The 57,671-nt window shown below is 57.6% G+C and carries 54 protein-coding genes; 40 read left to right on the forward strand and 14 right to left on the reverse strand.

Annotated features, from left to right (window positions below; genetic code table 11):
• Positions 1-610, forward strand: a 610-nt coding sequence (locus VLX68_15255; GenBank protein HUI93603.1) for a hypothetical protein, incomplete at its 5' end; no start/stop codon positions are given.
• Between the two features lie 262 nt (positions 611-872).
• Positions 873-1,082, forward strand: a complete 210-nt coding sequence (locus VLX68_15260) for a hypothetical protein (GenBank protein ID HUI93604.1) — start codon at positions 873-875, stop codon at positions 1,080-1,082.
• 357 nt (positions 1,083-1,439) lie between these two features.
• Here VLX68_15260 and VLX68_15265 read toward each other — a convergent pair whose 3' ends face one another.
• The 6 genes from VLX68_15265 to VLX68_15290 all read right to left on the reverse strand — a co-directional run bounded on the left by VLX68_15265 (position 1,440) and on the right by VLX68_15290 (position 5,985).
• Positions 1,440-2,798 carry an MFS transporter gene (locus VLX68_15265; GenBank protein ID HUI93605.1) on the reverse strand — a complete coding sequence of 453 codons (1,359 nt, stop codon included), beginning with the start codon at positions 2,796-2,798 and terminating at the stop codon, positions 1,440-1,442.
• A 9-nt stretch (positions 2,799-2,807) separates the two neighbouring features.
• Positions 2,808-3,638, reverse strand: a complete 831-nt coding sequence (locus tag VLX68_15270) for a prepilin peptidase (GenBank protein HUI93606.1) — start codon at positions 3,636-3,638, stop codon at positions 2,808-2,810.
• Positions 3,635-4,282, reverse strand: coding sequence for a CvpA family protein (locus VLX68_15275; GenBank protein HUI93607.1), 648 nt, complete (start codon positions 4,280-4,282; stop codon positions 3,635-3,637). The genes VLX68_15270 and VLX68_15275 overlap by 4 nt, the downstream gene beginning before the upstream one ends.
• A 72-nt stretch (positions 4,283-4,354) precedes the next feature.
• Complete coding sequence (locus VLX68_15280; GenBank protein ID HUI93608.1) at positions 4,355-4,705, reverse strand: hypothetical protein; 351 nt, start codon at positions 4,703-4,705, stop codon at positions 4,355-4,357.
• Complete coding sequence (locus VLX68_15285; GenBank protein ID HUI93609.1) at positions 4,686-5,030, reverse strand: STAS domain-containing protein; 345 nt, start codon at positions 5,028-5,030, stop codon at positions 4,686-4,688. Before VLX68_15285 ends, VLX68_15280 begins: the two co-directional genes overlap by 20 nt.
• 85 nt (positions 5,031-5,115) lie before the next feature.
• Entirely contained in the window at positions 5,116-5,985 is an 870-nt protein-coding gene (locus VLX68_15290) for a GGDEF domain-containing protein (protein HUI93610.1), read from the reverse strand.
• 359 nt (positions 5,986-6,344) lie between these two features.
• Here VLX68_15290 and VLX68_15295 point away from each other — a divergent pair, with 359 nt between their 5' ends.
• The 4 genes from VLX68_15295 to VLX68_15310 all read left to right on the forward strand — a co-directional run bounded on the left by VLX68_15295 (position 6,345) and on the right by VLX68_15310 (position 9,319).
• Entirely contained in the window at positions 6,345-6,629 is a 285-nt protein-coding gene (locus VLX68_15295; GenBank protein ID HUI93611.1) for a hypothetical protein, read from the forward strand.
• A gap of 126 nt (positions 6,630-6,755) precedes the next feature.
• A complete protein-coding gene (locus tag VLX68_15300; protein ID HUI93612.1) occupies positions 6,756-7,388 on the forward strand; it encodes a peptidylprolyl isomerase in 633 nt (210 codons plus the stop codon).
• Positions 7,389-7,414: 26 nt separating this feature from the next.
• On the forward strand, positions 7,415-7,915 hold the full coding sequence (locus VLX68_15305) for an FKBP-type peptidyl-prolyl cis-trans isomerase (protein ID HUI93613.1): 501 nt from the start codon (positions 7,415-7,417) through the stop codon (positions 7,913-7,915).
• 582 nt (positions 7,916-8,497) lie between these two features.
• On the forward strand, positions 8,498-9,319 hold the full coding sequence (locus VLX68_15310; protein HUI93614.1) for a formylglycine-generating enzyme family protein: 822 nt from the start codon (positions 8,498-8,500) through the stop codon (positions 9,317-9,319).
• Between the two features lie 491 nt (positions 9,320-9,810).
• Here VLX68_15310 and pdxA read toward each other — a convergent pair whose 3' ends face one another.
• From pdxA to VLX68_15325, 3 genes are all read right to left on the reverse strand, one after another.
• Positions 9,811-10,818 (reverse strand): 4-hydroxythreonine-4-phosphate dehydrogenase PdxA, encoded by a 1,008-nt coding sequence (pdxA, locus tag VLX68_15315; protein HUI93615.1) that lies wholly within the window; start codon positions 10,816-10,818, stop codon positions 9,811-9,813.
• A 1,263-nt stretch (positions 10,819-12,081) separates the two neighbouring features.
• Positions 12,082-14,343, reverse strand: a complete 2,262-nt coding sequence (locus VLX68_15320) for a carboxypeptidase-like regulatory domain-containing protein (protein ID HUI93616.1) — start codon at positions 14,341-14,343, stop codon at positions 12,082-12,084.
• 478 nt (positions 14,344-14,821) lie between these two features.
• The gene (locus tag VLX68_15325; protein HUI93617.1) at positions 14,822-14,971 is read right to left on the reverse strand and encodes a hypothetical protein; all 150 of its coding nucleotides are present in this window, start codon (positions 14,969-14,971) and stop codon (positions 14,822-14,824) included.
• A gap of 116 nt (positions 14,972-15,087) precedes the next feature.
• On the opposite strand from VLX68_15325, the gene VLX68_15330 reads away from it, so the two are divergent.
• From VLX68_15330 to VLX68_15355, 6 genes are all read left to right on the forward strand, one after another.
• Positions 15,088-15,786, forward strand: a complete 699-nt coding sequence (locus VLX68_15330; protein HUI93618.1) for a leucine-rich repeat domain-containing protein — start codon at positions 15,088-15,090, stop codon at positions 15,784-15,786.
• 382 nt (positions 15,787-16,168) lie between these two features.
• On the forward strand, positions 16,169-17,944 hold the full coding sequence (locus tag VLX68_15335) for a YgiQ family radical SAM protein (protein HUI93619.1): 1,776 nt from the start codon (positions 16,169-16,171) through the stop codon (positions 17,942-17,944).
• Positions 17,941-18,942, forward strand: a complete 1,002-nt coding sequence (locus tag VLX68_15340; protein HUI93620.1) for a hypothetical protein — start codon at positions 17,941-17,943, stop codon at positions 18,940-18,942. Before VLX68_15335 ends, VLX68_15340 begins: the two co-directional genes overlap by 4 nt.
• Before the next feature lie 337 nt (positions 18,943-19,279).
• A complete protein-coding gene (locus VLX68_15345; GenBank protein HUI93621.1) occupies positions 19,280-19,828 on the forward strand; it encodes an HNH endonuclease in 549 nt (182 codons plus the stop codon).
• A gap of 270 nt (positions 19,829-20,098) precedes the next feature.
• Positions 20,099-20,311: a DUF1059 domain-containing protein gene (locus VLX68_15350; GenBank protein ID HUI93622.1), complete on the forward strand. Its 213-nt coding sequence runs from the start codon at positions 20,099-20,101 to the stop codon at positions 20,309-20,311.
• A gap of 63 nt (positions 20,312-20,374) precedes the next feature.
• Entirely contained in the window at positions 20,375-21,205 is an 831-nt protein-coding gene (locus tag VLX68_15355) for a class I SAM-dependent methyltransferase (GenBank protein ID HUI93623.1), read from the forward strand.
• Between the two features lie 618 nt (positions 21,206-21,823).
• Here the strand turns inward: VLX68_15355 and VLX68_15360 are convergent.
• A complete protein-coding gene (locus VLX68_15360) occupies positions 21,824-23,116 on the reverse strand; it encodes a hypothetical protein (GenBank protein HUI93624.1) in 1,293 nt (430 codons plus the stop codon).
• Between the two features lie 277 nt (positions 23,117-23,393).
• Between VLX68_15360 and aroD the strand changes: the two genes are divergently transcribed.
• The 3 genes from aroD (at position 23,394) to VLX68_15375 (ending at position 26,161) form a co-directional block, all read left to right on the forward strand.
• On the forward strand, positions 23,394-24,104 hold the full coding sequence (gene aroD, locus VLX68_15365; protein HUI93625.1) for a type I 3-dehydroquinate dehydratase: 711 nt from the start codon (positions 23,394-23,396) through the stop codon (positions 24,102-24,104).
• Complete coding sequence (locus VLX68_15370) at positions 24,101-25,264, forward strand: ubiquitin-conjugating enzyme E2 (GenBank protein HUI93626.1); 1,164 nt, start codon at positions 24,101-24,103, stop codon at positions 25,262-25,264. Before aroD ends, VLX68_15370 begins: the two co-directional genes overlap by 4 nt.
• 93 nt (positions 25,265-25,357) lie before the next feature.
• Complete coding sequence (locus VLX68_15375; protein HUI93627.1) at positions 25,358-26,161, forward strand: DUF4388 domain-containing protein; 804 nt, start codon at positions 25,358-25,360, stop codon at positions 26,159-26,161.
• Positions 26,162-26,717: 556 nt separating this feature from the next.
• On the opposite strand, the gene VLX68_15380 is transcribed toward VLX68_15375, so the two are convergent.
• The gene (locus tag VLX68_15380) at positions 26,718-27,386 is read right to left on the reverse strand and encodes an MCP four helix bundle domain-containing protein (protein ID HUI93628.1); all 669 of its coding nucleotides are present in this window, start codon (positions 27,384-27,386) and stop codon (positions 26,718-26,720) included.
• Between the two features lie 10 nt (positions 27,387-27,396).
• Entirely contained in the window at positions 27,397-28,416 is a 1,020-nt protein-coding gene (trpD, locus tag VLX68_15385) for an anthranilate phosphoribosyltransferase (protein HUI93629.1), read from the reverse strand.
• A gap of 109 nt (positions 28,417-28,525) precedes the next feature.
• Between trpD and yihA the strand changes: the two genes are divergently transcribed.
• From yihA to VLX68_15415, 6 genes are all read left to right on the forward strand, one after another.
• Complete coding sequence (yihA, locus tag VLX68_15390) at positions 28,526-29,140, forward strand: ribosome biogenesis GTP-binding protein YihA/YsxC (GenBank protein HUI93630.1); 615 nt, start codon at positions 28,526-28,528, stop codon at positions 29,138-29,140.
• Between the two features lie 5 nt (positions 29,141-29,145).
• Positions 29,146-29,949, forward strand: coding sequence for an ABC transporter permease (locus VLX68_15395; GenBank protein ID HUI93631.1), 804 nt, complete (start codon positions 29,146-29,148; stop codon positions 29,947-29,949).
• 68 nt (positions 29,950-30,017) lie between these two features.
• On the forward strand, positions 30,018-30,749 hold the full coding sequence (locus VLX68_15400; protein ID HUI93632.1) for an ATP-binding cassette domain-containing protein: 732 nt from the start codon (positions 30,018-30,020) through the stop codon (positions 30,747-30,749).
• The gene (locus VLX68_15405; GenBank protein ID HUI93633.1) at positions 30,746-31,669 is read left to right on the forward strand and encodes an MlaD family protein; all 924 of its coding nucleotides are present in this window, start codon (positions 30,746-30,748) and stop codon (positions 31,667-31,669) included. Before VLX68_15400 ends, VLX68_15405 begins: the two co-directional genes overlap by 4 nt.
• 13 nt (positions 31,670-31,682) lie before the next feature.
• Complete coding sequence (locus VLX68_15410) at positions 31,683-32,528, forward strand: tetratricopeptide repeat protein (protein ID HUI93634.1); 846 nt, start codon at positions 31,683-31,685, stop codon at positions 32,526-32,528.
• A 215-nt stretch (positions 32,529-32,743) separates the two neighbouring features.
• A complete protein-coding gene (locus VLX68_15415) occupies positions 32,744-34,156 on the forward strand; it encodes a hypothetical protein (protein ID HUI93635.1) in 1,413 nt (470 codons plus the stop codon).
• Positions 34,157-34,250: 94 nt separating this feature from the next.
• Here VLX68_15415 and VLX68_15420 read toward each other — a convergent pair whose 3' ends face one another.
• A complete protein-coding gene (locus tag VLX68_15420) occupies positions 34,251-35,558 on the reverse strand; it encodes a hypothetical protein (protein ID HUI93636.1) in 1,308 nt (435 codons plus the stop codon).
• A gap of 109 nt (positions 35,559-35,667) precedes the next feature.
• Entirely contained in the window at positions 35,668-37,008 is a 1,341-nt protein-coding gene (gene glmM / locus VLX68_15425; GenBank protein ID HUI93637.1) for a phosphoglucosamine mutase, read from the reverse strand.
• Positions 37,009-37,185: 177 nt separating this feature from the next.
• Between glmM and VLX68_15430 the strand changes: the two genes are divergently transcribed.
• The 19 genes from VLX68_15430 to VLX68_15520 all read left to right on the forward strand — a co-directional run bounded on the left by VLX68_15430 (position 37,186) and on the right by VLX68_15520 (position 57,636).
• Entirely contained in the window at positions 37,186-37,755 is a 570-nt protein-coding gene (locus VLX68_15430) for a hypothetical protein (protein ID HUI93638.1), read from the forward strand.
• 268 nt (positions 37,756-38,023) lie between these two features.
• Complete coding sequence (locus tag VLX68_15435) at positions 38,024-38,479, forward strand: hypothetical protein (GenBank protein HUI93639.1); 456 nt, start codon at positions 38,024-38,026, stop codon at positions 38,477-38,479.
• Positions 38,466-39,407, forward strand: coding sequence for a 16S rRNA (cytosine(1402)-N(4))-methyltransferase RsmH (rsmH, locus tag VLX68_15440; protein ID HUI93640.1), 942 nt, complete (start codon positions 38,466-38,468; stop codon positions 39,405-39,407). The genes VLX68_15435 and rsmH overlap by 14 nt, the downstream gene beginning before the upstream one ends.
• A 16-nt stretch (positions 39,408-39,423) precedes the next feature.
• On the forward strand, positions 39,424-39,831 hold the full coding sequence (locus tag VLX68_15445; GenBank protein HUI93641.1) for a hypothetical protein: 408 nt from the start codon (positions 39,424-39,426) through the stop codon (positions 39,829-39,831).
• The gene (locus tag VLX68_15450; GenBank protein HUI93642.1) at positions 39,831-41,819 is read left to right on the forward strand and encodes a penicillin-binding transpeptidase domain-containing protein; all 1,989 of its coding nucleotides are present in this window, start codon (positions 39,831-39,833) and stop codon (positions 41,817-41,819) included. The genes VLX68_15445 and VLX68_15450 overlap by 1 nt, the downstream gene beginning before the upstream one ends.
• Before the next feature lie 24 nt (positions 41,820-41,843).
• On the forward strand, positions 41,844-42,062 hold the full coding sequence (locus tag VLX68_15455; protein HUI93643.1) for a hypothetical protein: 219 nt from the start codon (positions 41,844-41,846) through the stop codon (positions 42,060-42,062).
• Positions 42,049-43,521 (forward strand): UDP-N-acetylmuramoyl-L-alanyl-D-glutamate--2,6-diaminopimelate ligase, encoded by a 1,473-nt coding sequence (locus VLX68_15460; protein HUI93644.1) that lies wholly within the window; start codon positions 42,049-42,051, stop codon positions 43,519-43,521. Before VLX68_15455 ends, VLX68_15460 begins: the two co-directional genes overlap by 14 nt.
• A complete protein-coding gene (gene murD / locus VLX68_15465; protein ID HUI93645.1) occupies positions 43,511-46,309 on the forward strand; it encodes a UDP-N-acetylmuramoyl-L-alanine--D-glutamate ligase in 2,799 nt (932 codons plus the stop codon). The genes VLX68_15460 and murD overlap by 11 nt, the downstream gene beginning before the upstream one ends.
• Positions 46,306-47,454 carry a putative peptidoglycan glycosyltransferase FtsW gene (locus tag VLX68_15470; protein ID HUI93646.1) on the forward strand — a complete coding sequence of 383 codons (1,149 nt, stop codon included), beginning with the start codon at positions 46,306-46,308 and terminating at the stop codon, positions 47,452-47,454. Before murD ends, VLX68_15470 begins: the two co-directional genes overlap by 4 nt.
• 1 nt (position 47,455) lies before the next feature.
• Positions 47,456-48,553 carry an undecaprenyldiphospho-muramoylpentapeptide beta-N-acetylglucosaminyltransferase gene (murG, locus tag VLX68_15475; GenBank protein ID HUI93647.1) on the forward strand — a complete coding sequence of 366 codons (1,098 nt, stop codon included), beginning with the start codon at positions 47,456-47,458 and terminating at the stop codon, positions 48,551-48,553.
• A complete protein-coding gene (murC, locus tag VLX68_15480) occupies positions 48,550-49,929 on the forward strand; it encodes a UDP-N-acetylmuramate--L-alanine ligase (protein HUI93648.1) in 1,380 nt (459 codons plus the stop codon). The genes murG and murC overlap by 4 nt, the downstream gene beginning before the upstream one ends.
• On the forward strand, positions 49,922-50,734 hold the full coding sequence (locus VLX68_15485) for an FtsQ-type POTRA domain-containing protein (protein HUI93649.1): 813 nt from the start codon (positions 49,922-49,924) through the stop codon (positions 50,732-50,734). The genes murC and VLX68_15485 overlap by 8 nt, the downstream gene beginning before the upstream one ends.
• 68 nt (positions 50,735-50,802) lie before the next feature.
• The gene (gene ftsA / locus VLX68_15490) at positions 50,803-52,038 is read left to right on the forward strand and encodes a cell division protein FtsA (GenBank protein HUI93650.1); all 1,236 of its coding nucleotides are present in this window, start codon (positions 50,803-50,805) and stop codon (positions 52,036-52,038) included.
• Positions 52,039-52,143: 105 nt separating this feature from the next.
• The gene (ftsZ, locus tag VLX68_15495) at positions 52,144-53,529 is read left to right on the forward strand and encodes a cell division protein FtsZ (GenBank protein HUI93651.1); all 1,386 of its coding nucleotides are present in this window, start codon (positions 52,144-52,146) and stop codon (positions 53,527-53,529) included.
• An 89-nt stretch (positions 53,530-53,618) separates the two neighbouring features.
• Positions 53,619-53,819 (forward strand): hypothetical protein, encoded by a 201-nt coding sequence (locus tag VLX68_15500; protein ID HUI93652.1) that lies wholly within the window; start codon positions 53,619-53,621, stop codon positions 53,817-53,819.
• Positions 53,820-54,013: 194 nt separating this feature from the next.
• Positions 54,014-54,997, forward strand: coding sequence for a hypothetical protein (locus tag VLX68_15505; GenBank protein ID HUI93653.1), 984 nt, complete (start codon positions 54,014-54,016; stop codon positions 54,995-54,997).
• Positions 54,998-55,371: 374 nt separating this feature from the next.
• On the forward strand, positions 55,372-56,280 hold the full coding sequence (locus VLX68_15510) for a hypothetical protein (GenBank protein ID HUI93654.1): 909 nt from the start codon (positions 55,372-55,374) through the stop codon (positions 56,278-56,280).
• Positions 56,277-57,125, forward strand: a complete 849-nt coding sequence (locus tag VLX68_15515) for a hypothetical protein (GenBank protein HUI93655.1) — start codon at positions 56,277-56,279, stop codon at positions 57,123-57,125. The genes VLX68_15510 and VLX68_15515 overlap by 4 nt, the downstream gene beginning before the upstream one ends.
• Entirely contained in the window at positions 57,094-57,636 is a 543-nt protein-coding gene (locus VLX68_15520) for a DUF4416 family protein (GenBank protein HUI93656.1), read from the forward strand. Before VLX68_15515 ends, VLX68_15520 begins: the two co-directional genes overlap by 32 nt.
• Positions 57,637-57,671: the final 35 nt, after the last annotated feature.

Genomic DNA, 57,671 nt, shown 5'->3' on the forward strand with positions numbered 1-57,671 from the left:
CGACGGCGGTTTCGTGCACAAAGAGATCGCGGGGCTTGTTCTTAACAATTGCGATGACCGCATAGACCCCGCTACGGGCGTTTTTTTCGACCTCTACGGCGTCGGAAGCAGCACGGCGCTGCTCAGCTCCTATTCCTACGTTCACGCCACGGCCCGGCTGGCCGGGTATGCAACACCGTTCAGGAAATTCGACCGCCTCGTGGTCTTCGGCAGGCTCCTGGTGGATTACCTCCGCGGCGGCGCGCCGTTTTACGAATACGAAAACACCGTCGGATTTTCCCCGGAGGAGATTTTCGGCGGGGAGGGAAGCATGCGCGGCATCCCCGAGTACCGTTTCAGGGACAGGTTCTCGTTTGTCATTACGCCCGAATGCAGACTCCGCGCGTTTCCGTTCAGCCTGTTCGGCACCGATTACAACCTCGGTCCCGTCGTTTTTTCCGACATCGGCAACACCTTTCCGTCGCCGTTGTTGATGAAGCCCGTGCTGTACGTCACCTACGGCACCGGCCTGCGCTTGAGATGGGACCACGATTTCGTCGCCACGCTCCAATTCGCGTTCTGGAAAAACACGCTGGGAGGGGTGTATCTGTCGTTTGACGAGCAATATTGACTTAGTCCGCACTGGCGCGAAACATCATCCTATCCTTTACAAACCCGCCAAGCGATTCTCAGTGCAGGTCAAGTCACCCGTAAATTGTAGATCGTTGCGTGCCAGCCACTCCGGCGCTTTTGCTGCACCTATCCCGGTTTGTGGTTATTTTCTAAGGAATTGAAAAGGATGAGGAAAAATCCAGCATATCTGATTAGCCTTGCTTTATAATAAAGGCATTTCTATTTTTTAGGAAAAAATATTTTCCATTTAGGAGTAATTGATGGATACACTGTCTAGAGAACGCGGCTATGCCATGTGCGCGCTGATACGCGAGCAGAACCGCAGGCGGCCGATCAGCTTTTCTGCACTGTGGTGCCGGGGATGCACGACATTCACCGGCGGCGATCCGGAAAAACGGTGCGGAAAAACGTATGAATGCCCGCAAGTGATTGAAAGGTTTAAAAGGGAAGCGAGGCAGGAGACGAGGTGATGTCAACCTTGACGGCAGGCAATGATATTTAAACGATAAAAAATATTGTCGGTTCCTCAACGTATTATTATTTTTCCTATATAGCAACCACCTTTTGGACGCAGCATGCAACGGCCTGACTCCTACCTCGGCCTTAACAAGCTCGCGCAAACGCGATATTTCAATAATAAGTAATCAAAAGCATGACAAACCATGTCTGCAACCCCTTAAAAATACCGTGCGGGTCCTTGTCGTGGATGATGAACCCGCGATAACCCATCTTGTTCAAGGTGGATGCTCTTGATATACATAGATAGCTCGCACACTTTATTTACAAGATTTATTGCGGCCTCCGTTCCCTCGTGTCCGGAGGCCTTTTCACTTCCTCAACGCCCTTACCACCTGCCGTAAAATCTCCATCCCCACCTTGTATCCGGCCGATTCATTGACAATTTCAAAAGTTCCCTCCTCCACCCGCATTTCCGGTTGCCGGAATTTCCTGTAGAAAAACAGCACCACGAACAACCTGCATGCGAACGAAACCAGAAACAGCGTTTGCAATTGGTAATCGAACAGGGTGGGGAGTCGCGTGGCGAGAAACCCGCCCAGCAGGCTGAACACGAAAAGCCCAACGGCGGTGACGGCCGCGGCAAAGGCGATGTAATGGTCGGAGTTTTCCTTTTCGGTGGTGCGGAGGAGGTAGTTGAAATTCGCGATGTTGAAGCCGCCCCAGGCGATGCCTGAGAAAAAGTTCGCGGTCCAGACAAGCAGGGGGCTCGAGCCGAAAAGGTACGGCACGGGCACGAACGCGCACATGAGCGCGGTGAGGCGCAGCACGCGCGATGTGCCGATAAAATCGATAAGCCTGCCCCACGCGGGCAAAAACAGGATGGTACCCACAATCATCGAGGCGGTGCCGATGGTGAAGACAAGGTAATCGAACCGCAGGTCGCGCAGGAACCACACGTTGAAGAACGGTCCAGCAATGGCGGTTGTGCCCTGCAAAAGCGCCACCGACGCGCAGAACCACAGGAAATTTTTCGACGGCCTGAACCCGAACACTTCCGATCTGTCCGGCGGCTTTGACTGGGGCGGCTCGTACTGCCACGATAAAAACTGCCCGGATCCGAACCGGAACAGGCTTCCGATAAAAAATATGATCGTGAAAAACATCCACGGCGCGTTCTGTGAGCTGTATTTGCGCGAGAGGATGCCCGCTGTGATGGCGCACGCCAACTGGACAAGCGAGAAAAACCTGTTGCGCCAGGCGAAGTGCCTTCCGCGCACGCCGGCCGGCACGCAGTCGCGCAGCCACGACATCCAGATTCCCTGGAACAGGTTTCCCGACGATCCGTACAGGATGAAGGCCAGGACGTACGCCCAGGCATTGTATGGCGCCGGGAGCCATCCGGTGATGCCCGCGAGAATGAGGAACATGGCCTGCACCCGCACGCTCGCCACAACGTAATGCTTGCGGGTCTGGTTTTTGTTCAGGAACAGGGGCAGAAAGAACTGGCCGACTGACCCGATGAGCAGCGGAGCGCTGCCGAGGAGCGCTATGGTCATCGCGGGCGCGCGCAGGCGGACCGCGGCCGCGACCGAAAAGGTGTCGGCCAGCGCCACCATCACGCTGCAGAACATGCCGTCGGTAAGGCTGAACATGAGCGCCTTGCGGAGAAGCGGCGAACCCACGTCAACGCCGCCGAGAATCTGCTTTGCCGGTTTGGGGGCTGCCATGGCGAGGGATCAGGAACCGATGAATTTGTCAAGCAGGGTCTGATACAATGCCACCAGTTTGTCGCCGACAAGCACGGCGATCCAGAGCCCTAGGGCGAGGAACGGACCAAAGGGAATTTTATATCCCCGGGCGAATTTCTTGAAGCCGATCATGGCAAGCCCGCCCAGCGAACCGGTTATCGCGCCGAACATGATCGTAAGAATCGCGATTTTCCAGCCGAACGCCGCGCCCACTGCCGCCATGAGCTTTATGTCGCCGCCGCCCATGGCCTCCTTTTTAAACACGTATTCGCCGACAAGCCCCACCGCGAACAGGCTGCCTCCGCCGGCTAGGATGCCGAGTCCGCATTGTAAAGGGGTTATTCCTCCGGGCAGAAAAGAGAGCGAAACCGCGAGCACAAGCAGGGGCAGGGTGATGATATCGGGAATGATGAGATGAAAAAGGTCGATGACGGCGACCGGGATCACCAAAAGGAGCACCGCTGTTTCCAGAACAACGAGCGCCACCTGTCCCGCCGTCTGCGGCGATGAGAGCGCGGGCGCGATCACCAGCAGATAAAGAACAAGGGCTGCCACGGCGGTGCACAGTTCAACAATGGGGTACATAATCGAGATGCGGGCCCCGCATCCGGCGCATCGAGCGCGCAGGAAGATAAAACTCAGCACCGGAATGTTTTCCCACGCTTTGATGGGCCGTCCGCATTTCGGGCAGTGCGAACCGGGCCACACGATGGATTCATGGCGCGGAATGCGGTAAATGAGCACGTTGAAAAACGAGCCGAGAACAAAGCCGAGCACCATCGCGACGACGACGAGGAAGGGGCCGGCGGCGGGATTCATTTGGCACCGGTTGATGAAGGCGGTTTTGGCGCGGGTTTGGCCGCGGCGCGGCCGGGTTTTCCCGTTTGGCCCGCTGCCTTTGCCGCTGAATCCGCCGCCGCGGCGACATCGTGCAGCGCATCCTTGATCGCCGGAAGCGGGTTCGCCTTGAGCAGGTCCTGCACCGGCCCGGTCTTGGGCATGAGGCCCTCGGCGCGGAGGCGCGGGGAAATCCCGCTGAAGAACGCGTAGGATTTCGAGGGCCTGAACCAGTTTTTGACCTTGTCAAACGGGAGCGATGCGATCGCGATCACCAGGATCCAGATGAGGATGAACACCTTGACAAAGCCGAGCACGCCGCCGCACATGCGGTCCATCCAGCCGAGCACCGTGAGGTGCACCACCTTCTTGATGATTTTTCCCAGCAGCACCACCGCAGCGACGCACGCCGTAAAGATCGCCAGGAAGGCGATCACCGAGAGCACCGCGCCGGAAAGGTGAAGGAACTTGAGATGCGCCGCCGCGGGCCGGTACAGCGAAAACGCTGCGAAGAACGCGGCCACGACCGCGACCAGGCGGACGATCTCCTCGACGAACCCGCGCCAGATCCCCACCAGGACAAAGACGCAGGCCAGGCCCGCGCAGATGATGTCGAACAGGTGCATGAGGCCGCCTTTATAAATAAAAAAGGCGAGATGCGTCTCCCGCCTTAGAAGAATTGACAAAACGGAAACAGGCTATTTTTTCTTTGCCGTTTCAAGGATCCCCACGACGTGCTTTTCTTCGATGATGAATGTTTTCTTGCCGTTCTTGAAATAGATCCAGTTTTCCTGCGTCGCCCACGGCTGCTTCACGATATCAAGCCGGTCGGGTTTACCAAGGAGAAAATCGAGCGTCTCCACCTTCATGCCGATTTCGAACCTGCCGTCGTAGATGCACTGTTTGTCGAGATCCGGAAGGTCGGGATGCGCCTGCACGTACTTGTCGATGTCTTCCTGCTTCGGCTTGATGAACGGCTTCATGAAGCATCCTGCGGCGAAACACACGGCAACGATGAGAGCGATCGTTTTAAGCATGCTTGGTTTCATTTTCGAACTCCTCCTCGGTTGCGTAGATTTTGACCAGTTTGTTGAGTCCAACAACGTCAAGGACGTCCTTGACGTATTCGTTCGGCTCGATCACCACGAGCAGGCCTTCCCTTTTCTTCAGCGCGTTGTGGCTGTAGATGAGCACGTTGAGCGCCCCGCTGTCGAGGTAGGTGACCTGCGAAAGGTTGAGCGCGATGCGCACGATATTTTTTTCCAGCTGGGTGTTTATGTAGGATTTGAGGATGATCGAGTCCTTGAGCCGGTCGATTTTCCCCGCAACGTCGATAACGTGGAATTTATTGACCTCACGTCCGCCGATTTCCATAATGCCACCACCCTGGATTGATGGGAATAAAATCAACGTATAATATAATCAAATTCAACGGGATGGAAAAAGAAATATCTCTGTGTTACTCGCAGACATAGACCGCGTTCCGGCCCTTCTTTTTTCCCTCTTCGAGCCTGTACTCGAGTGATTTCATGAATTCGGGCGACTTGTCCTCCTTCGACGACTGTCCCACCGAAAGGCTCACCGACACTCCGGCGGGCAGGGCCTTGATGCGCTTGGTCCGGTCCTGGATGTTTTGCCGCAGACGTTCGGCGAGCTCCGCGGCTTCGCGTTTGTTGGTGTTGGGCAAAATCAGCAGGAACCGGTCGCCGGACGAGCGGGTGAGGATGTCGACGGCGCGCACGGTTTTTTTGATGATTTTGACGATGACGGTGAGGATCTCGTCGCCCATCTTGAAGGAGAAGTCCTGGTTGACTTTATGGAAATCGTCGACGTCGAGCAGGATCGCGGAGAGCGCGTGCTGGTACCGCTTGGCGCGCAGCATCTCCTCCTTGAGCTTTTCCATGTCGTACCCCGGCGCGTAGATCCGGTTGACCCATTCCTCCCGGTTGATGCCGTTGGAAAGCGATGCAAGCTCTTCCGCGGTCGTAGCCGGGCCGGTCCCGGTTTTGGGCGAGGCTATGGCGTCGAAATAATCGACGGCCGCGACGTTGATGTTCACGCGGCGGCCCAGCTTGGCCTGCATGTCTTGCTTGTGACCCAGCATGCGCTGCCAATGTTCCTTGGCCTCGCGGCCCTGGAATATCTTGCCGGTGAGCTTCTGGATGAGGATCCTGAAAGGATCGGCGGGCACGCCGGGAATGTCAAGAAATACTGTTTTAATCTGTTCGAACGAGCGCGGGTCGTCATTCTCGAGCGGCTCCTGCACCAGTTGCCTGAACCCCTCAAAGGGGAGTTCCGGCTGGTATTCCATGGGGAAAGTGGAGGGCATAACCGAAAATCAAATGGTTGAAGGACGGGACGAAATTATTCTACAAACTAATATTTTCAGGCGATAAAACAAAATCAATTAAAGAAACCGGCGCGTCTTCTCTCGTTTACAAGGTCGCTATTATGGCGCCTGCCGGTCACGGCACCGGCTCTCACTCCGGTCTCGGCTGACGCCTCGGGCCAGGGGAAACCACGAAGTGGCGTCCCATGGTGCCGTGACCCACAGGCGCCACATCATTGAATTACGAGACAGACTATCTGGCAAAATATTTTTCGTGATCAAATTATTCAGGAGTTATTTTACTACACCGGTGCCGCTCATACGGCGCCGCCCGTTATCGGATCCATGGAGGGAACGCCATGAGCCTCTTCGAGATAAAATGTCCGCTCTGTAAAGGAACGCTCTGGGTTGACCAGTCCACCGGAAAGGTGGTCGACCACAAGTCCGCCGACCAGAAGAAGACCGATTTCGACGACTTCGTGAAAATGCAGAAGGAAAAAAGCTCCCAGTGGGAAGACAAGATCAAGAAGGCGGCGGAGGACAAGGCCAAGCGCAGGGCCGAAATCGAGGAGAAGTTCAAGACCGCCAAGGAAAAACCCGAGGAGCTTCAGGGCGATTACGAGTCGCCGTTCAAGTGGGACTGAAAAAAACAGTTGGAGCGTTTATGCGTTCGAGCGTTTATGCGGTGGTAGGAAGCCCAATACTTTTCCATTAACGCTCCAACGCTCGAACACTCTAACGCTTTAACGCCCAACATAAAGGAGGTTTTCATGAACAGGCTGATTGCGCTTGCGTCAACAGTGGTTCTCGCCGTTTCCCTCTCGTCGTACGCCGCCAATCCCAAGGTGAAGATCGAGACCAGCAAGGGCGACATCGTGGTCGAGCTGTACCAGAAGTCGGCGCCCAAGACCGTCGCGAACTTTCTCGCTTATGTGAAGGACGGTTTCTACGACGGCACCATCTTCCACCGGGTCATCAAGGGATTCATGATCCAGGGCGGCGGATTCACCAAAGACATGCAGGAAAAACCCACCAAGGCGCCGGTGGTCAACGAGGCCGACAACGGGCTCAAGAACGACATCGGCACCATCGCCATGGCGCGCACCGGCGATCCGCATTCGGCCACCGCGCAGTTTTTCATCAACACGGTGAACAACCAGGGGCTCAATTTCAGGAGCAAGGATGTTGACGGATGGGGATACTGCGTTTTCGGGAAAGTGGTGAGCGGCATGGACGTGGTGACCGCGATCGAGGGCGTGCCGGTCGCGGACCAGGGACCTTTTCAGGCCGTGCCCCAGACGCAGGTCGTGATAACCAAGGTGTCCGCGGTCGGACCGGCCGTGACAAAAAAGACGCCGGAAAAAACAGCGGCGAAGGACACCGCTTCGCAAAAAGCAAAGTGATCAAAAACTTTTGAAAGGAATCGGGAATGAGAAAAATACTTGCGTTCGCAATCGCGGCCGCGCTCGCGGCAGGGTGCGGCACTGCCAAAAAGCAGGAGGCGAAACCCGTCTCGCAGCCCGAGGCCGCTCCCGCCGCGCAGGCCCAGCCGGCCGCTCAACCGGCACGGGAGGCGTCGGCAAAAGCCTCCGACACGGCGACAACGGCCTCCGGACTCAAATACGTCGTCCTTAAAAAAGGCGCCGGATCAACTCCAAAAGTCGGCCAGACCGTGATGGCATATTACACCGGCAAATTTCTTGACGGTAAAGTGTTCGACAGAACGGTCGCCCCCAGTGAGCCGTTTAAATTCACCGTGGGCACGAACAGCGTGATAAAGGGATGGGACGAGGCGTTTCTTGGCATGTCCAAGGGTGAAAAACGGGTGCTCATCGTTCCGCCGCAGCTCGCCTACGGGCAGGCGGGCGTTGGGCCCATTCCGCCCAACACGACGCTGGTGTTCGAGGTGGAACTGGTTGACTTTCAGTAATTCATTTTTAGTATAGTCAATAATCATGGCGTCTGCCGGTCACGGCACCGGTTCTCACTCCGGTCTCGGCTGACGCCTCGGGCCGCCACGGCGCTATGCCGCTTCGCGGCTGCGTCCGGGCGGCATCGCGCTCCAGCGCGACCTCCGCTCGCCCCTGACGTGAAACATCCCCTCTCTGTTTTACAAGCTCACCATGCAACCATGTCTATCGCCGCGAAGCTGCATACCGCTGAGGATGCGTTGCGAAGGGGCGACGCCTCGCGAGCTTTAATGCGAGCGAACTCGCGCGCCCCTTTGCAGGAAAGGGTGTGCCCCCGGATCGCCGCCGCGCTATCGTTGTGTGCGACATTTTGCGGCGGCGGAAGCCGGGGGCCAGGGGAAACCACGAAGTGGTTTCCCCACCAGATAAAAGACCAATTGTTATTGGATGCACGGTGCCGTGACCGGCAGGCGCCAATATCATTCCGCTTTACTACGCTCCGATTGCACGAAATGCGGGCCGTAGGTTATCTTTTATACATGCTGCCGATCAACCCAACCGTTCGCGGCATGCCGTTGCCTACAGCTTGGCGTGGGGCCGCCATGCTGTTTTTCGCCGGAGCTTTGTTTTATTCCTTTGCGGGCTCGCACCCTTCGCCCTCCGGCGACATAAAAATTTTTCTTCCCGAGCCCGGCGCCGAGAACAAGGCGGCCGATTCCGTTTCAGCCGATACCGCCGAACCCGGCGACGACGCCGAGAAGAAACAGGCCGCACCGCCCTCGCGCATCAACATGGCATGGATCGAGTCCGGCTGTTTTGTCATGGGCAGCCCCGACGGCGAGGGCGACCCGGACGAGCATCCGCAGCACCGTGTGTGCCTGAGCGGCTTCTACATGGACCGGTACGAGGTGACGCAGGAGGAGTACCAGCGATTGACAAAGAAGAACCCGTCGGTGTTCTCGAAATGCCCCAACTGCCCCGTGGAATACGTGTCGTGGACCGAGGCGAAGGAATACTGCGAGCGGACGGGCAAGCGGCTGCCCACCGAGGCGGAATGGGAATACGCGGCGCGCGGCGGGACCCAGACGCGTTATTTCTGGGGAAACTCAATGGACACCGCCTACGTATGGTACCAGGCGAACGCGGGGAACAAAACGCATCCGGTGGGGCAGAAACGGCCGAACCCCTTCGGCCTCTACGACATGCTCGGCAACGTGCGCGAATGGTGCAGCGACCGGTTCAGCGACAACACCTATCGAACGAGCACCGTGAACGACCCCGTTTCCGTGACCGGCCGATACCCCGTGATGCGCGGCGGCTCGTGGATGGACGATGCGAAAAAGGTGCGCTGCATGGCGCGGGCCAGCGAGAACCCGAAGACCAAGGACAGCATGATAGGGTTTCGCTGTGCCGCGGATAAATAAATAAAATTAAAATGGGCGTTCCCCCGCTGCGCGGGGTCGGTCTCCTTACGGGCTCGGCTATTCGCCTCGTTGCCGGACCGCCCGAAGTCGCCTTCGTCTCGATACGCCGCTTAAAAGCGGCTGCTCGATGACCGCGGCGAAGGCCGGCATAAAATTGCGCGGAGCGCAACTACCTTTCATTAGGGAGCGAAGTGACAATTCGCTCTCGCTCACCCTCCAGTCCACCTGACGCGCGGTATAAAGAATGCTGTTCTGTCAAGATGTAATATCTGCCCCACGTGGCATTCTTAAAAGTAAATGAATCCGCTTAGTAGGGCAAATATTATAATTGTGAAGATGCTTATCTGCCAAGCGCCAGGCAGGATTGGAGGCCGCGCTGGAGCGCGGTGCTGCCCGGCCCTCGCCGATAGGCATAGAGGGGCCGTGGCAGCCCGAGCCGAAGGCGAGACCGGAAGGACGGCCGCCGACGCGAAGCGACGGGGCGCCCAATCTTAATTATTAATTTTATTTTTCCACAGCAGAATAGCAGCTTCAATAGCTGCCAGCAAGCTCTTTTCCGACGCCACGCCTTTTCCTGCTTTGTCAAACGCGGTGCCGTGGCCCACCGAGGTGCGGATGATGGGCAGCCCGACCGTGATGTTGACCCCGCTCTCGAAGTCGCGCGACTTGAGCGCAACGAAGCCGTGGTCGTGCAGCATGGCCACCACGCCGTCGAACTCGCCTTTGAACGAGCGCGTGAACACCGTGTCGGGAGGGTAGGGGCCGCTCGCGTTGATGCCTTCCTTTTTCGCAAGGTCGATCGCCGGTGTAATGTGCTCGGTCTCCTCGTTGCCGAACAGCCCGTTCTCGCCCGCGTGCGGGTTGAGCCCGCCCACGGCGATGCGCGGCGCCCTGACGCCGAGCCCGAGCAGCGTTTTGTAAAGCAGGCGGATGTTCATTAAAACCCTGTCCGCGGTAATGAGGCCGATGGCGTCGCGCAGGCTCACGTGCGTGGTCACGTGCACCACATAAACGTTTTCTACCGCGAACATCATGGAGAATTCCCTTGTGCCGGTCTTGTCCGCGAGGATTTCGGTGTGCCCGGGATAGTTGATGCCCGCCATATGCAGCGCCTCTTTGCTGATCGGGTTGGTGATCATGCCGCATATCTTTTTGTCAAGGCACAGTTCGATCCCCCTGATCACGTATTCGTAGGAGGCCTTTCCGCAATTCGCCTGCGGCCTTCCCAAGGCGAAATTCCCGACCGTGATTTGCTTCATGTCAAGAACGTTGACGAGACCCTTTTGGAAATCCTCCGGCGAGGCCATGGCGTGGAATTTGTCCCTGCGCTTGAGGCGTTTTGCGGTTTCCGCAAGCACGCCGAGGTCGCCGATGATGAAAATGCCCACGGCCTTGGGAAGTTTGGATGACGAAAGCGCCTTGAGCGCGATTTCCGGGCCGATGCCGGCCGGGTCGCCCATGGTGATGGCGAAGAGGGGAATGGATGTTTTTTTTTGCATTGATGATGATCCTTATTTATTTATGCGGCGGAAACACTCTTTATTACATTGGTATTTTATCTGGCGATATTCGTCTAACATGTCAGGCAATAAAAATGCCCCCAACGCCTCGGCATTTCCGTAATCCTTCCAATACATAAAAGTGAATCACCAAATAATTGATATTTCATATTGTAGACTGATTCCGGAAATGTGTCAATTTCAATTAATTTCCCTATAATTTTTCTTGAATCAAATTCATATTTTGACTTTGTCCATGAACAGTTTATTACAACCGGTTTTTTCTCACTAACCATTCGCCCTTACCTTTAAATACTAATGTCCATAATTTGCCATATTAATACAAAGTGGTATTAAAATATTTGTCCCTTGTAAAAACAATTCCGTAATTGTCAATCATTTTGTAATCTTTGTCTTCGATGGAAATCCATTTTCCCATCAAACAATGATCGATTGCAAACGAGTCGGAATAGGGATTTTTATTTTCGACAGAATCATATTCTTTGCAATCAGTAACATTACCGTCACCGAATAAAAGTGAATGAAGGCTTGCGATCAACAAGGTTGCTAAGAGTAAGATGTTAAAGTTCATTTTTAGGATTTTTGGAGTATTTATGGAATATCTTCCGGACGTGATTCTCAATTTGCAGCAAATTATTGGTACACAACCTGCGCACAGGCGCGCTGCATTACCGATAGAAAATAGGTTCGTGTGCCACTGCCGTCCCGGCAGTGCTCTTGACCGTTGCATATAAACTAAATAATCACGCGGGCGGGAAACCAAACTTTGCTTTCAATGGATGCTATAAGAAGAACACGGCCGAGACGGCCGTGCCACACGAGGGCTTCTTTCCCCAAAAGCAAGTCTTCTTCCTCTTCGCTGCCTGCGGCAAGAAATAAAATCGGGAATATTTCTTCTGCCCGGCATTAGCAGGCCGTTGAAAAACCCCACATAGGATTTAAAATTGCTTGACTTTATGGCATGAAATGGCGATTTTAAGCAAATTTAGCCAGCGCATTTGTCAAGAAAACGCCTCAAGGCAAGTTTTTCAACGGCCCGGTAGGCAGACTGTAGGGCGCGCAAGAGCGCGTTGCCGGCCGACCCCGCAAAGCGGGGGAACGCCCGGGTTTTTTAAATTATTTAACGGCACTACAAACTGGTGCGGGGTTCCCAGATTTTTATTTATTTCAAAAATAGAAAAGAAAAGGGCGACCCACACGGATCACCCTTTCAATTTCACTAAACAAAATTTCAATCAAGAATCAATGACCCACATAATCTCCGAATCTGATCATCGTGGGACTTGGATTTTTCACTGCGGCTCCCGTGTCGTTCACCGCATGTAAAATCGTTCCCTGGTCTCCGGCAAGCGCAAAGGTGACCACGCGATGGACCGAGATTCCCGGAAGTTTCGGCGCCTCTATGGCATTCGTGGTGGTGATCGCGGCCCTTCTCATATAGGAATAGATGCCCAGTCCCCATCCGTAGAATTTCGTGGCGCGGCTGGTCACCTTGATTGCGGGTATTCCCGGCACGGCGCCCTCCATCCACGACGCCTGGTTCGGCACGTCGTAGGGAAGCTCATTCTGATAGAAATACTGCTGGCCGTTTTCACCGTTCCATACCGTGTTGTATTTCTGCCAATGCTCCACCATTTGTCCGTAGGTGATGCAGTTGTTGCCGTTGATGTAAAGGCCGTCTCTGATTGTAGTGGAGTCCGCGTTCCATCCCGCGCCCGCCCCGTGGTCTGCGCGCCAGATCCAGGAATGGTCCAGGATGGTGTTGTTGCTGTTGAAGATCGCGCCGATTTTTGTGGTGCCTACAACGGAGCCGCCGCAGCGGGCAAACAGATCGAACACGAACGGCGGGTTGGCGCTATGGTCCGCAACGCTTCCAGAATCGCCAATTTGGAGCAAACAAGGCGAATCGCCGCCTGTACCGGCTTCATACAGAATATTGGCGACAATGATGCCGTCCGCATCCGCTGTCTTGAGGCAGATTGAGCCGTTCTGCGCCTGCAGCGTGGCCATGCCCAAGCCCAGCACCACGGTGTTGGGACGCTGGACAAGGATCGGCGTGCTGACCACGTAAATTCCAGGGGTGAGGATGAGGTTCTTGCCCTGGGCGAGCGCCGCGTTAATGGTGGTGGCATTGTCGGTTCCCGCGATTGCAATGTAAAATTGATCGATCGGCAACAGATCGCCGGCAGGCGTGCCGTTGTCCCACGTTATACCCTGGCTGTTCGTGCGCAGGGCGGGAACGAACACTGAGTATGTTTGGGCGTTGTTGTCAAACACCACATAGGGTTTCTCACGCACCAACGGGGTTTTGGCGACCACGCTGATGCCGCCCGAGGGCCAGTTTTCCGCCGGGGGATTGTCGCAGCCTTGAACCAGAAAGTTCCAGATGCCGCTGGAAGGGATTCCATTGAGAACGCTGTTTCGAATGTAAAACTGTTGCGCGCAGCCGGTTGAAATCGCGCCGTCGATTTTGGAATCGGATATGAATCCGCCGCTGGCGCCGCTGTTGCAAATGCTCATGGTTCCTTTCACGTGCATGCGTCTAAAGGGGTCGGCCTGCGAAACGGCCCAGACTTCCTGGCCGCCCGTCGGCGTGACCGAAAAGCCTTCCACACCGCGCCAGAACGATCCCGTCCCATCCTCGGTCGCCTGTACCGTTCCCGTTACCTGTACGTCCTCGGGAGACATACCCAATCCATACGCCTGCATGTAATACCTGACCGTGATGTTCACGGAATAGCTGCCGGGTTTGAAGAAGAACGCGGCCCGGTTGGTTCCAAACTGGCTTGACGCAGTGTGCGCCGCGTCGAGAACGCCCTGGATCGAGCTCGACGACATCGTTGCGTCGAAGATATGGGTGTTGGGACCGAAATCGGGAGCGGCCGGCAATACGCCGAGCGTGAAATTGACCGTGGTATTGTAGGAATCCAAGGTCTGGATCACCGAGGCAAAGCCGGACTTGCTCGCCTGAATCCAGTCCAAGGCCGCGGTTTTGGAAAGTCTTTCCGTTTTGGAAAGCGAACCGGAAACGGCGAAGTGGTCGGCGGCGGTGGAAACCAGCATGCTTTTCGCTTCTTTGTCCCCGATTGCCACACGCAACACCAGCATGGCTTTTCCAAGTTTGTCCACGCTGAAGGAGACCTTGGTGGTACCCTGTGTGAGAAGTCCGGAAAACACCTTGGCGACCAACCTGCCGCGGACGTCGTACAATGCTGCCGAGGCAGGCATGTCGGCCGGTCCGTTAAAAGTGAAAATACCGTTTTTGTAATTAAGGCTGTATGCTGTCTGATGAACGGCATTGCCGGCCGGCAGAGTGCCCACCTGGCCTGTCAGCAGATACGTCCCGTCGGAATTCGAGGTGCAGGACAACGGCGTATTGAAGATTTTAATCACCGCGCCGGCGATGCCCTGTCCTGAAGTGTTTGAAACTTTTCCGGTAATGTTGACGGTCTGGCCGAGAAGGAGCGATACAAAAAGAAGGATGTATAATGATGCTTTTCTCATATCAACAAACCTCCTAGAGGGGGTGAGAAGGTTAATTAAGCGATAAAGTGTTATTCGGTTATTTTTGTATCAAAAAACCATTTCATTATTATTATATACCAATTTGCAGAATTGTTCCATGATATCATTATTCATTGATGCTGATATCCATAATATAATAATATAATATCCAAAGGTGATAGATTTTTTATTAGGTCAATTAAAATATTTGCGAACATATTTCTTTGTAACATATTGATTATAAATAGCAAAATAATAATTTATCCCTGCGAACATAAAATTTTCGCGAACAATCTGCTTGCAGGTTTGCAAATAAAAATCTCCTTACTTATCCGCTTAAGACTAATGTCAGGTGATACAGGACAAGGCTGTTTGATTAATCCTGCCCCATCCCAGGCGGTATTTTCCGCTTATCTTTTCAACCATGCCGGAAAACAGGGAAGGATATTTATTGACGGCATGCGACAGGCTTATGCAATTACTGTTGCGATTCCCCGCGGCATTGCGCCATGAGATGCATGATTTCGTGGCAGATCGGCGGCAAGAGCATGGGCGGGAAAACACTTGTCACGGAAGAATGACGATTCGAAAAGAACCCGGGGCAGTTTTCGAGGCGGGCTTTCATCATCGGACGGCTTCTCCTGAATGACGCGGCCATTTGACTTTGTCCGGCAATGAATTTATATTAATTACTACATACTTTACAAATAGTAGAATGGCAACAGTTTCAGCAAGGGGGACCGTATGAAAAAGACCATGTTCCTTCTCCTCGCCGCGGCGTTCACGCTGGGGTGGTGCCAGCCCAAGCCCGACGAGACAGCCCTGGTGCGGGCCATCCTCGACAGCGCGGGCCGCTCCTCCGTGACCGTGGAAAGCGTCACCAAGGTTGATTCCCAGGGACGAATCACCGTTCTCGACCTTACCAACAAGGAAATGGAAAAGGGAGGGATCAAAAGCATCCCTTCCGAGATAGGGAACCTCAAGGCCCTGGCCACGCTCCTGCTCGGCAGGAACGAAATAGCCGAGATCCCGCCGGAAATCGGCCAGCTCAAATCGCTTGTCAAGCTCGACCTCCAGTACAACGACCTCAGCGAACTGCCGCCGGAAATCGGCGGGTGCGTCAGCCTGCAGGAACTCGACGTGCGCCAGAACCAGCTCTCCAAGCTGCCGCGGGAGCTCTTTTCGCTCAAGTCGCTCAGGGTGCTGCAATTGTGGGGCAACCGCTTCACGTCGTTGCCCGAGGAAATTGGAAAGCTCACGTCCCTCAGGGAGCTCTACCTCATGAACAACAGGCTCATGACGCTCCCGCCGGCCCTCACCAAAATGAAAGGGCTCACCTACGTTGACTTTCAGGACAACAAGCTCTGCACGCCCAATGCCGAACTCGCGGCTTGGCTCAAGAAATGGGACGACACGTGGAAGTCGAAGCAGAAATGCTGGTAATTGCTAAATAAGAATATTTAAATAAATTGGGCGTTCCCCCGGGTAATAGGGGCGAAAAATATTTCGCACCTATAACCGGGGTCGGTTCTCCTTCCGGTCCCGCCTTCGGCTCGGGCTGCCACGGCCCGATGGCGCTTGCGCGCCGGGGTCCGGGCAGCACCGCGCTCCGGCGCGGCCTCCAGTCGCCCCTAACGCGTCGGCGAACTTCTTATTAATCAACAACCTTCATTGACTCCATCGACCTGCTCCTTTATTTACCATCAAGAAGTCCGGTGTATATTTCCAAGTACAAAGTCGGCGGAGACATTTCGATCACTCCTTATTTTTTTTATCCAAAGTTTATCAATTCCTTCTTTCGATGAAATCAAATAATTTTCATTCCATGGATACAATTCCCGTAAAACCGGTTGCCATGGGAACATTTCTGCCCACGACGCGGGAAGAGATGCGGCAGCAGGGCATTGATCAACTCGACGTCATCATCGTGACGGGCGATGCCTACGTCGACCATCCGGCGTTCGGCGCTGCGCTGGTGGGGCGGTACCTCCAGTCGCTCGGAGCGACGGTCGGCATCATCGCGATGCCTGATGTCAAGAACCCTTCGGATTTCACCGCGCTCGGCGCGCCGCGGTATTTCTTCGGGGTCACCGCAGGAAACGTTGATTCCATGATTTCACTATTCACCGCGCAAAAGAAACCGCGCAGCGACGACCCGTATGTCCCCGGCGGTGCCGCGGGGCGCAGGCCAGCCCGCGCCACCATCGCCTTTTGCAATGCACTCAAGCAGGCGTTCAAGGGCGTGCCCATCGTGATCGGCGGGGTGGAGGCGAGCCTGCGCCGCATCGTCCATTACGATTTCTGGTCGGACACCATTCGGCAGCCGCTATTGCTCGACTGCAAGGCCGACATTCTCGCCTATGGGATGGCCGAGCATCCGCTGCGCTCCCTTGTCTCGCGCTGCAAACATGGAGAGCCGCTCGATAACGCGCTCGATATTCCCGGCACCGCCGTGCGCCTGGGACAGGCGCAGCTCCAACAGGTTCTTTCAGATCCTCGGCAACGTTTCGTACGGCTCCCGTCGTACGACGAGATCCTGAAATCGCGGGCCGCATTTTCCCGAATGACAAGGCTGTTCTACGAAAACCCCGAGTCGGCATTTCTCCAGGAATGCGGCACGCTCGCCGTGCTGGTCAACAAACCGGCCGAGCCGCTCACCCAGGGCGAGATCGACCGCGTGTACGAGCTGCCGTTCACCTATCATCCGCACCCGTCGTATACGCGAGCGATTCCAGCCTACGAGCAGATAAAGGATTCGGTCACCGTGGTGCGCGGCTGCTTTGGCGGGTGCAACTTTTGCGGCCTGGGCGCGCACCAGGGGAAAACCATGCAGAGCAGGTCAAAGGAATCGGTGGTGCGGGAGATCAGGCGGCGGGCGATGATTCCCGGATGGAAAGGGATCGTTTCGGACCTCGGCGGCCCCACGGCAAACATGTACGGCCTCTTCTGCAGGCGGCCGAAGGACGGAAAACCCTGCGGCCGGAGGAGCTGCCTTTCGCCCGCAGCATGCGGCTATCTGCAGACGAGCCAGGCCGCATTCGCCGACCTCATCCGCACGGTGTGCGGGCTTGACATGGTGAAACACGTGTCGATCAACTCGGGCGTGCGCATGGACCTCGCGCTTCTGTGGCCCGAGATCATCGAGGTGGTGGCGAAAAAAGCAACCGGCGGCCAGCTCTCGGTGGCGCCTGAGCACCTTGCGCGGCACGCGCTGCGGGCCATGGGCAAACCCGAAGAGACGGGATGGCAGCGTTTCGAAGAACTTTTTTCGGCCGCAAGCAGCCGGGCTGGCAAGCAGCAGTACCTTGTGCCGTATTTCATCGCCGGCCATCCGGGAAGCACGATCGACGACGCGCGCGAGCTCGGCCAGTATCTCAAGCGCAGGGGCATAAAGGCGCGCAACGTGCAGGAATACATCCCCATTCCCATGACCGTGTCGTGCTCCGTATATGCCACGGGCGAGGACCCGTTTACCGGCAAGCCGGTGCCGGTTTCCTATAAGTTAAGCGATGTGCGGCGGCAGAAGGATCTCATCATGTGGTGGCAGACGCCGGAGCAGCCCCGGCACCCCCGCAGGCAACTCGGGGGCTTCCGCCGATGAATGACGCGATTGCGGGCCAACCGCCCCTAAAGCAACGAAACACGATTTCACACCACGTGCAAAAAGGCGAATTCTGGAAACCCTGTCCGGGAACGACCGCAGGTTATTTGTGCTGCGGCTACCAGATTCTCACCCCGCTCACCGGCTGCGGCATGTACTGCCGGTACTGCGTGCTCCAGTCCTACCTGGAAAACCAGTGCCAGGTCGTATTTGACAATTTCTCCGACCTTGAAAAGGAGGTCAGGGATAAGCTTTCCCGCCAAAAAGGCGTTGTCCGTTTCGGCACCGGCGAGTTCGGCGACAGCCTGTATCTCGAGGACAAACTTCACTTTTGCGAAAAAATTGCAGGCTTGCTTGATCCCTTTCCCAATGCGCTTGTTGAGTTCAAGACAAAAAGCGCAAACGTTGGCGGCCTTGCGGGAATAAAAAATCCGCAAAAGGTCGTTGTCGGATTTTCAATGAACACGCCGCGCATGATTTCCCTGTTCGAGCGTGGAACTGCGTCACTTGACGAACGGCTCAAAGTAGCAAAGCAATGCCTCGGCATGGGGTTCTGGGTCGCGTTCCACTTCGACCCGATGTTCTGGTACCCCGCATGGGAAAAGGAATACCGCGGCGTCGTTTCCGAACTATTGTCAACGGTTGCCGATTCGTCAAGAATAGCGTGGTGGAGCATGGGCGGATTCCGTTCGCCCGCCGCGCTCAAGGCGCTGCTGAAAAAAACGAACAACCACCTGCCGCTGTACGCCATGGGCGAGCTGGTGCAGGGCGAAGACGGCAAGGTCCGGTATTTCAGGCCGGTGCGGGTCGAGTTCTATTCCGCTCTCCGCGACGAAGTAGAAAAGCATGACCCGGCAATTCCGCTTTATTTATGCATGGAGAGTCCGGAGGTGTGGGAGGAGTCGGGGATGATGGGGCGAATACCGCGCGGGCTGGTGCGGTATTTGGATGCGAGGGCGGAGAAAATGCTGGGAATAGTAAGGCATCCGCCCGCATAGCGGGCGGATGCCTTACTGAAAAATTGTACCGAGCACGAAATAATTATCATAAAAATATTTTTTTAAATCTCAAGCCCGGAAAGAGGCCCTCCCGAGCTTGAGGCATGAAGACCAGGGGAACGCCTGCGTCCATTTCATGCATTTATCAACCACTTACAACGGCGAAATCGATTTCGTTGCCTTGTTATTGCCTCACAGGGTATAATCTGCCTTAGAGTGGCCCTTTTGTTTCCATAATCTACCTTCGGCAAGCAGCGCAAAAAGGTGGTTGCGCTGCAAAGGGGCGAACGCGGTGCGTCGCCCCGCCGGGGTATTTACAAAAAAGAACCATTTTCCCATGCCGCCAAGATACGTGCACACCATCGAACAGGAGCTGTTCTACGAATACGCCAAGCTCATGTCGCGCTCCGCATTCAACGGCGCAATAAATTACGGGTTCGTCACCGACCGGTTCGAGGCGCTGGTGTCCGGAGCCATCACCATGTCCGGCACCATACGCGAATGGCAGCGCGAGCGCGAGCTCCCCGACGCCTGCGTGTTCTGCGGCGCAAAGGACAACCTCACCGTAGACCACCTCATTCCATGGTCGCGCGGCGGCAACGGCTCGTCCGATAATGTCGTGTTCTCCTGCAAGTCCTGCAACTCGTCGCGCGGTGACAGGGGCATTTTCCAGTGGCTCGGGCTCACGAAAAAAAACAAGCTGCACAGGGTCGTGGCCGGCAAGTACCTCAAGGAACTTTACAAAATGCACAAGGAGATGGGCACCCTCAGTGTATCGACGCGGACACTCGACACGCTGTGCAAGAACTGCAAGAACCCGCAGACCTGCAGGGAATGGGGCACGATTGGCAAGCTGACGAGTCTTTGCCTGGAAAGCGTGTTCTGAAAAGAAAAAGTTTGAGCGTTTGAGTGTTGGAGAGTTGACGCATGGAAGAGCTAAGAATGACGGAAGATAAATTGTGTCAGTCATTCCATCATTCCTCAACCGAGAATCGATTTCCAATTAAGCCACGGCCTTTGGTGGCGCTCGCTTGCTGAGAATGAATGACATCTGCGCAAGTTGATTTGCGGGATGACTTCCGACATGATGAATGGAGTCGCAAGAAAACCGGTATAGCGAAAGCCTTGGCATAGCCCTGTGAATTGAACAATAACAATGTACCTTTTCACCTGCACCCCTTCCTCCGACCTCACGCTTTCCGGCGGCTGCGGCGAGGACATAACCGGCCCCTCGCTCGACGAGGTCGTTTCCGGCGTTGTGGCGCATTTCCACGCTGAGCACGGCTTTGCCCAGATCGAGGCGTATAACAAAGAGGAATTTGAAAAGTTCCGCAAAAAAGTGGCTGAACAGGTGAAGAAGGCGCGGTAGTTGACAATCCCCCCGCAAACCGATATTTTCTTCCTTTGATAATAGCCGTTGTACCTGTTCAATATGCCTGAAAAACTAAAAATCTCCCTTGGCGAAGTACAGAAGACGCTTTTACTGCCCCTCTGGGGCCGCGCGCTGGAAACAAAAAGCCAAAACCCGCTCATCCGCGACCCCATGGCCTGCGAGATCGTGGGCCGACTGGATTTCGACTTCGACGACATGACCCGCCGCGTGCCCATGCAACTGCGGATCAACAGCGCTATCCGCGCGTTTCATTTCGACGCCGCGCTTCGGCAGTTCATCGCCGAATGTCCGGACGCGACCGTGGTGAACATCGGCGCGGGGCTCGACACCACGTTTTTCCGCGTTGACAATGGGAAAATATTTTGGTACGATCTTGACCTGCCCGACACCATGGCCCTTCGGCGCGGCCTGATACCGGAAGGGGAGCGCAACAGGTGTATTGTGAAATCGGTCTTTGACCGTGCCTGGTTCAACGACGTCGCGGTGCGGCGCTCAAAGGTCTTTTTCATGGCAGCCGGGGTCTTCTTTTACCTTAAGGAAGACGATATCCGTCGATTGTTTCTCGACCTCATCGACGAATTCCCCGGCAGCCAGATCATGTTCGAGGCGTATTCGAAGTTCATGCTGCGCATCAGGAACCGCACCATAAAAAAGCAGCGGGACGCCTCGCCGTTTCTCGCGGCCGCTCAGTGGGCGGCGGGCTCCAGCGCGCCAATTGCGAAATGGAGTCCCCGCATAAAAGTTATCGATGATTTTCCGTATTATTCCAGGGTCGACATGGCACGGCACTGGGACAAAAAACTCCTGTTTCCGCTCCGGGTGATACATTTTCTCAACGGGGTGAGAATGGTGCGCCTGGGGTTGGGCTGAAAGGCATTCTAAAACTGCAGTATGCAGTACGGCGAAATCGATTTCGTCGACTTTTAATAAGTTCAGATATATAATAACTCATGTAAATATGAAACTTGCTAAAAAGGGAAACCGTACTCAGACGGTTTGCACAAAGTTGCAATAGAGCCTCATGGGAGCTGTTTATCCGCATAAAAGCGGGAGGCGGCAACCTCTGCTAGAAGAACTGCCACCCCCCTGGGCGTTGCACATGTAGGGCATATGCAGACGCTTGAGTATATTATACTGCAAATTACCCGCCAATTCAAGTCTCCTAAGATGGCCTATCACGGCACAGGTAAAATCCGTTTTTAACAAGGATAGGTAAAATTGAGAAATTTAGGAACGTAGTACGGTTTTTTGGTTATGGACTTTCAAAGCGCATCGTTTTCAATAAAAATCTTTTTTCCCGGGGTTGGAAGGACGCATTAAATGGACTGGAGGGTGCGCAAGAGCGCATTGTCACTTCGTTCCTGAATGAAGGTAGTTGCGCTCCGCGCATTCAATTATATCATCTGCATTTTGCCGGCCGGCCCCCTTGTAAAGGCGAAGCATGCCTTTACAAGAGGGGAACGCCCGGATCTTACCGGCTTATCACTGTCAATTCGAATTAATCGAAAAATCCGTGAACTTGAACACCGCGTTCGTGCTGTTCGTCGAAACGATTTCCACGCCGAAACACAATTGCCCCAGCGTCGAATTCGCCGCGAGCCATCCCTTTGACATTGTCCACTTGAAGATTGCGAGCACGTCGATGGTGCCCGACGTGAACACGGCCGTTGGCACGAAGGCGATATAACCGTTGCTTGACGTTTTCCATACATTGTAGAGCCGGCCGCCGACAGTCACCGTATCCGCCTTGCTGCCTGACGGCACCTGGCCGTAGTTCTCGGTCCAGATCATGAACTCGGTGCACCCGGGCGTTGCGACGCCGTTGGTCCAGATGTCGTACGCCACGTCGTAGATGCCCACGTGCGGGCTCGCGGCCGCGAACGAGCTCGTGAGGGAATTGAACGAGCTGATCGCCACGTTGCTGTAGTCCATGTGGACGTTCGGATACGTCTTGACCGCGCCGTCGCCGCTGTTGTTGTTCATGTTGCCGACCACGTACCAATTGTGGTACGAGCACGCGTACAGGGTTTCGGCGCACGCATAGGAGCCGCAGTTCCACATATTGTTGTGGACATAATAGCCGCCGTTGTTCCAGCCGCCGTTCGGGTCGCCGGTCTTGAACGCGGGGTTCGTGCATGCGGCGACCAGGGAAATGACGCACACCTGGTTTACAAGCGAATAGGAGGAAATGAACTTCTTGAACGTGGTATACCCGGGTTTTGTTGCGGTAAGCGTGTCGGCAACGGCACTTATTTTATCAAGCGAGGGTCCTTGCGGCCCGGCAGGCGTCCGGATTCCGGTCCCGGAGGCCAAGGAGCCGTACAGGGACATTTTAAAAAGTTCCGTCCAATCGCCGATCCCAAGTTTGACAAGGTACACTCCCGCCCGCAGCTGCCGCGACGGGAGCACAAGCGAATATGCGCCTCTGTCAAGCATCCGGTCCAGCGCCTGGGAAACGAGCCGGCCGTCCATGGAATAGACGGCGATGTTCACCGCAGCGGGGTTGGGGACAAAAAAATGCGCCGCGCCGCCTGCGATAAATGCGGAGATTGAATTCCCGTGCGGCCGCATTGAACCGATAACGGAGCTCTTTACCAGCGCGAATATGCCGTTTGCGTTTGAGGTGGACGAGACGCCGGCGCTCACCAGGCTCACGGTCGCGCCGGGGACGGCATTGTTCGAGTCGTCTACAACGGTGCCCGTGATGTTGATGTCCTGGCCTTGTGCGTGAAGTGCAGCCGCCGTAAGAAACGAGAATAGGATGGTTATTTTTTTGGTCATTCCTGCCCCCTGTTGAAGGAAAAAGGCCGGACGAGCATCAGGCTGCTCCAGGAGGAAATATAGGCGTTTTAACGGTGATTGTCAAATCTGAAAACTCGCCGTGATTTCAACCGGTTCAAATGGATTGTTTTGGATCGGCAATCAATGACGGATATAGAACCGCGCCTTGAGGCGGCGCGGGGCGGCGTATCTGCAGCGGGGAAACCCCCGGACGGTCATAAATTTTTAGGACGAAATAAACTAAAAACCCCCGTTTCCCATCAATCATTTTTAAACCATGAAACCCGTTTCAATAGGCAGCGTCGCCCTCGGCGAAATCCCGCGCGTGGTCGCCATCGTCGACGAGTTTTTCGACATGCGGCGCATCGGCGAGCTTAAAAAAACAGGCGTTGATATTCTTGAAATACGGGTTGACAAGCTCGGCGCCGACATCCCGGCGCTGTGCGTTTTCATTGACAAGATAAAAAAGACTTTCGCGTTCCCGTGCATCGGCACGGTGCGCGAGACCGCCGAAAACAAGGACAAACGGATTGACATCTTCACGGCGATCACGCCCTTTGTCGACGCCGTCGACATCGAGGGCGACACGCCGATAAACCGGCAGGTGATCGCCCTTGCGGCGGGGAAAACGGTCATCGTGTCGGAGCACGATTTTGAGAAAACGCCCGACGCGGCGCACCTCGAGGCGCTCGCGGCAAGGGCTGAGTCGCTCGGCGCGGACATCGTCAAAATCGCGGCCATGGCCAAAAGCCGGCACGACGTGGCGCGCCTCATGGCGTTCACGGCGGCCGCAAACAGGAACATGGTCGCCATCGCCATGGGGGAATTCGGCGCCATCTCCCGCGTTCTGGCGCCGGTGTTCGGCTCGCTCTTTACTTACGGGTATGTGACCAGGTCCGTTGCGCCGGGCCAGCTGCCGGTGGCACGGCTCGTGGATGAACTGCGTCTTTTCTACCCGGCATTCAAGGCGAAAGGCGGAACGCCATGATGGCGCAGGGGCTTGCGGCCGGGAAAAACGGGGTAACGGCGAGCGTGAATACATCGCCGCCAAGGAATCCGAAGAGCGCCGAGCTGCGGCTACAGCGCCTTCTCGCCGAGCACGAACTGCTGAAAAAATTCATCGCCACGCATTTGTATATCCACATCAAGGAGGAGTTCGGGTTTCCGCCCGAAAAATACCACCTTGTCTTCCGGGTGGACGGCCTGCTTCAGGCGGGGAAGTCGATCGAGCCGAAAAGCGAGCACATCGTTGAAATACTCCTGCCCGACGATTATCCGGAAACGCCGCCCGTGTGCTCGATGCTGTCGCCGATATTTCACCCCAACATCTCTGACGAGAGAATTGACATAAAAGAAGAATGGAACCCCGAGACCACGGTCGCCGACCTCGTGGTCAAGATCGGGCAGATGATCGTTTTCCAGCGGTATTCGGCGAAGGCCCCGCTCAACAAGGATGCCGCGCAATGGGCGGTGAACAACGGCAGGCTGCTGCCCCTGTCCGCCGTCGATTTCACCCGCACGGCCGAGGCGGCGCCGGCTCCCCCCGCGAAGGCGTCCGCGCCCGCCAGGCCGCAACAAGTTGCGGTTGTAAAGGAGCAGGGGGATGCGGAAACGATCGTGCTTGAAGGCGCATTGGCACCGCTGGCAAAAGACGCCGCGCCCCGCGAGGACGATACGGCGCAGCTTGCTCTGGAGGCGATAGCGTCCACGGTGGCGGCGGAAGCTGCGGCGGGGACGCGGCAGGTTTCCGCACCAAAACCCGTCCAGGCCCCGGCGGTTTCGCGGCCGGGCGTGACCGCCGAAAAAAAACCGGCCGCGCCGCGAGCGGCGCCGATTGCGCAGACCGCGGCGCCTGCGATGCCGGTGAAGCGGCCGCAGGAAAGACAACTTTTTAGAGGACCGGTAACCGAGCCTGAGCGTAAATTACTTGTTGAACGAATTGCGGCCGTTTTTAAAATCGAATGCATCTTCTGCGTGCGCTGCGGAAAAAGGCACGACGCAGAAACGGTTTTCTGTTCCCGCTGCGGCGCAAGGCTTTACAAGAGGGATCCGAAACGGATCACGAAAATGGCGCTCGCCGTCTGCGCGGTTGTCGCGCTGTTTCTTGCCGCAGAGGCCGGGATTCTCACGGTTCTGATAAACCTGTGAGCCGCTCCCGAACCCGTGTCGAAACTTGACCCACAACGGGAGAGCAGCTATTTTTCCTTAACAGGCCTACCATTTGACGGGTGGTGTTCCGCTATGCCGAATTTATTTCTTGTCCGTTATCCCGACGCGCCCATCCCGGTTTCACCCACGGGAAAGGTGACCATCGGCCGGTCGAATCTCAACTCGACCGTTCTCATGGAAATGCGCGTGAGCCGCTTTCACGCGCAGATCGAATGGCAGGAGTTCCTCAATTATTTCATCCTCACCGACCTCGGCAGCGCGAACGGCACCTACCTCAACGGAAAGAAAATCAGGCCGCGCGAGCTGCACCCGCTCAAGGATTGGGACAAGATCCGCATCGCCTCCACGGTGTTCACCTCCCGTTTCGTGGATGACCCGCAGGCCATCACGGGCGAATTTGATGACCTCACCGAAAAGGCATCGCATGACAAAACGGAAGTGATCGAGCTTTCGAAAATCAAGGCCCTCGACCAGCAGCCGGCGTTCTCGGGCGACCTGGAGCACCTGTGCGCCATCGAGATTTTCCAGATCCTCGAGGCGGGCGCCAAGACCGGCCTGCTCACCATAAAAACAAACATCGGCGACGGCAGCTATACGATCCTGAAGGGAAAGGTGCTCACCGCGCAGTTCAAGGATTTTCTCGGCGAGAAGGCCGTGTTCGAAATCCTGAAATGCACGAGGGGCACCTTCGAGTTCCTGCCCGAGATCGTCGATATCAAAAATCCGCAGATCGAGCTCGCCACCTCCATGCTCCTTATGGAGGGCTGCCGGCTGCTCGACGAGGCCAACCTGCAGGCCTCGCGTTCGGCCGCCGCACGCCAGCCGTCGGCACCGCTGACGGGCAACCCGACGCAGACAAGTTTTCCCACAATATAAATATATTCTGAGTCAGGTTTTAATTTTGGCGGGGGAGGTCTCCCCCCGGGGGTGCGGCTTCCGCCGCCTCCTTGACAAAAATGAATTCTGGAAGGCGGCGGCGATCTGCCATTTCATTTGGTCTTGGTATGGTATCGGTGCTTCGCACTATTTTATTATGCCTTTTGCCAAGTGCACCCACACCCCCTCTTTGGCGCCGATACTCCCGTGATTCGCGGATAGACTTAGTGGCTGGCGAGACTGCGACGGTAGCGCGTGCTATTATTACAAGGAAGAAGACAATAATTGTAAAATAAAAATACCTCTTATTGTTTCGATGAATTCCTTACTGCACGATTGGCGCCACGGGATATTATTTGCAAACAAGAAACTTGCCGCCGCGTTAGGTGGACCGGAGGGGGAGCCAGGGCGAATTGCCGGCCGACCCATCGCCGAAGGCGACCTCGGGCGGTCCGGCAACGAGGCGAACAGCCGAGCCCGTAGGGAGACCGACCCGAGCCTGAGTCTTGACGAAGGCGAGGGGAACGCCCAGCTCATAAATAAATTTTAAATCAAATCACGCTTTCACTACGCCCGGCTTCTTTTTCTGCCGGTACATCACCAGCCGTATCACGATGCTGATGACGAGCGCGATGACCGTGAAGACGATGGAAATTGTCAATTGGTAATCGATGTTCCTGAACACCCTCAGGTCATGCCGCTGCTTGAGCCCGTCCAGGTAATGCAGCCGGCCGTCGAGCGTATCGAACTGTTCCCTCATGCGGCCGTTGATGATGCCGAGCGCCTGGCCGTCGTCCCCCGATTTCGAAATATCGACAAGCGAATCGATGGCGGTTGCGCATTCCGCAAAGAGCCTGCCCGCATCCCCGACCAATTGGACGCTTCTCCGGGAACGGTATAATTGTTTCGATTTGGCGAGCAGCGACTCCACGTCGCGCCTGTCCGCGAGGATCTTTCCGGCGGCGGCGTCTCGCGCTCCTGAATCGGCGAGCTGGAACAGATTGTGGACGTCCTTGTGGATGGAAAGAATTTTGATCCTGGCCGACTGAATGCAGTCCCTGGCGGTAAGGTCCGTGGTGAACATGGCCTCGAGGTCGTTCTGGAGCGACACGATGTAAACGATCGTGGAGATGTTGGCGACCAGCGCGATGGCCACCGCGATCACCAGGCCCCAGGTGGGGCTCCTGAAAAGCGTCGCGGCGATTTTTCGGATAAAAGCTATCATATCCGGTTATTTATTTCCCACCCGTCTTTGCCGCCAGTTTCTGCAGCTTCTCCATTGCTTTCCCCTTGTCAATCGCTTCCTGCGCCATGGCGATTCCCTGCTTCGGGTCGGCCGCGAGGCCGCTGGCCGCTACGGCGAACCCCGCGTTGAGCACCACGATGTCGCGGCGCGGGCCTTTTTTTCCGTTCAGCACATCCTTGACAATTGCGGCATTCTCCCGCGCCGTGCCGCCGGCGATGTCCGCCAAAGCGGCGCGGTTGATGCCGAAGTCCTCGGGCCTGATGTCGTAGGAGGTCACGTTGCCGTTTGAAAGCTCGGCGACGCGCGTTTCGGCGGTGACCGTGATTTCGTCGAGGCCGTCGCCGCCGTGCACCACATAGGCCCTGGCGCTTCCCAGGTTCAGCAGCGCCGTCGCCATCACGTCGGTGAGCTGCGGCGAGAACACGCCGAGGAGCTGCGCCCTGGCAAGGGAAGGGTTGGTGAGCGGCCCGATGATGTTGAAGATGGTGCGGATGCCGATCTCCTTGCGCGGGCCGATGGCGAATTTCATGGCCTTGTGGAACGACGGCGCGAACAAAAAGCAGATGCCGATTTCGTCAAGACATTGCTTCATGATCGCCGCGTCGGCGCCGATGTTCACGCCGAGCGCCTCGAGCACGTCGGCGCTGCCACATTTGCTCGACACGCTGCGGTTGCCGTGCTTGGCGACCAAGGCGCCCGCGCCCGCGGCGACAAAGGCCGCGGCGGTGGAGATGTTGAACGTGTGCGCGCCGTCACCGCCGGTGCCGCACGTGTCAACCACGTGCCGGTCGTCGGCCGGGACCACGCGTGCCGCCTTTTCGCGCATCGCCGCGGCCGCGCCCGTGATCTCGTCGGGCGTTTCGCCCTTCATGCGCAGCGCCGTGATGAACGAGCCGATCTGCGCGTCGGTGGCGCTGCCGCTCATGATCGCGTCGAACGCGTCGCGCGCCTGGGAAACGGTAAGGTTTTTTCCCGCGATGATTTCCTTGATCGCTTCCTGGATGGTCATGGGGTGTCCTTCCGGTCAATGGAAACGCAAACAGGAACAAAATATATTTTGTAATCGCAATTAATGGCCCATCTCTTGATAAATCATCACGATAGTTGTACAATAGGATATGCCTGAAAAAGATTTATCGCGATTGCTGAGCGCTGAGTTCCTGTCGTCGGCCGCGCAGTACGAAGATATTCCCCAAAGCAGCGCCACGGAGTTCTGCGTTCTGGGGCGCTCCAACGTGGGAAAGTCGTCGTTCATCAACCACGTGTTCGGCGACCGCGGGCTTGCACGCGTGTCAAAAACGCCGGGCAAGACCACGCTCGCGAATTTCTACAAGGTGAGCGACGGCAGCGTATGGGCCGACATGCCCGGCTACGGGTACGCGCAGCGGGCGAGGGACGAGCAGGTGCGCTGGTCAAAGCTCATCGCCGACTACTGCGAAAACAGGAAGAACCTGCAGGGCGTGATCTGGCTGTGCGACATGCGCCATCCGGGATTGAACATTGACAAAGAGGCATACTCGTGGCTCGCGTCGCTTTCCCTGCCCGTGCTTGCCGTGCTCACCAAGGCCGACAAGCTCAGCCGCGGGGAGCAGCGGAAGCGCATCGGGCTTTACCGGCGCGAATTTAATTTTCCGGTCGATCCCGTGCCGTATTCGACCCAGGGCGGCGGCAGCCGGGGGCTTTTCTGCGGACGGTATTATGCCTGGACCGCGGCTCTTAACAAGGCGGAATGAAGAGCATGAACAGGTTTCTGCAGCTTGTCGACCGGCTTGGCGCATGGGCGGCATCCATGGGCAAAACGGCGTTCGACGTCATTGCGCTGTTCTACGACACCGTCACCGCGATTTTCGTGGGCGGGAAAAAAGGCATCGCCGCCTCGCTCAAGCAGACCGTCAACCAGATCCTGTTCACCGGCGTGGAGGCGTTCTGGCTCGTGGGCATCATCGGGCTTCTGTGCGGCATCACCATCATCATCCAGGCCATGACCACCATGCCCAAGTTCGGCGTGGGCGAATATTTCGGGAACATCCTCGTCATGGTGGTGGTGCGCGAGCTGGGCCCGTTTTTCACGTCGCTCGTGGTGGTGGGCAGGTCGGGCTCGGCGCTGGCCGCCTACATCGGCAACATGCGCGTGGCAAAGGAGCTCTCGGCGCTCGAGATGATGGGCATCGACCCGGTCCATTTCATCGTGATGCCGGCCTTTTTCGCCATGGTGGTGTCCATGGTGTGCCTGTCGGTGTATTTCGACGTGATCGCGATCATCGGGGGGTATTTTATCGCACAAGTCAAGGTGAGCATCCCGTTCGGCTTTTTCATGGGCACCGTGCTCGACTCGCTTCGGCCGAACGACATCATCATATCGATTTTTAAAAACGTGCTGTTCGGATCAATCGTCGCGCTCATGAGCTGCTATCACGGCCTGGCGGTCACCAACATGCGCGAGGTGCCCCAGGCGGCGCTCAAGAGCGTGGTGAGCTGCATGATCATCACGCTGCTGATCAATATTCTGGTGACGTTTTTCACGTTCTTCCTTTCATTGTGACAAGCGGATTGCAAAAGGGCAATTGCATGATACCTGTGGCATTTTTCAAAAACATGAGTGTATGATATATGGCTGACGCATTCTCCGCCGTTGACCTGCGGTTCTCGTTTGGCGGCCAGGCCTTGATTGATGGGGTTGGCTTCGGCGTCCCGCAAGGCGGCCTGTTCGTGATCACCGGAAGGAGCGGAAGCGGCAAGAGCACGCTGCTCGAACTGTGCTCGGGCCAGCATGCGCCCGAAAGCGGCAGGGTGCTGTGGGACGGCGCGTGCATCGCCGATCTGAATCACGACGAACTGGTGAGGGCGAAGCAGCGCATCGGGTATGTGTTTCAGAAGCCAGCGCTGGTCCATAACTTTACCATATACGACAACCTCGCGCTGCCGCTGCGGTACCACCGCGACCTTGCGGAACGCGACATACGCGCAACGGTTCATGCGTGCATGGAGGAGATGGGGCTTTTCAACGTCGACGCGAAATATCCCAACGAGCTGTCGGCCGCGCAGTCTCGGTGCGCGGCGATCGCCCGTGCGCTGGTGATGGGGCCGTCGCTCCTTTTCCTCGACGAGCCAACGTCGGGCGTTGACCCGGTGACGGCCCGCGGCATAGCCGGCGTGCTCAAGGGGCTCAACGCCTCGCGCGGGATCGCGATGGTCGTGGTGTGCACCAGCATCGAGTTCTTAAAAGGACTGCAATGCCCGGTGACGGTGCTGCAGGACGGAAAATTGCATGATTACCGCGACCCTGCGGTCGTGTCCGCGGGCGCGGGGGACATGTTTTCATTGCTTCGGGAAGCGCTATGAACAGATCCTCGGACATTTCTCGGCCCTCGGGCGAGGCGTTCCACCGGCGATACCGGAACCTGTTCGTGGGCGTTTTCATTTTGATCGTCGTGGTCATCCTGGCCATCCTGTTTCTTTTCACCGTCTTCCGCGACCGGCTTGAAAAATGGGACCACCTGTTTGTCAAGTACGACACGGCAAGCGGCCTCGCCAGCAACGGCGCGGTGACGATCTTGGGGATGAAGGTGGGCAGCATCGAAAAGGTTTCACTCAACCCGGCGGGCCACATCGAAGTGAAGCTGAAAATCAAGCGCATGTACACGCCGTATATACACCGCGACAGTAGGGCCAGGCTCCAGCAGAAGAATGTGGCCATCGGCGACTGGGAAATCGACCTCACGCGGGGGAGCCCCGATTCGCCGTCGGTGAAAAGCGGCGACACGCTGTTGTCCGAGGTGCAGGCGCCGCTCGCGAAAACGCTCGACCAGGTGACCAAGACGGTGGAGGTGCTGCAGAAAATCCTGCAGGACATATCCGAGGGGAAGGGCACCGTGGGCAGGCTCATCAAGGAGGACACGCTGCTGGTGCTCGCCCACAGCACGGCGCGCAACGCCAACGGCCTCATCCTGCGCGCGTACACGACGCTCGCCCGCCTCGACACCATTTTGGCCAAGGTAGCGCAGATCGGCGAGAAGGGCAAGGACATCGCGGATTCGGTGAAGACCATCGCCTCGAAAGTCGGGACGCTCGTCTCTGATGTCAACCTGCTTGTCAAAAGCGTGCACTCCATGTCGCAGGACCTTCCCTCGGTCATGACCAGGGTGCAGGCCGACATCACCGAGGTCGAGCTCCTGCTCAAGGCGCTCCAGAGCAATTTCATCATCAAGAGCGGCATCAACAGCCAGGCCGACCCGCTCATGAACGACAACCCTTCAAGATGACAGGGGAGAAACGGTGAAACGCTGGATAATGACCGGTGCCCTGTGCGGATGCGCGATGCTGCTCTTCTGCGCCAACCCGCTCAAGGGAAAGCCGCCGTACTGGTACAACGGGTACGTGTACGGCACGCGCGCGGCCGGTTTTTTCGAGGAAGGCAAGCTCCAAAGCGCGCTCCTGTTCTACAAAAAGGCGCTCGCCCAGGCGCAGAGCCACGACATTCCCGAGCAGGCGGCCCTGTACCGCTTCAACCTGGGACGCTGCCTCATGGAGCTTGACTCGTGCGACAGCGCGGCCGCCTGCTTCGCGGCCGCGCACCGTGAATTCGCGCTTGCGGGAAAGCAGAACGAGGCGCGCCAGGCCGCCGGGTTCGCGGCGCTTTCGCATGCCGCCGCCGGCCGCAGCGACAGCGCGCTTGCGTGGTACAAGATCGGCGCCATCACGCCGGAAAAAACCGCGGACAAATCCTTCTGGCTCATGGTGCACGGCAGGCTCGCGTGGCTGCGCGACCACACCAGGGAGGCGCTCGCGTACCTCGACGAGGCGTATGACCTTTACAAAAAGCAAAAGGCCTGGCACGGCGCGGCCGACGCGTGCCTCCGCCGCGCGGTCGTGTACCACTACTTCGGCGATTATGACGAAGCCGCGAAGCTGCTTGACGAGGCGCTTGCACTCGGCGACAAGACGCAGCTGCGCTTTGACCGCTGGCGCATCCTGCTTGCCGCGAGCGTGGTGAGCACCTGCAAAAAGGACGTGGAAAAAGCTCAATGGTTCTATGAACGGGCGGAAAAGTGCATCGTTGAAGGAAAAAAGGTCCCGCAAAAGGAAATGGTTTTGTCATGTATGAAAGAGATTCCCTGGTAACTATTGATTTGTAGATGTGCTGCTTGATGATTTTCTTCATATTTTTTTTCCTTGAATTATCAATCCATCCACCCTGTAAAAGTTGACAAACATTCCAATTGGCCTTATATTTTCAAGTGAAACTCACCTCTTGGATTAATGGTTGATCGGATGGCAACGTGAAAGCTCGATCATGCTTGAATTTTGGATTTCTGATAAAGAAAGGGTCGATTTCCTTGGCTTTGTTGATCTGCTGCTGCTTCCTGCACAATACTCACGCCCAAATAAACGCGCGTATCGTCCCGTCGGCGCAGCAGGTGCGGGATTTTGCCGGGTCGAGCCAGGTGAAGCTTGTGTTTGTCAATGGCCTTGACTCCGCGGCCTGGTATGTGTATTATGTCGATTTTTCCGAGTCCGCGCCGGTCTTCCACAAGATCGCCGCAACCCAGGGCGCCTGGAACACGAGCATTTCGCCTGACGGAAACTATGTTGCATATTCGACGGGCGCCGAGGGAACCCCGGCGGTCTCAGCCTGGGTGTGCCGGCTCGCCGAAAACGCGACGCCGGTTCTTGTCACGCAGGGGCGCGCGCACGAGCCGCGGTTTGTCAAGGACACCGCGGCGCGCCAGGTGATATACCAAACCACGTGGCAGACGGGCGACTGGAACGGCCTCGGCCAGACCATGATAAGGGGCATTACGGGTTCTGGGCCCTCGCCACGGGACTCGGTACTGTACGCCGCGGGCAGTTTTCACTGCGGCCTGTCAGTTGATAAAAGATATCTTGCCACCACGATGTTCGAGCCGAATCCCAGAATGGCCGACCTGGCCACCGGCGCCGTGTACACCCTTCATTCCCTGTTGTGCAAAAACAAAACAACGCAGGCGGACACCGTCATCAATCCGCAGGCCTGCAACGGTTCCGTTTCGTCAAGCGGCATTTTCACCAATGTGATGCTGTACATGGATTTCGGGATTCCCTCGCAATACACGCACCAGGTTCTCGGCTCATGGGGATTTCACCAGCGGATCTTTGCCGCCTCCACCGCAGGAGACATCATCCGGTGGTATGATTTTCCGGATTCGCTCCTGCCTGTCAATCATGACAATGTCACGTTCGGGGGATGGACGCATTCGGAATGGTCGGTCAACCATCCGTATTACGGCGTGGCATCCAATCTTGTCTCGCGGTATTTCCAGAACGGCGGCAGCTATGAAACCACCGAACTGTGCGAAGATGTCTACGCGATCAACCTGAAGACCGCGACGTACCTCAAACTGGTGGAATCGACCGACAATTCCCTGACGTCAACAACGCACCTGGAATGGCCGGGGCTGTGGATTCAATTGCCCGCGTCATTTACGGAAGACACGACGTGGCTGGCGAACCAGTCGGCGGTGAGACAGAATCGGGTGCATGGTTCAGGAATGAAGAGATCCGTTTGGATTTCCGGGCATACGGTATGGTCAAGGGAGCCAATTGCTGGAGTGGAGGGGTTTGATGTGGAGGGAAGGTTGATTTTTGGGAAGAAGTATGATGGTGGGGTTCACAGCATTAGACTAGAGGAAATTATGCCAGTAGGGATTTGTATAGTACAGATTGAAACAGAATCGAGGAGGCAGTTGCTTAAGTGTGTTGAGGCACGATAAAATTATTTCAGAATATAGCTGCATATAAACGGCTGTCAATTGATGCCTGCGATAGTATATCATGTAAATGACAAAAAGCGCATTAACACTATTTCTACAACCCCCTAATCATCTCCTTCAACGCCCTCATCGACTTTCCCGCGGCCTCCCAGAAAAACAATCCATACGGTATCTGCACCGCGTTTTCGTACGCCTTTTCAAACGCGACTCCCTGGTGCCGCGACAGCGGCTTGTGGGAGGCGTCATCGATGGCGATGTCGTCTTCGACCCGCAGCAGGGTGTCTTCGGTTTCGTCGCGCGCGAACGAGGACACCTGGCTGGTCATGGAGATGTACAGGTCGGTCTTGCCGCCCGGCACGGCCGGGGTGAGGAAGCACGAGTCGTGGAGGTATTTGTTGACATAGGTGTCGCCCGCGAAGTCTTTCGGGATGGAAACGACGCTCACCGCGTTGGCCCTGTACGAGAGCTCGTAAGTGGCGGGGATGATGTTGAACATGAGCTGCTGGTCGGGCAGGTTGATGCCGAGGTCGCGCGCGTCAAACGGCGTGACGCCGGGGATGCCGGCCGCGAAGTCGGGCTTGAGCATGAGCGAGGAGCCCTTGGCCACGTAGGGGATCCTGAAGTCCCTGAATTCCACCGAGCCGTCGGGACCGGTCACGCCGCCGCACACTTTCTTGCCGCCGGGCAGCACGCCCACGATGGTTATGGCGGGCAGGGGCGTGGTGTCGATGAACGCCTGTACCTTGAGCGGCGCTGCGAGCACGGTGCCCGGTTTCCCGGTGATGATGTACTCCTCGGACCGCAGCGAGAACTTGTTGAAGTACGCCTGCATCACGGCTCGCGCGTCGTCAAGCAGGGTCGAGCGGGGGGTCGATTCGTCGGTGGAAACGCCGCCGATGGGCGATCCCATGCGGCCCAGCGTGTAATAGATGGCAAGGATCCCCAGGTTATACATGCGGGAATATGCCTTCTCTTCCAGCGCCGACTTCATGAGCGTGTAGAACCGCAGCGAGATGGCATAGTACTTGGTGTTGGATTCCTCGAGCATCCTCTTGACCTCGTCGCCCGGCACCGTGAAGGACAGCGTGACGTCGCGGCCGGCGAGCGACTGCGCGCTTTTTGCCCTTCCGAGACAAGAATCGGCGAAGGTGTTGAAATGGAAGCGCTGGATGGCGTTTGCGGTGTCCACGCTCACGTCGGCCTCTTCTGCCATCCATTGCCATAAGTCAATCTTAAAGGCGGTGACGGCCGCGCTGCGCAGCTGGTCGGCGACGTCCTTGGTGAGGGGCTTCTTGAGCTTGATGGTGGTTGCGCCGGTAACGGGGCGCGGCCCGCTTGAAGGCTGTGCGAAAAGCGCTGCCGCGAAAACCAGGATGATCAATACAAGACTTTTCCGTCGCATCAGTCCTCTCCTTGGGCCGCGAAACCTTATTTTACCGTTTAACCGGCGTGTTGGCAACCCCTAAAGATACATCCGCCACTTTTTTAGCGGCAAGGGTTGACGGGGACGTTCAGCGCGGGATTTTTTCCATCATCATCCGGGCAAGCGCGCGGGCCTGCTGCTCGGTGGGTGCCTCGGCAATGCAGCGGACAATGGGCTCGGTGTTCGACGGCCTCACATGCACCCAACCGTTACTGCGGATGATCTTGAGTCCGTCCTGCGTGTCAATGGTTTCGTTTGCGAACCGGCCCGCGAGCGCGGCGATGACGTCGCCGGGGTTGCTGCCGCAGGGGATCTTTTCCTTGACAATGGAATAACTGGGCCAGCGCGCCGCGAGCGCGGTCACCGGTTTTTTACGCTTTGCCATGAGTTCGAGGATGAGCGCCATGGCGGTCAGGCCGTCGCGCACCGTGGAAACCGCGGGATAAATCACGCCGCCGTTGCCTTCGCCGCCGATTGCGCAGCCGTTTGCCGCCATTGCCTCGACCACGTTCGCCTCGCCGATTTTCGTGCGGAAAACCCGAACGCCGAATTCCCTGGCAACGTCATCGACCATCATTGAGGTCGAAAGGTTGGTTGCCACGTCGGATTTTTTCTTGGAAAGAACGTTTTCGAGCGCAAGCACGAGCGTGAGCTCTTCGGTAAGGGGCTGTCCGGCCTCGCCCATGAGCGCGAGCCGGTCCGCGTCCGGGTCGAACGCGAAACCGCACCACAGGCCGTTTGTTGAGGCGAGCAGGCGCGAAAGGTCCTGGAGGTGCTCGGGCCGGGGCTCCGGATTATGCGCGAAATCGCCGTCGAGCTTGTTGTGCACGCCCACCCAATCCACGCCGAGCCGCTCGAGCAGCTGGGGGAACATCGCGCCCGCCGCTCCGTTGATGGAGTCAACGGCCACCGTGATGCGCGCCTTGCGGATTGCCTTTGTGTCAATCGCGCCGAGGATGCGCTCGAGGTGCGGACGTATCGCGTCTTTTTTCTGCGGCAGGGTGCCGGGTGCGGTGATCGCGGCGTCGGCTCCCTGGAGCGCGAAGGCGCGATAGACCTCGTCGCATTCCTTTCCTGTAAAGAGCCTTCCGCCGGCGTGGACCATTTTGTACCCGTTGTAGGGGAGCGGGTTGTGGCTCGCGGTGATCATGACGCCCGACGAGGCGCGGAAATGGTCAACGGCAACGCACGCGGTGGGCGTGGGCGCTATGCCGATGTCAACGGCAATGCCGCCGCCGGCGGCGATGCCGTCGTAGATCGCGGCGGCAAGCATGGGGCCTGTCGGACGCGTATCGCGCGACACGACAACATCGCCGCCGCCGGCAAGCCGCGTCTGGATGCGCGCGATGGTGTAAACCAGGTGCGGCGTCAGCGTTTCGCCGATAATGCCGCGTATGCCCGACACGCTCATGATGGGAAGGCTTGGCACGGCTATTTTCTCCTGGCAATAAAATTAAATCATTTCACGCCCGTGTTTTTGAAATCATTGCCGGTACCTTTCCTTGACGGCGTTAAAAAAAGATTCCTATGATTCCATCTTTTTTTTATAAACGCAGTATATTATAATTAATCCGAAAAGCAATCCATTCTGAAGCGCTGCAAATCTATGCCCATCGAACTGCTTTACATCATCCCGATTTTGGCCATTGTCGCGCTCGGATTTTTAGTTATCATGAATGCGCAAAAGCGCTCCATGGGCGCGCAACAGCCAGGTGTTCCGGCCGCTGCGCCGTGGGGAAAGCTTCCGGGCGACACCAAATTCCTCGCGGCCCAGAAATCCACCGAAGAACGGCTCAACGAGTACGAGCAGACCATTGCGCAGATTAACAAATCGCTTTCAAACCAGCACCTGGTGATAGAGAAAATCCAGGAGGAAAACGTCACCAACAACGACCAGATAGAAAAACTGCAGACAAAGCTGCGCGAACTGCACAAGGAATACGACATCGTCATCAGCGAGAATTATTCGCTGCGCGCAAAGGTAAAGAGCCTCCAGAAGAAACTCGAGACCGCTCCTGCGCTCCCTGGCATGGCCGATGCCGCGGCGGAAGCTGTTCCGTCCTCGCAGGCGGCGTCGGGCAAGGAGCATGTCGAGATGAACATGAATCTCTACGAAGATACGCGCCTCTTCAATTCCGATGACGGCAGCGAAATTGAAATTTCCGATCTCAAGTAATCCCTCTTCTTTCCGTCCCAACATCTTTTAACGCAGCTTTAGCACCGTTTTTTCCGCATTTTCCGCAAGTTCATAAAAGACAATATATTGTGCTTGTAACTATGAAATTACGCAATATATTGTGGTTTTTCATCTCACAGGCGCTTTTTTGTCTTTTAAAGGAAAAAAATATCGGAGCAAAATAATTAAAAAAAACTTGACATCCTTTCCTCTATTTAGTATTCTAAAGGGAGATAAAGGTAAAATTAGGGAAATTTAGGGAAACACCATGCGTTTTAGAGGTACCTTCGAAGCCAGCGTTGACAATCAGGGACGCGTGAGCATCCCCGTCAAATTCCGCAATGCTCTGGAGGCGCAGGCCAAGAAAACGTTCGTGATCTGCCGCGCGCCCGGCGGGTGCCTTCGCGCGTACGCGCAAAACATGTGGAACAAATACGAAGACGAGATATCCGCATGGCCGCAGACGCCGGCAACCGTGCTCCTCAAAACCACGCTCTATCGCACCCTGCAGGAATCATCGCTTGACCCGCAGGGAAGAATTGCGTTAAGCCCTTCGCAGATGGCGATGGTGGGCATCGGGAGAAACGTCACCCTTATCGGCCAGCTCGGCTTTATCGAAATCTGGGACACCGCCCGTCTCAATAAATACGTCGGGGACCAGAAGGATTTTGACAAGGTGTTCTTCAAATCCGTTGACGCCGCGGCGAGGAATGTTGGACGCTAACGAAGTCTACCATGTTCCCGTGCTCCTCAAAGAGAGCGTGGAAGCGCTTGCGGTGAAACCGGAGGGGACCTATCTCGACGCGACGGTGGGAGGCGGCGGGCACTTCAGGGAAATACTTTCGCGTCTCGACAAAAGGGGAACCGCCATTGGAATCGACAGAGACCCCGACGCAATTGAATGGTGCCGCGCCGCCACGGGCGGGAACGCGGCGACCGTCATCCTCGAGCAATGCGCGTTTTCACGGTTCGGCACAGTTCTTGACAAACACGACATCGGCGCCCTTGACGGGCTGCTGCTCGACCTCGGCGTTTCGTCCCGCCAGATCGATGCGGCCAACCGGGGGTTTTCGTACATGAAGGATGCCGCGCTCGACATGCGGATGGACCCTTCGGCGGACATGACCGCGGCAAGGTATTGCGCGCAGGCGAGCGAGCATGAACTCGCAAACGCCCTTGCGACCTACGGGGAAATAACGAACCCGACGCGCATGGCCGCCGCCATCAAGAAATGCCAGGCGACGCGCCCGCTGCGCACCTCCGCCGACCTGGTGGGGTGCCTTAAACGGGAATACGGCCCCGCACTCGCCGTGAAGGTGATCGCGAAGGTGTTCCAGGCGCTCAGAATAGCCGTGAACGGCGAGCTTTCCGAGCTTGCGGCCTGCCTGGACGCGGCGTTGTCGTATGTAAAGAAGGGCGGCAGGATCGTGGTCATTTCCTATCATTCGCTCGAGGACAGGATCGTGAAGAATTTTTTCCGGGACAATGAGCAGGCCTGCACCTGCCCTTCGGTTTTTGAACGCTGCCGGTGCGGAAAAAAAATAATGGTTAAGCGCCTAAACAAAAAAGTGATCCGGCCCTCGGAAGACGAAGTGAGAAAAAATCCCCGCGCAAGAAGCGCGCGGCTGCGCGCGGCCGAGAAGGTCGCTTAGAACACGGAAGCATCGCATGCAACAGAAAACAAAATTAAAAACATCCCAGGGGCAGACGCATGCTCCGGTGCTCAAGCTCCGCCAGCTCATCGCGGGAACCGTATGCGTCGCGTTCCTCATCATCTGGCCGCTGTTCATGGTGTCGAAGCAGATATTCATCACCGATCTTTCCATGCGGGAAAGCGCGCTGGCCGACAGCCTCTCTGCAGCGGGCAAGGAGCTTGCCGCGCTTCGGCTCTATAACGAAAAGCTGTCGAGCACCGCGCGCATCGAGGCGATCACGCGGGAGCACCGCGGCCTTGAATATCCCGCGGCGGCGCAAATCGTCGTGATACGCGAAACCAGGAACTGCGCGGCAAACGGAAAAAAAGGAACGGGCTTTTTCACCTTCATCAAAATGCCGTTTTTCAGGGGGAGAGGATAATGCCCACCTTCAAGGCGCGGATGCTTTGCATCGTCCTCCTCCTGACGCTCTGCGCCGCGGGTATCGTGGCGCGGCTTTTTTACATCCAGGTGCTGCGCAACAAGGAGTTCGCCGCCGAAAGCAGGAAGCAGGCGCAGCAGCGCGTGATCCTGGTTGCGAAGCGCGGCGACCTCCGCGACAGGAGGGGCCGCGTGCTTTCGACGAGCGTGGGCAGCCAGCTGGTGCTGCCGGCCGAGATGCTCGGGCCGCAGGACCTGCCCGCCGATTCGGCGCGCCAGCGGATAGCGCTGCGCCGCGTCTATCCCTTCGGCGACGCGGCGGGCGCCGTGCTCGGGTACGTGGGCAAGGACGGCTCGGGCCTGGGCGGCGCCGAGTTCTTTTTTGACAAGCAACTCCGTGGGGAAAACGGCTGGGCCATCGTGATGCGCGACGGCCGCAACCGGAAATACCCCACGATCGACCTGCCGAGAAAGCAGCCCGAGCCCGGCGCCGACGTGTACCTCACCCTCGACATCGACATCCAGAAGATCGCGGAGAACGTGGTGCGCCAGTCGGTGGCGGCACTGGCCGCGAAGGGCGGCATGTGCATCGTGATGGAGCCGGCCAGCGGCGCCATCCTCGCCATGGTGAACGAGCCGGCCTTCAACCCGAACATGCCGGCCCGCTACGCCCTCGATGCCCGGCTTAACAAATGCATCGGCTATACCTTCGAGCCCGGCTCCACGTTCAAGACGGTCACCGCGGCGTGCGCCCTGCAGGAGGGCGTGCGGAAGGAGACCGACATCATCGACGGGAACCAGGGCGTTTACGAGGTGTATGATGAAAAGATCCGCGACGAGAAGCCCTACGGCAGGCTAACGTTTTCCGACGCGCTGGCCTATTCGAGCAACGTGTGTTTCGCCAAGGTGGCCAACGACATCGGCAACGACCGCCTTTACAAATACGCACGCGATTTCGGGTTCGGTTCCCAGACTGGCGTCCAGCTTCCCGGCGAGGAATGCGGCGTGGTGCATCCCATCGAAAAATGGTCGGGCCGCACGCGCGTGACCATGGCCATCGGCCAGGAGGTGGGCGTGACGCTGCTGCAGATGTCGCTGCTGTTCGCCGCGATCGCCAACGGCGGCGTGCTCGTTGAACCGAGGATAGTGGGGACCGTCCGCGCGGCCGGCGGGACCATGCTTGACAGCACGGCAGTAAAGCCGGTGCGCCGCGTGGTCTCAAGGGAGGTGGCCGGCCGGCTCACCGCCATTTTGCGCACCGTGGTCACCAAAGGGACCGGCGTCAAGGCCGCGATCCCCGGGATCGCCGTGGCGGGCAAGACCGGGACCGCGCAGAAGTTCGACAAGGAGGCGGGCACATATTCGAACCTTCTGGGCTGGGCGTCGTTCATCGGGTTCGCGCCCGCCGAAAACCCCCTGCTGCTCTGCGCGGTGGTGATTGACGAACCGCAACACGGCGAGATGGGCGGCATGGCGGCGGCGCCGGCGTTCCAGAAAATCATGAGCCAGATCATTTCGCACCCGCAGCTCGAGTTCGCCGAGAAGATACTCGGCCGGCCGGGGGCGGACGGCGCGATCGAGGCGGAGGAGGGAACGCCGGTGCCCGATCTCGTGGGCATGCCTTCGGAGATGGCCGCCGCGGCGCTGAAGGCCGAAAACATCCCGTTTGAGATCGTGGGCGGCGGGAAAGGGAAAATTGCTTTTCAGGAACCGGAGGGGAAAAATCTTCTCGCTCCTACACGGAAGCTTTTGCTCTATACCACGGTTCAGGATTCGGCAAAGCCCGGGCGCGGCGACATCGCCATGCCCAGCTGCGTGGGCAAGGACCTGCGCGAAGCGGTGAACGCGATGAACCTGAAAGGGCTTTCGCCCTATGTGATCGGCGCCGGCATCGTCACACGCCAGGGGCCCATCGCGGGCAACCTCGTGCACCATGCCGAGGCCTGCACGCTCGTGTGCTCGTTTGGCGCACCGGCCGGAAAAATGTAGCGGCCGTCAAGGGGGAAAACGGCTATGGCAAACGGTTTGCAGGAGTACATGGAAGCGGAAATCAACGTGATGCTTCAGGAAATTGGGCCGTGCGACAATACCGAGTCGAAGTTTTTCACGGAACAGGCAATAGCGTGGATACAGAAAAACGCCGCCGGTTTCAGAATGAAGTGGGACAAGAAAAACGGGAAGATCGTCAAACGAACAAAAAAGCGGCCGGCTGAAAAACATGACGTGGAATGATCTGACAAAGCAGCTCGAGGTGCGCCAAAGCGGCGGCGGCCAAAACCCGGTTCTCACCGGCGTCACCTGCGATTCGCGCACCGCCGGGCCGGGCTCGCTGTATGTGAGTATTCAGGGCTTCAAGGTGAATGGCGACGCGTTCATTAAGAGTGCCGTTGACAAAGGCGCAAGCGCGGTGCTGTCGGAGAACCCGCAGCCGGCCTGTCCCGTGGCGTGGGCGCAGGTGCCGAGCGCGCGCCGCGCGCTCGGCCTTGCGAGCAGGGCGGTGTACGGCATCGACATGGCGAAAATCAGGAGCGTGGGCGTGACCGGTACCAACGGCAAGACCACCACCGCGCACCTGCTGCAGACGCTGCTTCAGCTCGTTCACGGTAACGACGCCGTATGGATGTTCGGAACAATCAAATATTATGAGGCCGGCAAGACCGCGGCCGCGCACAATACCACGCCCGAGGCGGTTGAAATTTTCCGCGACATCGCGGCCGCGGAAAAAAAGCCGGCGGCGATCGTGATGGAGGTGTCGTCGCATTCGCTGGCGCTCCACCGGGTTGCCGGGCTGGCATTCGACTGCGGGCTGTTCACGAACCTCACGCAGGACCATCTGGATTTTCACGCGTCAATGGAAGAATATTATCATGCGAAAAAAATGCTTTTCACCGAATACCTGAAACCCGGCGGCAGGGCCGTGATCAACACCGACGACCCGTACGGGCAGCGACTGGCCAGGGAGCTTGCGGGAAACCCCCTGGTGACCTTCGGCAGGAACGAAGCGGCCGACGTGCGCATCGTTGACTGGCAATGCGGGTGGGGCGCCACGACCGTCACGCTGAGCTTGAAGGGACGGCGCGAAATTCTCACCTCAAGGCTCGCCGGGTTCTTCAACGTTTACAACATGACCGCGCTCGCGGCAGCGGCAACGGCGCTCGGCATCGGCATGGATACGGTGCGGCGCTGCTGCGAGGCTGTGGAGACCGTTCCCGGCCGCATGGACCGCGTGCCGCTCGACGCCCCGTTTTCGGTGTTCGTGGACTACGCGCACACGCCCGACGCGCTTGTCAACGTGCTTTCCACGGTGAAGAAGATCGGCGCGGGCAGGCTCATCTGCGTGTTCGGCTGCGGCGGCGACCGGGACAAAACCAAGCGTGCACTCATGGGGCGGGCGGTGGCTGAAAACGCCGACGAGGCCGTGGTGACGTCGGATAACCCGCGCAGCGAAGATCCGCAGGCAATCGTGCGCGACATCTTGAGGGGCATCCCGCTCGATTTCCCTCACACGGCTATTGTTGACAGGAGAGAAGCGATACGCAAGGCGCTTTCCATGGCCCGGCCGGGCGACTGCGTGGTGGTTGCGGGCAAGGGCCACGAGGACTATCAGGAGATAAAGGGCGTTCGCCATCATTTTGACGACCGGGAAGAAGTGATAAAGGCTTTTTCGGAGGCGAAGGCGCATGCGCGTTGAGGCAAAAAAGGCGGGCGCCGGGCTTACGCTCGGCCGGTTCGCCGACTACAGCGGCGGAACATCGCGGTTTTCCCCGCATGAGCGGGCGAAACGTATCAGCGCCGTGTGCAACGATTCGCGCAAAATCCAAAAGGGCGATGTGTTTGTCGCCCTCGAAACGGAAAGCGACGACGGGCACAAGTACGTGAAGAGCGCGCTTGACCACGGCGCAACGGCGGCCCTGGTATCGAAAAAGAAGTTCGGCTTGTTTTCGGACGCGGAAAAGGCAAAGTGCATCGTGGTCAATGACCCGCTCGCGGCGCTGCAGCGCGCGGCGTCAAAGTATCGCGCGACGCTCGGGTGCAAAATGGTGGGTATCACGGGAAGCAGCGGCAAGACAACGGCGCGCGCCTTTATTTCGTCCGTGCTCAAGCAGACGCAGACGGTTTCCGAAACGCGCGGCAACCTCAACAACCACATCGGCGTGCCGCTCTGCGTGCTCGGCTTTACCGGCAAAGAAACGGCCGGCGTCCTCGAAATGGGGGCCAACCACCACAGGGAAATCCACGTGCTCTCGAGCATCGTGCGGCCGGACATCGGCGTGATCATGAACATCGGCTACGCGCACATCGGGTATTTCGGCTCGCTTGACAACATCGCAAAGGCGAAGTTCGAGATCGCCGACGGCATGAAAAAAAACGGCGTGCTCGTGCTGAACGGCGACGATCCGCTGCTCGTGAAAAAAGGGAAAAAGGCGAAAATGAACGTGGTGTATTTCGGCATGGCAAAGCACTGCCAAGTGCGCGCGAGCGACGTGCGGCTCACCGCCGAAAGGCACGCGCGGTTCACTGTTGATAAAGAAGAATTCGAACTGCCCATGCCCGGAGCGCATTTCATATACGCGGCGCTTGCCGCAATCGCCGTGGGACGGCAGTTCGGCGTGGGCGCCTATGCGATGCGCGCGGCGTTTTCGGCCATGAAACCGGAGCCCCTGCGCGGCACCATCGAGGAAAAAGCGGGAAAAACGTTCATTGTTGACTGCTACAACGCAAACCCGTCGTCAATGAAAAGCGGCATAGACCTGCTCGTCGCGGTGGCCGGTAAAAAACCGAAAGTGGCGATCGTGGGCGACATGCTGGAGCTGGGAAAATACTCGTCACGGCTGCACGCGGCGCTCGGCCGGCAGCTTGCCGCCGCGGGCGTCGACCGCATCATTGCTATTGGGGAATTTGCGCAGACCGTGGCCAAAGCCGCGGCAGCGGGCGGCGTGAAACAGAAAAATATCCTTACCGCCAAAACCAGCGAAGCCGCCGTGGCGTCCGCAAAGGCGATGCTCAAGCCGGGCGACACCGTGCTGCTCAAGGGCTCGCGCGGCATACATCTCGAGACCGTGTATCAGGGACTTGACGCGGCGGCCATGTCGGTGAAATCATTGTCCCTTCCCAAGTCGTACCTACCGAAGCGCGCGGCAATCATCGGCGCGGCCCGAAGCGGCATCGGCGCGGCGAAATTCCTGATGCGCAAGGGCGTGGAGGTGTTCATCAGCGACATCTGTGCACGGGAAAAGCTCGACAAGCTGCTTGCCTCAGCCGGCCTTGACGGCATCGGCCGCGAAGGGGGCAGGCACAGCGACCTGGTGCTCGCGAACGACGTCGTCATCCTGTCGCCCGGCGTTCCGTCGGACCTCCCGATCCTCACGGAGGCAAAACGCCGCGGCATTCCGGTGTGGTCGGAGATCGAGCTTGCCTACCGGTTCACCGACGCGCAATTCCTCGCCGTCACCGGGTCAACGGGAAAAAGCACCACCACGAGCCTGCTCGGTGCCGCTTTGGAGGCCGCGGGCAGAAAATACGCGGTGGCGGGGAACATAGGAATCCCGCTTGTCAATGCCGTGGAAGGGCTGTCTTCCGACGCATTGGTGGCGGCCGAGATTTCGAGCTTCCAGCTCGAGAACATCGATTTGTTCAGGCCCAAGGCCGCCGCCGTGCTCAACCTCATGAAAAACCATCTTGACAGGTACGAAAGTGAAGAGGCCTACTACAACGCCAAGAAGCAGATCGCCCGCAACTTCACCTTCGACAACCTGCTGGTGCTTAACTCTCGCGACGCGCGCCTCGTGGCATGGGCGCACGAGATGATCGTGAAGACCAACGTTTGCTTTTTCGGCGCGCCCGCCGAGGGCCGCGACTGCGTGTGGCATGAAAACGGCGTGATGTGGGCGCGCTTCGGCGACAAGGCCCGCGCCCTGTTCCGGGTGACCGACATGTTCCTGAGCGGGCCGCACAACTACGACAACGCCTGCGCCGCGGCCGCGCTCGCGATCGCCGCCGGCATCGACGACAAGGCGATCGCTTCCGGCATCTGCGCCTTCAAGGGGCTGCCGCACCGGCTCGAATACGTCGGCGAGGTGAGCGGCGTGAAATACTACAACGATTCCAAGGCGACCACGGCCGAGTCGGTGCAAAGCGCCGTGACCGCGTTCGGCCGCAACGTGCACCTGATCGCGGGCGGCCGCGACAAGGGCTGCGATTTTTCTATTGTCAAGGATGCGATCAAAATGAACACGCGGGGCGTGTACCTGATCGGCGAGGCCGCCGGCCGCATGGCGGCCGAATGGAAGGGACTCACGCGGATCGCCGTGTTTAAATCGCTTGAAGCGGCCATGCGCGGCGCGAAAAACAACGCCCGGCCCGGCGACGTGGTGGTGCTGTCGCCCGGATGTTCGAGCTTCGACATGTTCGACAACTTCGAGCACCGCGGACAGGTGTTCGCGTCGCTCGTGCGCAAACTGAAAGGGGAGGCACGGTGAACGGCAAGCTGTCGCGCATCGACCTGGGATTGTTCATCGCCACGCTCGTGATGGTCGGCCTGAGCATCGTGATGGTGTACAGCTCGTCGTTCGCGCTCGCGCAAAGCAAGTTCGGCGGCTCGGATTTCTTCCTCGCGCGCCAGCTCGTGCGCGCCGGGCTGGCCCTGGCGTGCTTTATGGTATTTATCAACGTTGACTACCATTTCTGGGGACGCCACAGCACCGGCGCATACTTCGGCGTTATCGCGCTTTTGCTGTTCGTGCTCGTGGCGCCGGCCGCAAGGGCGATCCACGGCGCGCGTAGATGGATTTCCCTCGGGTTCATCCAGTTCCAGGTTTCGGAGCTCGCGCTTCTCGTTCTGGTCATCCTGCTCGCGGCGCAGCTTTCTCGGGCGGGCGAGGAAATAAAAGACACCAAGAAGCTCGCGGGCTTTCTCGTGAAAATAGGGGTCGTGTGCGGCCTTATCGGGCTGGAGCCCAATTTTTCGACCGCAGCGTTGGTGGCGGCCATCGGTGTCGTGCTGCTGTTCGTGGCAGGCGCCCGCATCTCGCACCTAGCGGCGCTGATTGGCGCGGCGATTCCGTTCGGCGTTCTCGCGGCATTCGGCGCCGGATACCGCAGGCACAGGATTTTCGCTTTTTTGCACACGCCCGGCCATTCCGGCGATGTGGGGTACCAGGCGTATCAGGCGCTCATCGGGCTCGGCAACGGCGGCTTGTTCGGCGTGGGCATTGGCCAGGGCGATCAGAAATATTTCTACCTGCCCGAGCCGCACACCGATTTCGTGTTCTCGATACTTGGCGAGGAAATCGGGTTCGTGGGACTTCTTCTCGTTCTCCTGCTGTTCGCGTTCATCGTTTACTGCGGAATAAAAATCGCGCTGTCCGCGCCCGACACCATGGGACGGCTCATGGCGTTCGGGTTCACGTTCGTGTGCGCGATTTACGCGCTGATACACGCGGCCGTCAACGTGGGGCTCGTGCCCACCACCGGCATCCCGCTGCCGTTTTTAAGCTACGGCGGCATGAGCCTGGTATTCACCGTGGGCAGCATGGGCATCCTGCTCAACATTTCGAGCCAGGGGCGGCGTATGCCGTCGATGCAGTTCAGGAAAATTCACCATCTGCCGCGGGACAGGGGTTAATATGGCGGGTGTTTCGAATCCATTGATCGTGATTGCCGCGGGCGGCACGGGCGGCCACATTTTTCCCGCGCTGTCGGTTGCGCTCGAGCTGCGCAGCCGCATGCCGGCTGCGTCGCTTTTGTGGATCGGAACGAGCCGCAGCCGCGAGAAGGAACTGTGCGAGCGGAACGCAATACCGTTGGAGATTCTTGACGTGGAAGGAATTCGGCGCGCATTGAGCCTGAGCGTTTTGCGCGCAACTGTCCGGTTTGTCAATGCATTTTGTACAATGGTTAAGCGGTTCGGAAAAAACAGGCCGTCCGCGGTCGTGGCGTTCGGCGGCTACGTGTGCGCTCCCGTGCTGAGCGCGGCGCGGCTGCGGCGCGTACCGTATTACCTGCAGGAACAGAACACCATTCCCGGCCTTGTCAACCGGCTGTTTGCGCGCAATGCGGCCGGGGTGTTCCTCGGGTTCCCGCTTGCGGGAAAGCGCCGGTTGGCCGGCATTGGCGAGGTTACCGGAACGCCGGTGCGGTCCGGCGAAAAATCATATGACGGATTCAACTATCCGGATGGCTTTGACAAAACGAGAAAGGCCATTCTGGTATGCGGCGGCAGCCAGGGCGCGCAGAGCATGAACGCGCTGCTTGCCGCCCCGGTCGACAAATGGGCCACAGCCGGCACGCAGGTGGTGTGGCAGACCGGCGGCCCGTCGTTTGCCGGACTGTCGGAGCGTTTCAAACGGCGGAAAGGAATGTTTTTGTTCCCCACGATAACGGATCTGTACCCATTTTACGCGGCCGCGAAGCTGGTGATCGGCCGCGCCGGCGCATCGACGCTCTCCGAGGTGAGTTACTTCGGCCTGCCGTGCGTGCTCATCCCGCTGCCGTGGGCTGCCGAAAACCACCAATGGGTCAACGCCGGTCTGGTGGAGGCGCAGGGATGGGGGATTCGCGTGGCGCAGGACGATGCGTGCGGCGCGAACGTGGAAAAAGCCGTGGAGACGATATTGTCAAATGAGAAGACGTTTAACACGATGCGCATGAGGGCGCTCGACAACAGCCCGGCCGACGCGGCGAAAAAAATCGCCATGGCGCTTTCGAAAGACCTGGGACTATGATGCTGCTCAACCAGAGGAAAACGGTTCATTTTATCGGCATCGGCGGCGTGGGCATGAGCGGCCTTGCCGAGTTTCTGCGCACGGCCGGCTACACCGTGACCGGCAGCGACCGCCAGTCGTCCGCGATCACGAAACGCCTCGAATCGCTGGGCATTACAATTCAGTACGGCCATGCACCGAACCTGGTGCGCGACGCGCACCTCGTGGTGTATTCGAGCGCGATAAAAGAAGAAAACCCGGAACGGGCGTACGCGCGCGACAATAAAATTCCGGTCATGCGGCGCGCAGAGATGCTCGGCGAGCTCATGCGCATGAAGTTTTCCATCGCAGTTGCGGGAACGCACGGCAAGACAACGACCACGTCGCTCATCGGGCAGATTTTCAACGATGCGGGCATGACGCCGACGGTGATCGTGGGCGGGATCCTGCGGCGCTACGACACCAACGCGCTCGTCGGAAAGGGAGACATCCTGGTGGCGGAGGCGGACGAATTCGACCGGTCGTTTCTGAAAATGTTCCCGTCGGTCGCGGTGGTGACCAACATCGAGGCCGACCATCTGGATTGCTATTCAGGAATTGACGACATAAAGGCGGCATTTCTGCAGTTCGCCAACCTCGTGCCGTTTTACGGCGCGCTGGTCGCCTGCGCCGACGAGCCCGGCGTGCGCGAGCTGCTGGCGGGCTACGCGAAGACGGCGATCACCTACGGCGTGTCGCGGGAGGCCGATTATTCGGGCCGGGACATACGGTTTACAGGAGGGAAAACTGCCTTCACGGTCCATAAGAAGGCGCAGAAACTGGGCGTCCTCGAGCTCACCATTCCGGGGCTCCACAATGTCAAGAATGCGCTTGCCGCATGCGCGGTGGCGACCGAGCTCGGGGTTGATTTTGGCAAAATCGCCAGGAGCCTCGCCGGTTTCGGCGGGATCAAACGGCGTTTCGAAATAGTGGGGCAAAAGGCGGGCGTCACCGTGATCGACGATTACGCGCACCATCCGAGCGAAATCGCGGCGACCATCGCGGCGGCGCGCAGCGCCGGCTACAGGCGCGTCGTGGCGGTGTTCCAGCCGCACCTGTACACGCGAACGCGCGACTTTCTCGACGGGTTCGCGCAGGCGCTGTGCGCCGCCGACGAACTCGTGGTCACCGCGATTTACCAGTCGCGCGAGGAGCCGATTGCGGGCGTCAACAGCCTCGCCATCGTGGAAAAAGCGAAAAAACTCGGGCATGCCCATGCCCGTTACATAGAGAAAAAGGCCGACATCGCGGCGCAGCTCGCGCCTGAGTGCAGGGCGGGCGACGCGGTGGTGGTCATGGGCGCGGGCGACATCAATAAGATATGCAAAGACATACTCTCGGGGATCCGGGATGCATAAGCATGTCGGTGCGAACCGGCGCAGAAGGCACGGTGAAAAACGCCGCGCGGCCGGCCGGGCCATGGGAAAAGCGGCGTCCGGGCTTTTGCGATACGCGAAGTTCGCCGTCATCGCGCTCCTGGTGTGCGGCGGCGGCATTGTCGCGGCGGTAAAGCTCGTGCCGTGGGTCAACCGCTCCTCGCTGTTCACGGTGAAGACCATCGTGGTTGACGGGTGCGTGCGCGTTGACAAGGCGGAGGCGGTGCGGCTGATCGGCATCGCTCCGGGCATGCGCATGACGCAGGTGAAGCCCGCCGCGGTGCGGCAGGCGCTCGAGCGAATGCCGTGGGTGCGGCGGGCGCACGTGGCGCGGCGCTTCCCCAGCACCGTGGCGATCCGCATCGAAGAGCGGCAGCCGATTGCGCTTGTCAATTGCGGCCGCGTGAAATACCTCGACGCCGACGGTGTGATGCTGCCCTTGTTCGCCGCCACGTATTCGAACCTTCCCGTGGTGTCGGGGTTCTGGCCCGACAGCGCGGGGCGGCTCAGCGAGACCGCGCTCTGCCGCGTTAAACAGTTTCTGGCGGACTGCGAAGCGTCGAACGCGTCGGCGGCGAAGCGCATCTCGCAGGCGGATTTTTCCCTGCCGCGGACCGTAAGGATAACACTCGAGGACGCGCCCGCGGTGATTGAAATCAACGAGGCTCAGACAGCGGAACTGCTGCGGCGGCTGCAGCAGATCGTGCAGGGCGAACAGAACGCCGCCAGGGGGCTGCCCAAAAGGATCAACCTGTGCTACGAAAACCTGGCGTACCTGCAATGGTAAAGGAAACTATCAGTCCCTGTCCGGTTGGGCGGGACCATCATATACCATTATTCTAGTGGAGGAGTACCATGGAAGACAACAGTTTCATTGGCCTCGATATAGGGACAACTAAGATCGCGTGCATCATATCGGAGATCGGCGCCAATGACGAGCTCAAGATCGTGGGCGTGGGAGTGAGCCCGTCCGACGGGCTGCGAAAGGGCGTGGTGGTGAACATCGACAAAACCGTCCATTCCATTCAGAAGGCGGTGGAGGAGGCCGAGCTCATGGCCGGCGTGGACGTCGAGTCGGTGTATGTCGGCATCGCGGGCGACCACATCCGCGCCATCAACAGCAAGGGAGTGGTGGCCATCTCGCGCGAAGACAATGAGATCGCGGAACTTGACGTGGTGCGCGCCATCGACGCGGCAAAGGCAGTGTCGATCCCCATGGACCGGGAGATTTTGCACGTGATCCCGCAGGAGTTCGTCGTCGACGAGCAGAAGGGCATCAAAGACCCCATTGGCATGTGCGGGGTGCGGCTGGAGACCCAGGTGCATATCATCACGGGCGCGGTGACGAGCGCGCAGAACATTTACAAGAGCGTGGAGAAGGCCGGTCTCAAGGTGCGCGACCTGGTGCTGGAACCGCTGGCGTCGAGCTACGCCGTGCTCGAGAAGGACGAGAAGGAGCTCGGCGTGGCGCTCATCGACATGGGCGGCGGCACCACCGATATCGCCATTTACTTCGACGAGAGCATCAGGCACACGGCCGTGGTGGGGCTGGGCGGCAAGAACGTGACGAGCGACATCGCCATCGGCATCCGCACGCCCATCGAGCGGGCCGAGGAGATCAAGAAGCAGTTCGGCTGCGCCTACTCGCCGCTTGTCAAGGGCGACCAGTACATCAGCGTGCCGGGCGTGGGCGGCCGCGAGCAGCGCGAGGTGAGCAAGGCGGTGCTGTCGTCTATCATCGAGCCTCGGCTCGAAGAGATTCTGTCGCTTGCGCTGCGGGAAATAAAGCGCACCGAATACGCCGACATGCTCGGCGCGGGCGTGGTGCTCACGGGCGGCGGCGCGCTCATGGAGGGCATCCAGGAGCTGGCCGAAAAAGTGTTCGAGATGCCGGTGAAGATCGGCGTGCCCACCGGGTTCGGCGGCCTCACCGAGGCGGCCAAGTCGCCGATCCACGCGACGGGCGTGGGCCTGTGCATCTACGGCGTGAAGCACGGACGCGGCAAAAAGACCAAGAGAAGCCTTGCCGGCGAGGACAGCTTCAAGAAGATATTCGACCGGATGAAAGCGTGGGTGAAGGAGTTCTTTTAGGGGAAGAGGGGCTGGGGGCGAAGGGGTGAGGTCGGAAACGAGAAAAACAAAATGAACAGAATTTCCTATATATCAATCACACTCTACCTTTAACAGGGGGTTCGTATGGTTTTCACACTGGACGAGAATTTCGGCGCCAAGGCCAAGATGAAGGTGGTCGGCGTCGGAGGCGCGGGCGGCAACGCGGTAAACCGCATGGTGGCGGCAGGGCTTTCGGGCGTCGAGTTCATAGCGATCAACACCGATGCGATGGCGCTCGACAACAACAAGGCGACCCACCGCATCCAGATCGGCGACAAGATCACTAAAGGCCTGGGCGCCGGCGCAAACCCGGAAATCGGCCGCATCGCCATGGACGAGGACCGCGAAAAGGTCTCGGCCATGCTCGAAGGAGCCGATATGGTGTTCATCACCGCGGGCATGGGCGGCGGCACGGGCACGGGCGGCGCGCCGATCATCGCAGAAATCGCGCGCGAGCTGGGGATTCTCACGGTCGCGATCGTGACGCGTCCCTTCTTATTCGAGGGCAAGGTGCGCGACCGCAACGCGCGCAAGGGCATTGACGATTTGCGCAAGAACGTGGACACGATCATCGTGATTCCCAACCAGAAGCTTTTGTCAATTGTTGACCGCACCACGTCGCTCATTGACGCCTTCAAGATCGCAGATGACGTGCTGTACCAGGCCACCAAGGGCATTTCGGACCTGATCTCGGTGCACGGCCTGGTAAACCTCGACTTCGCGGACGTGCGCACCATCATGAACGGCATGGGCGACGCGCTCATGGGAACCGGCTACGCCGAGGGCGAGAACCGGGCGCCTACCGCGGCCGACAACGCGATCCACAGCCCGCTGCTCGACGACATCTCCATCATCGGCGCAAAGGGCATCCTCATCAACATCACGGGCGGCGAGGACATGACGTTGTACGATGTCAACGACGCCACCCAGACCATCTACGACGCCGTGGGCGAAGATGTTGAGACCAACATCATTTTCGGCGCGGTGACCGACCCTGCCATGAGCGGCAAGATCCGCGTCACGGTGATCGCCACCGGCTTCAGCGAAGAACGGCTTGAGAAGAAAAAGGAAGAGGTCAATGCGACCAAGCTTTCCATCAAGCTGCCGACGCCCCCGCAGAAGGCGCACGCGGAGCATGCCGCGGAGCAGATGTCGTTCAATCTTGCAAGCGCGGCGGCGCCCAAGGTCGAGGAAAAGCCGTTTGTTGAGGCCGCGATCAAGGAGGAAAAGGAAGAGCCAAACCTTCAGGTGCTTTCCGGCGCGCCGGAAGAAACTCCAAGGCAGGTGGTGCATGTTGTTGCCAACAACAACGCGGCAACGGCCTCGCAGCAGCTTGAGTTCCCGGCGTTCCTTAAAAAGGAAAAGACGGCAAAGAAAGACGCACATTTTGTGGTCTCAAAAGGCAACATCATCGAGCACTATGAGGACGACATGGATGTGCCGACCTTTTTAAGAAAACAGATGCAGTAACTCATCCACCGGCCCCCTTCTCTCAATGAGAGAAGGGGGAGAAAGGGAGGAAGACAGTCCGTTCACTTCAGCAATCATGAGGAGCATTCATGACCGAGCTTGAAGAGAAACTGATGAGTCAGGCAAACGCGATACACGACAGGATTTTCCCGTGTGCGTCGCGGAAGGAGTTCCAGTATTGCTTTACCCGCGAGAACGACCAGCTGTTCTTCTGGTACAACACCGAAGACCAGAGCACGCACGTGATCGCGGCCGATCTCAGACAGTGTGAAGAGAAAATGTGCAGTTAGTGGAGTGTAGGGTGTAAGTTCCCCGTAAAAGTTCCTCAACCCGGGTTTTAGGGTGCCCGGGTATCTGCCGGTACGCGGGGGCCATGGGGCCCCCGCACCCCCTTTACAGAATTGCTGATTCCGGAGCGCGGGTATATGTATTTTCTTTTTAAATGAAAAACCGCAGTCCAACCGCTTCAACAAAGAGGAATATTTTGGAAGGATTCAGGAAGTTGTTTCCCAGGATATTGTTTTTATCTTCTGGAACAGCAGTGTTGCTTTTGGGTTTATTCCTGGTTTACTCCTTTGCCTTGATTTCACCTTCACCCCAGTTCTCCCTCCGTCTGTTTTTAACAGCACTGTTTACGCGGGGTTCCCTTGTGGTCGAGGGCAACAATGGTTGGCTGTTTTTCAGGCAAGGGTTTTCCTATGAAGTAATGCCGTGGCCGAAGGAAAATGGCGTAACGATTATTGATTTTAACCGGAAGCTGCAAATGAAGGGCATTCGGCTCTTCGTTGTTCCCGTGCCCGATAAGAGCGATGTTTATCCGGAGTTGCTGAACCTGGGTGACCCTGTGACGGTCAGCGTACAACGCGAAAGCCTGATCAGGAATCTGCGAGAATCTAATGTCAATGTCATTGACCTTCTCCCGGTCTTTCGGTCTTTGAAAGGCCGGGATACCTTGTACTTTAAGTATGATTCACACTGGAATCAAACAGGCATAATCATTGCGGCCAAAGTAATTTCTGGTGAAATAATGAAATTGGAGCCCGCGTTGTCAAAGCAACTGGACTTGCAATCAGTAGACACCGTTGGGGGGCGCTTCGAAGACCTCTACACCGCTCTGAATAAGGGCGCGCAACGTGGTAGGGAAACCCCTGCTGCTTGGAAGGCAGTAGTTTCAGGTGACGGGCAAATATTCAAAGGTGGCAAGGACGCTCCAATTATGATTTTTGGCGATAGTTTTACCGAGATCGGCCGAAGCTATGGCGCGCAATTGAGTTCACAGATAGCCCTGTTTTCAGGGATTCCTGCGCGGACCTTTTTTAGCTTGGGCGCCAACCTTGATGGGCCGCCCATACTCGCCTCGTTTTTAAAACAAGCGAAGACCAAACCTAAAATCGTAGTGTGGGTTTTTATTTCGCATGCTCTGCAAAAAAAATTAAATTCCTTTGAATCCCAAAGAAATCTTCAATGAAAGTGTTTTTTTAGCACCGCGGATGGAAGAGCGATATCGCGAGAAGTGAAACGGCGAAGCAACCGCTCCTAAATCCTGTCAAAAACACGAGCTGCTTCGCTCACAATGACAAACCGCGCCTTTGAATCCCATAGCGAGCGACTATAAGTATGTTTTCCCTCCATAGGAATGGAAAGCTTCCCCGCAGCTCGCTGCGAGGTTTTTCAATTTTTGGAGGTTCCCTCAAATAAATTCGGAGGATAATTGCTTGAGGATAAAATATATCCTTTTAGCGGCAAAGTAACGGCCTGGGTTCGTCATTCTGTTCATGATCCCCATTGCGCCGTTGCTTAATAAGTTGACACGTTCCCCACGTGCGCCGTATTTTATCATCCATGACAAATAACCAATCCATCCCTGCCGGCACACAGACCAACGTCCTGCGGAAATGGCATTCCCTTGCCGCTGCATTTAGAATCGCCCTTTATTCGACCGCCGTCCTTGTTGCGGCGGTTCTGTTCCTGTATTCGTCCGTCCGGGGCAGCGAGGAAATCATCGACATATCGGTCAAGGGCATCAGCGACAACCACAAGGACGGCGCGCAAAAGGACCGCATGGAGGCCATCCTCGACGCCAAGCGCCAGGCCTGCGAAAAAGCCGGCATCACCATTTCCGCGAAAACAACGGTCGAGAACTTCAAATTGGTCTATGACTACGTTGAATCGCAGGCAAAGGCGGTGCTGCTGCCCGGGTTCCAGGTGATCGACGTGGGATACATGGAAGACGGCACGTATGCGGTCGTGCTCATCGGGAAGATCAAAAAAAGCGACGCACCCACGGGCGACCGGGCGCAATTCACCTTTCTGATCTGGCTCACCGACAACGGGAAGGACTTCCCCGACAAAGCCGCGGCAGTTGACAAGCTGTACCAGTGGTTCACCTCCTTCAAATGCGAAAGCAAATTCGGCGAGGTTCCCCTTGATAAAATGGAAACGGAGCTCACCGCCGTCGCGCGGAACGACTCCCTGTATTACGGCGGCCGGCGCTTTTACGCGTTCACCTACACCTGCCCGCCCGCCGACTATGTTTATACCCAGCGCACGCCCATGACCAACGGCAAGACCGAAGTCGCCGATTTCAAGATACGCCTGCGTCCCGGCAAACGGTATATCATGGACATCGCGCACAGCAATGCGGTGTATTTCGACGAACCGCAGGCCTATGAGGGCACGTTCAAGCACCCGAGGGAAAAACTTGCCTTTCCCGACGATTTCAAGCCGCTGTTTACAACGGATAAAAAATGACCCGCCGCGTTCACGACGCGCCATGGCTCCAGGTGCGCGATACGGAAATCTTTTCTGACTTTTGCGCCAGAACGGGGATACGCCCCGGCCGGCAGCGCGACCTGCTCATACCGCAGGTCGCCGCCGCGTTTAAAAATCTGCCGTTCGAGAACCTGACGAAAATTCTCAAGGCCGACACGGTGATCAGCGCGTCCTCGGCCATGCGCTACCCGGACGAACTGCTCGGTGATTTTTTGAAATGGGGAACCGGCGGCACATGCTTTTCCCTCACCGCAAGCGTTGTTGCCATGTTCGATCGCCTCGGCATCGAAGCGTACCCGGTGCTGGCCGACCGGCATTACGGTCCCGACACCCATTGCGGACTCGTCATCGTGCAGCCGGGCGGCGTACTGCTGCTCGATCCGGGATACCTGCTGTTTGCACCGGTCAATGTGCCTGTTGAGAAGCCGGCGTTTATCGAAACAGGGTTCAACACCGTGGAACTGCGGCCGGCAAACGGCGGCCGGCTCGAGCTTTACACGAGCGTCAAGGGAAACCGCAAGCTGCGGCTTACGTTCAAACTGGGGCCGGTGAGCGACAGTGCATTCGGCAAGGCGTGGGAGCAGTCGTTTGCATTCGAGATGATGAGCTATCCGGTGCTGACGCGCACCGTGAACGGCCGCCACCGGTATCTGCAGGGCAATGTGCTCGCGGAGCGCGATTCCCAGGGAACCAAGCGCCTCATCCTCACGCAGGAAAAACAAATTGAATTTTTCTCCGCCATCGGCGGAATGGACAAAAACATCGTCACCCGCGCACTGGAGATCGTGAAGTATGGCCTCGACTCAAAAGCCGCCGTTCGTTAAATATTTCATTGCGGTGCTGTTGAAGGACCCTGCCGTCCTGGAAAAGGTGCGACCGCTGTTCGTTGAAGAATGGGGTGCGATTGATTTTGAAGGAGCCGATCATGCGTTTGATGTCACCGATTATTACGAGCCGGAAATGGGAGCGCCGCTGTACCGCCGGCTGCTCGCGTTTGAAAAACTGGCAGAGCCCGGTTTGCTGGCTGACATGAAACTCGAATGCAATAAAATTGAGAACCAACTGGCCGTTGGCGGCAAAAGAACGGTCAATTGCGACGCAGGGTACCTTGACCACAACAAAGTGGTGCTCGCATCCGCAAAGGAAGCCGGCCAGAAGATTTACCTCGATAAGGGAATTTACGCCGATCTTGCGGGAAGGTACAAGGCGGGGAAGTACCAGCCGTTTGAATGGTCGTTCCCGGATTTCAAGGATGGGAGGTATGACCGGGACCTTATTGAAATTCGAAATAAATATTTGGATCAAGTCAAGAAATGCAAGAAGGAAACAGCATGAAAGAGTGGCATGGTAAATAATCAGAACATTATAAT

The organism is Chitinivibrionales bacterium, from assembly GCA_035516255.1.
Lineage (GTDB): Bacteria > Fibrobacterota > Chitinivibrionia > Chitinivibrionales > FEN-1185 > FEN-1185.

Excerpts from the sequence above, each read along its gene's own strand:
- VLX68_15260 (HUI93604.1), top strand. The coding sequence starts at position 873 with ATGGATACACTGTCTAGAGAACGCGGCTATGCCATGTGCGCGCTGATA.
- VLX68_15265 (HUI93605.1), bottom strand. The coding sequence starts at position 2,798 with ATGGCAGCCCCCAAACCGGCAAAGCAGATTCTCGGCGGCGTTGACGTG.
- VLX68_15270 (HUI93606.1), bottom strand. The coding sequence starts at position 3,638 with ATGAATCCCGCCGCCGGCCCCTTCCTCGTCGTCGTCGCGATGGTGCTC.
- VLX68_15275 (HUI93607.1), bottom strand. The coding sequence starts at position 4,282 with ATGCACCTGTTCGACATCATCTGCGCGGGCCTGGCCTGCGTCTTTGTC.
- VLX68_15280 (HUI93608.1), bottom strand. The coding sequence starts at position 4,705 with ATGAAACCAAGCATGCTTAAAACGATCGCTCTCATCGTTGCCGTGTGT.
- VLX68_15285 (HUI93609.1), bottom strand. The coding sequence starts at position 5,030 with ATGGAAATCGGCGGACGTGAGGTCAATAAATTCCACGTTATCGACGTT.
- VLX68_15290 (HUI93610.1), bottom strand. The coding sequence starts at position 5,985 with ATGCCCTCCACTTTCCCCATGGAATACCAGCCGGAACTCCCCTTTGAG.
- VLX68_15295 (HUI93611.1), top strand. The coding sequence starts at position 6,345 with ATGAGCCTCTTCGAGATAAAATGTCCGCTCTGTAAAGGAACGCTCTGG.
- VLX68_15300 (HUI93612.1), top strand. The coding sequence starts at position 6,756 with ATGAACAGGCTGATTGCGCTTGCGTCAACAGTGGTTCTCGCCGTTTCC.
- VLX68_15305 (HUI93613.1), top strand. The coding sequence starts at position 7,415 with ATGAGAAAAATACTTGCGTTCGCAATCGCGGCCGCGCTCGCGGCAGGG.
- VLX68_15310 (HUI93614.1), top strand. The coding sequence starts at position 8,498 with ATGCTGTTTTTCGCCGGAGCTTTGTTTTATTCCTTTGCGGGCTCGCAC.
- pdxA (HUI93615.1), bottom strand. The coding sequence starts at position 10,818 with ATGCAAAAAAAAACATCCATTCCCCTCTTCGCCATCACCATGGGCGAC.
- VLX68_15320 (HUI93616.1), bottom strand. The coding sequence starts at position 14,343 with ATGAGAAAAGCATCATTATACATCCTTCTTTTTGTATCGCTCCTTCTC.
- VLX68_15325 (HUI93617.1), bottom strand. The coding sequence starts at position 14,971 with ATGATGAAAGCCCGCCTCGAAAACTGCCCCGGGTTCTTTTCGAATCGT.
- VLX68_15330 (HUI93618.1), top strand. The coding sequence starts at position 15,088 with ATGAAAAAGACCATGTTCCTTCTCCTCGCCGCGGCGTTCACGCTGGGG.
- VLX68_15335 (HUI93619.1), top strand. The coding sequence starts at position 16,169 with ATGGATACAATTCCCGTAAAACCGGTTGCCATGGGAACATTTCTGCCC.
- VLX68_15340 (HUI93620.1), top strand. The coding sequence starts at position 17,941 with ATGAATGACGCGATTGCGGGCCAACCGCCCCTAAAGCAACGAAACACG.
- VLX68_15345 (HUI93621.1), top strand. The coding sequence starts at position 19,280 with ATGCCGCCAAGATACGTGCACACCATCGAACAGGAGCTGTTCTACGAA.
- VLX68_15350 (HUI93622.1), top strand. The coding sequence starts at position 20,099 with ATGTACCTTTTCACCTGCACCCCTTCCTCCGACCTCACGCTTTCCGGC.
- VLX68_15355 (HUI93623.1), top strand. The coding sequence starts at position 20,375 with ATGCCTGAAAAACTAAAAATCTCCCTTGGCGAAGTACAGAAGACGCTT.
- VLX68_15360 (HUI93624.1), bottom strand. The coding sequence starts at position 23,116 with ATGACCAAAAAAATAACCATCCTATTCTCGTTTCTTACGGCGGCTGCA.
- aroD (HUI93625.1), top strand. The coding sequence starts at position 23,394 with ATGAAACCCGTTTCAATAGGCAGCGTCGCCCTCGGCGAAATCCCGCGC.
- VLX68_15370 (HUI93626.1), top strand. The coding sequence starts at position 24,101 with ATGATGGCGCAGGGGCTTGCGGCCGGGAAAAACGGGGTAACGGCGAGC.
- VLX68_15375 (HUI93627.1), top strand. The coding sequence starts at position 25,358 with ATGCCGAATTTATTTCTTGTCCGTTATCCCGACGCGCCCATCCCGGTT.
- VLX68_15380 (HUI93628.1), bottom strand. The coding sequence starts at position 27,386 with ATGATAGCTTTTATCCGAAAAATCGCCGCGACGCTTTTCAGGAGCCCC.
- trpD (HUI93629.1), bottom strand. The coding sequence starts at position 28,416 with ATGACCATCCAGGAAGCGATCAAGGAAATCATCGCGGGAAAAAACCTT.
- yihA (HUI93630.1), top strand. The coding sequence starts at position 28,526 with ATGCCTGAAAAAGATTTATCGCGATTGCTGAGCGCTGAGTTCCTGTCG.
- VLX68_15395 (HUI93631.1), top strand. The coding sequence starts at position 29,146 with ATGAACAGGTTTCTGCAGCTTGTCGACCGGCTTGGCGCATGGGCGGCA.
- VLX68_15400 (HUI93632.1), top strand. The coding sequence starts at position 30,018 with ATGGCTGACGCATTCTCCGCCGTTGACCTGCGGTTCTCGTTTGGCGGC.
- VLX68_15405 (HUI93633.1), top strand. The coding sequence starts at position 30,746 with ATGAACAGATCCTCGGACATTTCTCGGCCCTCGGGCGAGGCGTTCCAC.
- VLX68_15420 (HUI93636.1), bottom strand. The coding sequence starts at position 35,558 with ATGCGACGGAAAAGTCTTGTATTGATCATCCTGGTTTTCGCGGCAGCG.
- VLX68_15430 (HUI93638.1), top strand. The coding sequence starts at position 37,186 with ATGCCCATCGAACTGCTTTACATCATCCCGATTTTGGCCATTGTCGCG.
- VLX68_15435 (HUI93639.1), top strand. The coding sequence starts at position 38,024 with ATGCGTTTTAGAGGTACCTTCGAAGCCAGCGTTGACAATCAGGGACGC.
- rsmH (HUI93640.1), top strand. The coding sequence starts at position 38,466 with ATGTTGGACGCTAACGAAGTCTACCATGTTCCCGTGCTCCTCAAAGAG.
- VLX68_15445 (HUI93641.1), top strand. The coding sequence starts at position 39,424 with ATGCAACAGAAAACAAAATTAAAAACATCCCAGGGGCAGACGCATGCT.
- VLX68_15450 (HUI93642.1), top strand. The coding sequence starts at position 39,831 with ATGCCCACCTTCAAGGCGCGGATGCTTTGCATCGTCCTCCTCCTGACG.
- VLX68_15455 (HUI93643.1), top strand. The coding sequence starts at position 41,844 with ATGGCAAACGGTTTGCAGGAGTACATGGAAGCGGAAATCAACGTGATG.
- VLX68_15460 (HUI93644.1), top strand. The coding sequence starts at position 42,049 with ATGACGTGGAATGATCTGACAAAGCAGCTCGAGGTGCGCCAAAGCGGC.
- murD (HUI93645.1), top strand. The coding sequence starts at position 43,511 with ATGCGCGTTGAGGCAAAAAAGGCGGGCGCCGGGCTTACGCTCGGCCGG.
- murG (HUI93647.1), top strand. The coding sequence starts at position 47,456 with ATGGCGGGTGTTTCGAATCCATTGATCGTGATTGCCGCGGGCGGCACG.
- murC (HUI93648.1), top strand. The coding sequence starts at position 48,550 with ATGATGCTGCTCAACCAGAGGAAAACGGTTCATTTTATCGGCATCGGC.
- VLX68_15485 (HUI93649.1), top strand. The coding sequence starts at position 49,922 with ATGCATAAGCATGTCGGTGCGAACCGGCGCAGAAGGCACGGTGAAAAA.
- ftsA (HUI93650.1), top strand. The coding sequence starts at position 50,803 with ATGGAAGACAACAGTTTCATTGGCCTCGATATAGGGACAACTAAGATC.
- ftsZ (HUI93651.1), top strand. The coding sequence starts at position 52,144 with ATGGTTTTCACACTGGACGAGAATTTCGGCGCCAAGGCCAAGATGAAG.
- VLX68_15500 (HUI93652.1), top strand. The coding sequence starts at position 53,619 with ATGACCGAGCTTGAAGAGAAACTGATGAGTCAGGCAAACGCGATACAC.
- VLX68_15510 (HUI93654.1), top strand. The coding sequence starts at position 55,372 with ATGACAAATAACCAATCCATCCCTGCCGGCACACAGACCAACGTCCTG.
- VLX68_15515 (HUI93655.1), top strand. The coding sequence starts at position 56,277 with ATGACCCGCCGCGTTCACGACGCGCCATGGCTCCAGGTGCGCGATACG.
- VLX68_15520 (HUI93656.1), top strand. The coding sequence starts at position 57,094 with ATGGCCTCGACTCAAAAGCCGCCGTTCGTTAAATATTTCATTGCGGTG.